This is a genomic window from Acetoanaerobium pronyense (genome assembly GCF_017874355.1).
GTDB classification, from domain to species: Bacteria; Bacillota; Clostridia; order Peptostreptococcales; family Filifactoraceae; genus Acetoanaerobium; species Acetoanaerobium pronyense.
The window spans coordinates 1-57,671 of the sequence record NZ_JAGGLI010000005.1 but is presented as its reverse complement, the minus strand read 5'-3'; the positions used below and the strand labels follow the sequence as shown (position 1 = coordinate 57,671).

The 57,671-nt window shown below is 32.9% G+C and carries 54 protein-coding genes (1 of these 54 running past the window's edge); 6 read left to right on the top strand and 48 right to left on the bottom strand.

The features are described 5' to 3' along the window. The 5 genes from J2Z35_RS03485 to J2Z35_RS03465 all read right to left on the bottom strand — a co-directional run. Positions 1-390, bottom strand: the beginning of a protein-coding gene (locus tag J2Z35_RS03485) for a galactokinase (RefSeq protein WP_209659392.1). 774 nt of this gene lie to the left of the window's left edge; the window shows 390 of its 1,164 coding nt (coding positions 1-390); it begins with the start codon at positions 388-390; the stop codon falls past the left edge of the window. A gap of 289 nt (positions 391-679) precedes the next feature. Next, positions 680-1,363: a helix-turn-helix domain-containing protein gene (locus J2Z35_RS03480; RefSeq protein ID WP_209659390.1), complete on the bottom strand. Its 684-nt coding sequence runs from the start codon at positions 1,361-1,363 to the stop codon at positions 680-682. 88 nt (positions 1,364-1,451) lie between these two features. Beyond that, positions 1,452-3,233, bottom strand: coding sequence for a diguanylate cyclase (locus J2Z35_RS03475; protein WP_209659388.1), 1,782 nt, complete (start codon positions 3,231-3,233; stop codon positions 1,452-1,454). Between the two features lie 106 nt (positions 3,234-3,339). After that, positions 3,340-3,651: a metal-sensing transcriptional repressor gene (locus tag J2Z35_RS03470; protein WP_209659386.1), complete on the bottom strand. Its 312-nt coding sequence runs from the start codon at positions 3,649-3,651 to the stop codon at positions 3,340-3,342. Positions 3,652-3,660: 9 nt separating this feature from the next. After that, positions 3,661-6,054: a heavy metal translocating P-type ATPase gene (locus J2Z35_RS03465; RefSeq protein ID WP_209659384.1), complete on the bottom strand. Its 2,394-nt coding sequence runs from the start codon at positions 6,052-6,054 to the stop codon at positions 3,661-3,663. Positions 6,055-6,242: 188 nt separating this feature from the next. Between J2Z35_RS03465 and J2Z35_RS03460 the strand changes: the two genes are divergently transcribed. Next, entirely contained in the window at positions 6,243-6,779 is a 537-nt protein-coding gene (locus J2Z35_RS03460) for a hypothetical protein (RefSeq protein WP_209659382.1), read from the top strand. Between the two features lie 4 nt (positions 6,780-6,783). Here the strand turns inward: J2Z35_RS03460 and J2Z35_RS03455 are convergent, their stop codons facing one another. From J2Z35_RS03455 to J2Z35_RS03445, 3 genes are all read right to left on the bottom strand, one after another. Then, complete coding sequence (locus tag J2Z35_RS03455) at positions 6,784-7,803, bottom strand: hypothetical protein (protein ID WP_209659380.1); 1,020 nt, start codon at positions 7,801-7,803, stop codon at positions 6,784-6,786. Between the two features lie 105 nt (positions 7,804-7,908). Further along, a complete protein-coding gene (locus tag J2Z35_RS03450; protein WP_209659378.1) occupies positions 7,909-8,232 on the bottom strand; it encodes a DUF2325 domain-containing protein in 324 nt (107 codons plus the stop codon). A 91-nt stretch (positions 8,233-8,323) separates the two neighbouring features. Continuing rightward, positions 8,324-9,565, bottom strand: a complete 1,242-nt coding sequence (locus J2Z35_RS03445) for a hypothetical protein (protein ID WP_209659376.1) — start codon at positions 9,563-9,565, stop codon at positions 8,324-8,326. A 167-nt stretch (positions 9,566-9,732) separates the two neighbouring features. Here J2Z35_RS03445 and J2Z35_RS03440 point away from each other — a divergent pair, with 167 nt between their 5' ends. Further along, positions 9,733-10,482: a hypothetical protein gene (locus J2Z35_RS03440; protein WP_209659374.1), complete on the top strand. Its 750-nt coding sequence runs from the start codon at positions 9,733-9,735 to the stop codon at positions 10,480-10,482. A gap of 19 nt (positions 10,483-10,501) precedes the next feature. Here J2Z35_RS03440 and J2Z35_RS03435 read toward each other — a convergent pair whose 3' ends face one another. The 15 genes from J2Z35_RS03435 to J2Z35_RS03365 form a co-directional block, all read right to left on the bottom strand. Next, positions 10,502-12,574, bottom strand: a complete 2,073-nt coding sequence (locus J2Z35_RS03435; protein ID WP_209659372.1) for an EAL domain-containing protein — start codon at positions 12,572-12,574, stop codon at positions 10,502-10,504. Positions 12,575-12,642: 68 nt separating this feature from the next. Continuing rightward, the gene (locus tag J2Z35_RS03430) at positions 12,643-13,581 is read right to left on the bottom strand and encodes a nitronate monooxygenase (RefSeq protein ID WP_209659369.1); all 939 of its coding nucleotides are present in this window, start codon (positions 13,579-13,581) and stop codon (positions 12,643-12,645) included. Between the two features lie 10 nt (positions 13,582-13,591). Next, positions 13,592-14,950: a GTP pyrophosphokinase gene (locus J2Z35_RS03425; protein WP_209659367.1), complete on the bottom strand. Its 1,359-nt coding sequence runs from the start codon at positions 14,948-14,950 to the stop codon at positions 13,592-13,594. Positions 14,951-14,968: 18 nt separating this feature from the next. Continuing rightward, positions 14,969-16,042, bottom strand: a complete 1,074-nt coding sequence (locus tag J2Z35_RS03420; RefSeq protein WP_209659365.1) for an HD-GYP domain-containing protein — start codon at positions 16,040-16,042, stop codon at positions 14,969-14,971. Between the two features lie 98 nt (positions 16,043-16,140). Further along, the gene (locus J2Z35_RS03415) at positions 16,141-17,181 is read right to left on the bottom strand and encodes an HD-GYP domain-containing protein (RefSeq protein WP_209659363.1); all 1,041 of its coding nucleotides are present in this window, start codon (positions 17,179-17,181) and stop codon (positions 16,141-16,143) included. 102 nt (positions 17,182-17,283) lie between these two features. After that, the gene (locus tag J2Z35_RS03410) at positions 17,284-19,461 is read right to left on the bottom strand and encodes a glycoside hydrolase family 3 N-terminal domain-containing protein (RefSeq protein ID WP_209659361.1); all 2,178 of its coding nucleotides are present in this window, start codon (positions 19,459-19,461) and stop codon (positions 17,284-17,286) included. A gap of 111 nt (positions 19,462-19,572) precedes the next feature. After that, positions 19,573-20,601, bottom strand: coding sequence for a LacI family DNA-binding transcriptional regulator (locus J2Z35_RS03405; protein WP_209659513.1), 1,029 nt, complete (start codon positions 20,599-20,601; stop codon positions 19,573-19,575). 41 nt (positions 20,602-20,642) lie between these two features. Beyond that, on the bottom strand, positions 20,643-21,692 hold the full coding sequence (gene mglC / locus J2Z35_RS03400) for a galactose/methyl galactoside ABC transporter permease MglC (RefSeq protein WP_330623365.1): 1,050 nt from the start codon (positions 21,690-21,692) through the stop codon (positions 20,643-20,645). 16 nt (positions 21,693-21,708) lie between these two features. After that, positions 21,709-23,235 carry a galactose/methyl galactoside ABC transporter ATP-binding protein MglA gene (gene mglA, locus J2Z35_RS03395; protein WP_209659359.1) on the bottom strand — a complete coding sequence of 509 codons (1,527 nt, stop codon included), beginning with the start codon at positions 23,233-23,235 and terminating at the stop codon, positions 21,709-21,711. Positions 23,236-23,310: 75 nt separating this feature from the next. Continuing rightward, a complete protein-coding gene (mglB, locus tag J2Z35_RS03390; RefSeq protein WP_330623363.1) occupies positions 23,311-24,369 on the bottom strand; it encodes a galactose/glucose ABC transporter substrate-binding protein MglB in 1,059 nt (352 codons plus the stop codon). Between the two features lie 472 nt (positions 24,370-24,841). Further along, entirely contained in the window at positions 24,842-25,294 is a 453-nt protein-coding gene (locus tag J2Z35_RS03385) for a CBS domain-containing protein (RefSeq protein ID WP_209659357.1), read from the bottom strand. A 72-nt stretch (positions 25,295-25,366) separates the two neighbouring features. Continuing rightward, positions 25,367-26,200: a CvfB family protein gene (locus J2Z35_RS03380; RefSeq protein WP_209659355.1), complete on the bottom strand. Its 834-nt coding sequence runs from the start codon at positions 26,198-26,200 to the stop codon at positions 25,367-25,369. A 12-nt stretch (positions 26,201-26,212) separates the two neighbouring features. Beyond that, a complete protein-coding gene (locus J2Z35_RS03375) occupies positions 26,213-28,720 on the bottom strand; it encodes an ABC transporter substrate binding protein (RefSeq protein WP_209659354.1) in 2,508 nt (835 codons plus the stop codon). Positions 28,721-28,751: 31 nt separating this feature from the next. Further along, on the bottom strand, positions 28,752-29,171 hold the full coding sequence (locus J2Z35_RS03370; RefSeq protein ID WP_209659352.1) for a NusG domain II-containing protein: 420 nt from the start codon (positions 29,169-29,171) through the stop codon (positions 28,752-28,754). A 100-nt stretch (positions 29,172-29,271) separates the two neighbouring features. Next, positions 29,272-30,957: a sensor domain-containing protein gene (locus tag J2Z35_RS03365; RefSeq protein WP_209659350.1), complete on the bottom strand. Its 1,686-nt coding sequence runs from the start codon at positions 30,955-30,957 to the stop codon at positions 29,272-29,274. Between the two features lie 245 nt (positions 30,958-31,202). Between J2Z35_RS03365 and J2Z35_RS03360 the strand changes: the two genes are divergently transcribed. Beyond that, complete coding sequence (locus tag J2Z35_RS03360; protein WP_330623362.1) at positions 31,203-32,036, top strand: YitT family protein; 834 nt, start codon at positions 31,203-31,205, stop codon at positions 32,034-32,036. Between the two features lie 86 nt (positions 32,037-32,122). Here the strand turns inward: J2Z35_RS03360 and J2Z35_RS03355 are convergent, their stop codons facing one another. The 10 genes from J2Z35_RS03355 to J2Z35_RS03310 all read right to left on the bottom strand — a co-directional run bounded on the left by J2Z35_RS03355 (position 32,123) and on the right by J2Z35_RS03310 (position 44,105). Next, positions 32,123-32,674 carry a polymer-forming cytoskeletal protein gene (locus tag J2Z35_RS03355; RefSeq protein ID WP_209659346.1) on the bottom strand — a complete coding sequence of 184 codons (552 nt, stop codon included), beginning with the start codon at positions 32,672-32,674 and terminating at the stop codon, positions 32,123-32,125. Positions 32,675-32,878: 204 nt separating this feature from the next. Further along, a complete protein-coding gene (locus J2Z35_RS03350) occupies positions 32,879-34,156 on the bottom strand; it encodes a M18 family aminopeptidase (RefSeq protein ID WP_209659344.1) in 1,278 nt (425 codons plus the stop codon). 67 nt (positions 34,157-34,223) lie between these two features. Next, entirely contained in the window at positions 34,224-36,386 is a 2,163-nt protein-coding gene (gene pcrA / locus J2Z35_RS03345) for a DNA helicase PcrA (protein WP_209659342.1), read from the bottom strand. Between the two features lie 46 nt (positions 36,387-36,432). Continuing rightward, positions 36,433-37,239, bottom strand: coding sequence for a nitroreductase family protein (locus J2Z35_RS03340; protein WP_209659340.1), 807 nt, complete (start codon positions 37,237-37,239; stop codon positions 36,433-36,435). 108 nt (positions 37,240-37,347) lie between these two features. After that, positions 37,348-38,670 (bottom strand): CCA tRNA nucleotidyltransferase, encoded by a 1,323-nt coding sequence (locus J2Z35_RS03335; RefSeq protein WP_209659337.1) that lies wholly within the window; start codon positions 38,668-38,670, stop codon positions 37,348-37,350. Between the two features lie 12 nt (positions 38,671-38,682). Beyond that, complete coding sequence (locus J2Z35_RS03330; protein ID WP_209659335.1) at positions 38,683-39,636, bottom strand: calcium/sodium antiporter; 954 nt, start codon at positions 39,634-39,636, stop codon at positions 38,683-38,685. 39 nt (positions 39,637-39,675) lie between these two features. After that, positions 39,676-40,620, bottom strand: coding sequence for an ROK family protein (locus tag J2Z35_RS03325; protein ID WP_209659333.1), 945 nt, complete (start codon positions 40,618-40,620; stop codon positions 39,676-39,678). 5 nt (positions 40,621-40,625) lie between these two features. Continuing rightward, positions 40,626-41,564 carry an HPr(Ser) kinase/phosphatase gene (gene hprK, locus J2Z35_RS03320; protein WP_209659331.1) on the bottom strand — a complete coding sequence of 313 codons (939 nt, stop codon included), beginning with the start codon at positions 41,562-41,564 and terminating at the stop codon, positions 40,626-40,628. Further along, positions 41,545-43,371 carry an excinuclease ABC subunit UvrC gene (gene uvrC, locus J2Z35_RS03315; protein ID WP_334300517.1) on the bottom strand — a complete coding sequence of 609 codons (1,827 nt, stop codon included), beginning with the start codon at positions 43,369-43,371 and terminating at the stop codon, positions 41,545-41,547. The genes hprK and uvrC overlap by 20 nt, the downstream gene beginning before the upstream one ends. A 44-nt stretch (positions 43,372-43,415) precedes the next feature. Then, the gene (locus J2Z35_RS03310; protein ID WP_209659329.1) at positions 43,416-44,105 is read right to left on the bottom strand and encodes a DUF554 domain-containing protein; all 690 of its coding nucleotides are present in this window, start codon (positions 44,103-44,105) and stop codon (positions 43,416-43,418) included. Between the two features lie 139 nt (positions 44,106-44,244). On the opposite strand from J2Z35_RS03310, the gene J2Z35_RS03305 reads away from it, so the two are divergent. Next, positions 44,245-45,105, top strand: coding sequence for a GNAT family N-acetyltransferase (locus J2Z35_RS03305; RefSeq protein ID WP_209659327.1), 861 nt, complete (start codon positions 44,245-44,247; stop codon positions 45,103-45,105). A 25-nt stretch (positions 45,106-45,130) separates the two neighbouring features. Beyond that, complete coding sequence (locus J2Z35_RS03300) at positions 45,131-45,412, top strand: DUF1294 domain-containing protein (protein ID WP_245330739.1); 282 nt, start codon at positions 45,131-45,133, stop codon at positions 45,410-45,412. A 66-nt stretch (positions 45,413-45,478) separates the two neighbouring features. On the opposite strand, the gene J2Z35_RS03295 is transcribed toward J2Z35_RS03300, so the two are convergent. From J2Z35_RS03295 to J2Z35_RS03235, 13 genes are all read right to left on the bottom strand, one after another. Next, the gene (locus J2Z35_RS03295) at positions 45,479-45,856 is read right to left on the bottom strand and encodes a RidA family protein (RefSeq protein ID WP_209659326.1); all 378 of its coding nucleotides are present in this window, start codon (positions 45,854-45,856) and stop codon (positions 45,479-45,481) included. A 78-nt stretch (positions 45,857-45,934) separates the two neighbouring features. Beyond that, complete coding sequence (locus tag J2Z35_RS03290; RefSeq protein ID WP_209659324.1) at positions 45,935-46,486, bottom strand: hypothetical protein; 552 nt, start codon at positions 46,484-46,486, stop codon at positions 45,935-45,937. A gap of 111 nt (positions 46,487-46,597) precedes the next feature. After that, entirely contained in the window at positions 46,598-46,879 is a 282-nt protein-coding gene (gene hisE / locus J2Z35_RS03285) for a phosphoribosyl-ATP diphosphatase (protein WP_209659322.1), read from the bottom strand. A gap of 13 nt (positions 46,880-46,892) precedes the next feature. Then, positions 46,893-47,207, bottom strand: coding sequence for a phosphoribosyl-AMP cyclohydrolase (hisI, locus tag J2Z35_RS03280; RefSeq protein ID WP_245330738.1), 315 nt, complete (start codon positions 47,205-47,207; stop codon positions 46,893-46,895). Then, positions 47,207-47,962 carry an imidazole glycerol phosphate synthase subunit HisF gene (gene hisF / locus J2Z35_RS03275; protein ID WP_209659320.1) on the bottom strand — a complete coding sequence of 252 codons (756 nt, stop codon included), beginning with the start codon at positions 47,960-47,962 and terminating at the stop codon, positions 47,207-47,209. Before hisF ends, hisI begins: the two co-directional genes overlap by 1 nt. Then, entirely contained in the window at positions 47,952-48,677 is a 726-nt protein-coding gene (gene hisA, locus J2Z35_RS03270; protein WP_209659318.1) for a 1-(5-phosphoribosyl)-5-[(5-phosphoribosylamino)methylideneamino]imidazole-4-carboxamide isomerase, read from the bottom strand. The genes hisF and hisA overlap by 11 nt, the downstream gene beginning before the upstream one ends. Continuing rightward, positions 48,655-49,275, bottom strand: a complete 621-nt coding sequence (hisH, locus tag J2Z35_RS03265) for an imidazole glycerol phosphate synthase subunit HisH (protein WP_209659317.1) — start codon at positions 49,273-49,275, stop codon at positions 48,655-48,657. The genes hisA and hisH overlap by 23 nt, the downstream gene beginning before the upstream one ends. Next, positions 49,276-49,848 carry an imidazoleglycerol-phosphate dehydratase HisB gene (gene hisB, locus J2Z35_RS03260; protein ID WP_209659315.1) on the bottom strand — a complete coding sequence of 191 codons (573 nt, stop codon included), beginning with the start codon at positions 49,846-49,848 and terminating at the stop codon, positions 49,276-49,278. Continuing rightward, the gene (locus J2Z35_RS03255; protein ID WP_209659313.1) at positions 49,838-50,845 is read right to left on the bottom strand and encodes a pyridoxal phosphate-dependent aminotransferase; all 1,008 of its coding nucleotides are present in this window, start codon (positions 50,843-50,845) and stop codon (positions 49,838-49,840) included. Before J2Z35_RS03255 ends, hisB begins: the two co-directional genes overlap by 11 nt. Before the next feature lie 2 nt (positions 50,846-50,847). Then, entirely contained in the window at positions 50,848-52,122 is a 1,275-nt protein-coding gene (gene hisD / locus J2Z35_RS03250; protein WP_330623359.1) for a histidinol dehydrogenase, read from the bottom strand. A gap of 13 nt (positions 52,123-52,135) precedes the next feature. Then, the gene (gene hisG / locus J2Z35_RS03245) at positions 52,136-52,750 is read right to left on the bottom strand and encodes an ATP phosphoribosyltransferase (protein WP_209659311.1); all 615 of its coding nucleotides are present in this window, start codon (positions 52,748-52,750) and stop codon (positions 52,136-52,138) included. A 297-nt stretch (positions 52,751-53,047) separates the two neighbouring features. Beyond that, entirely contained in the window at positions 53,048-53,668 is a 621-nt protein-coding gene (locus J2Z35_RS03240) for a TrkA C-terminal domain-containing protein (RefSeq protein WP_209659309.1), read from the bottom strand. A gap of 32 nt (positions 53,669-53,700) precedes the next feature. Beyond that, the gene (locus J2Z35_RS03235) at positions 53,701-54,825 is read right to left on the bottom strand and encodes a Rossmann-fold NAD(P)-binding domain-containing protein (RefSeq protein ID WP_209659307.1); all 1,125 of its coding nucleotides are present in this window, start codon (positions 54,823-54,825) and stop codon (positions 53,701-53,703) included. Positions 54,826-54,943: 118 nt separating this feature from the next. Here J2Z35_RS03235 and J2Z35_RS03230 point away from each other — a divergent pair, with 118 nt between their 5' ends. Next, positions 54,944-55,756, top strand: coding sequence for a polysaccharide deacetylase family protein (locus tag J2Z35_RS03230; RefSeq protein WP_209659305.1), 813 nt, complete (start codon positions 54,944-54,946; stop codon positions 55,754-55,756). Positions 55,757-55,886: 130 nt separating this feature from the next. Here the strand turns inward: J2Z35_RS03230 and J2Z35_RS03225 are convergent, their stop codons facing one another. Together J2Z35_RS03225 and J2Z35_RS03220 are read right to left on the bottom strand one after the other, a co-directional pair. Next, positions 55,887-56,549, bottom strand: coding sequence for a response regulator (locus tag J2Z35_RS03225; RefSeq protein ID WP_209659303.1), 663 nt, complete (start codon positions 56,547-56,549; stop codon positions 55,887-55,889). A 180-nt stretch (positions 56,550-56,729) separates the two neighbouring features. After that, positions 56,730-57,365, bottom strand: a complete 636-nt coding sequence (locus J2Z35_RS03220; protein ID WP_209659301.1) for a TetR/AcrR family transcriptional regulator — start codon at positions 57,363-57,365, stop codon at positions 56,730-56,732. Positions 57,366-57,671 lie beyond the last annotated feature (306 nt).

The following is a 57,671-nucleotide window of genomic DNA, read 5'->3' as shown; positions in this document are numbered from 1 at the left end:
TGCAGATGAAGATAGGCCTGCTCCATTTGGGATATTCCCATAGTAATAAAAATCCATTCCATTTTTAATTTCATATCCAGACTCTATTAAGGTATATATGACAGATTTCGGATAATTTGCCCAATCATGAGTCTTATCATATAAAATATCAGCTAGGCTAATTTCAATAATTCCCATCTCTGGAAAATTTTGAGAGTAAAATCTAAGATTTTTGTCCTCTCGCTCAAGTGCTATACAATAAGTCCCAATATCAAGGGCGCAAGGAAATACATGACCATTATTAAAATCTGTATATTCTCCTATAAGATTGACCCTACCTGGTGCAAAAAATACTCTTGGATGTTCTCTTTCAAATATTTCTTTAAATTTTTCTATAAGTCTTTTTTCCATTTACTCCACCTCTTTTTTATAAATAAAGCTTTAGTTTATAATTTCAATTTTATATGTCTTAAAACAATGTCTATAGGTTTCAACCAAGACTTTCTTTATTCATTAAATTAAGTAAATAGTATCATGACTATATTTTTTTAGCAATAGAAACTAAAGTCATTTTCCCATAAAAAAGACCAGCTATTACATAAATGCTGGCCCTAAATTTAAGTTCTAATATACTAAATAACTTGTACCATAGATTAGGTTTATCTGTATGTATTTAGGATTTATTTAGAAAGCTCAATTCTTATTTGTCTTTGCTAATAAATTTTCTTGCCTTTAATTCATTTTTTTCTATATTTTTATAAATTGTAGAATTTTGAATACTTGAATCAAAAAACAAATATCTATTGTACTTTATTACATCATCATAGTTTTTAGTTTTTAGAGATAAGTCTCCTATCATATATATCACATTCAAAATTGATTCTAATTGAAACTCTCCGTAATAATAGTTAAAAGCCTTTATATATAAGTCTCTTGCTAATTCACAATATCCCAATTTATAGATTTTTTCTCCAAGTCCTCTAAAAAATTCATATCCAAGATTATATAGCTCGTATCTTTTAAAATAATATTCAAACTCTATTATAATCTCCTCGAGGTCATTTTCTATTAAGTTTGGACTTTCCTCTATTCTTTGAAAAATATAGTATATTTCTTCTTCCAAGTGATCTTTTGGAGTTTTTAAGATATAACTCATCTCTACACTATCTTTTATTTTGTTTTCCTTGAAATATTTATTGAGATTTTCAGTTACTATTTTAGCTGTATTTTTTGATATATTCACCTTATCATTTTCTATCATGCTTATAAGATTTCTCGTAACGAGATTCCCTGTTACATATTCTTGTCTTATTTTATGTCTTTTTCTTATTTCTCTTATCTTTTGTCCTTGAGTCTTTATATTGAGTAAATGAATAATAACCACCCCTATTCTACCATTTGTATAGGTCTACAATACCATATAACTTTAGTTTATTTCAATAATATATAGCCTTTAATTAAAAAAACCTCCTCTATTGAGGAGGAGAAAGCAAATCTTTTAGTATAAGCACTATTTTAGAATCAAATTGATAGCCAGAATTTTCAATCAACTCTTTCATTGCCTCTTCCTTTGATAGAGCTTTTTTATAAGGTCTTTCTGAGACCATACCATCATAAGCACATGCTACAGATACTATTTTAGTTAAGAAGGGAATTTCATCTTTCGAAAGACCCTTGGGGTAACCTTTACCATCTATTCGTTCATGATGACTTAAAACTTCTTCTGCTATAGAAGCATAATCAGGCACAGATCGAAGAAGCCTGTATCCTATTTCTGTATGGGTTTTTATAATTTCAATCTCTTCTTTTTTCAGAGGAAGAGATTTCTTTAGAAGCACTTTTGGAATTCCAACCTTTCCAATATTATGAAACATTGCAATTTTTTCTAATCTCTTCATTTCCGATTTATCTAAATTTAAAATATTTCCGATTTTGATTGAAAGATTCACAACATTATTTCTATGCTCTTTTTCCCAAGGAACATCTTTATCAAGTCTTTCCAAGACTTTATCGATTATTTTTTTTCGTATTTCAGATCCATTTTCTTGTTTTTTCTTGTACATTTGTTGGTCTGCAAAAATTATTATTTGATTTATATCTTGAATTTTATATTTTTTTGATGCAACTCCACCAGAAAGGCTTACTTCTATACCATCTACTAATTCATGGTCATTTTCTTCAATTTTTTTCATAAGTTTTGCTGCATCTTCATATGATGTCCTAGGCATTATTATTACAAATTCGTCCCCACCAATTCTAGCTGCTAAAAAATCATCTTTAATTAAATTTTTTATTTTTTCAGCTGCCGACTTTAATATGGCATCTCCAAAGCTATGCCCAAATGTATCATTTGCCATTTTAAGACCATTTACATCAATCATTAGGATACTTAGAGGAAGGTTTTCAAAAGAATCTAAGTTCTTTATTGCTTCTTCATAATAGGCTCTGTTATATAAACCAGTAAGAGTGTCATGGTATGTCAAAAAATATATTTTTTCCTCCTGCTCTTTTTTTTGTGTTATATCTTCAAAAATTGTTGCAAACATATTTTCTTCAGTATTAAAAGCTGATACTCTAAAGTATTTTTTATATTTTTTTTCATAAATTTCAAATTTATAAGGACCTTTTGTTTTTATAACCTTGTCATATATATCAATGTATGGATTTTGTTCCAAATCTATATAAAAGTATGATGTGGATTTTGTTTTATATTTTTTTTTCACCTTCAATACTCGTTCAAATGCAGGGTTTGTATCCAAAAGAACATACCTTAAGGGTTTATCTCCCTCATAAATCATTTCACACAGCGCCATTCCTTCTTCCATACTTTCAAATACCTTTTTGAATTTCTTTTCATTTTCAATTATTTGTCTTTCCTTTATTTTTTCTCCTGTAATATCATCTAAAATACCAAAGACTATATCATTTTTTTGGTGTTTTATTTTTGTCATGGATACTCTTACGACAATTTCTTTACCATCTAATCTAAGATGTGTCCATTCAAACATCCCTATATTACTTTTCAATACCTTATCTAGCTTAGCTTTTCCAAGCTCTTCACTTGTTTCTCCGCTAGATTGAAACTTTGGAGATATATCTATAGGGGTTTTCCCTATCAATTCATTCTCATTCTTATAGCCAAATAAATTTAAAAGAGGAGGATTACACCTGATGTATTTTCCGTTTTGAAGTAAAAAAATGGGTTTTTCAGTGTTTGTTAAAATATATTCAAAATCCATTTCTCTATAAGGCATATTTTAACCTCCATTTCATAGGAAAATTCCCTTTCATTTAAATATTTATACCCAAAAAACCAGTTTGAAATACTCAAACTGGTTTTAAAATTAACTATATAAATTATTATATTTTAGAAAAAAGCTCAATCACTCCCATTAATTCATCTATACTCTCATTTGAATCTCCATTTATTATAGAATCTGATACGCAGTGCTGGGTATGTCTTTTTAGTATATTCATTCCAACTTTTTTAAGGGCTGCATTTATGGCAGAAATTTGAACCAATATGTCTACGCAGTAGCGTTCATCCTCCACCATTTTTTGGATGCCTCTTACTTGACCTTCTATTCTTTTAAGTCTGGAAAGTAATTTTTCCATGTCTTCTTTCGACCTTGGCTCCACAGGCTTTTTTTCGGAAAGCTTCATATCTTCCATATTAACCTCCTAAAGTTTTACCTTTTTTAATCTGAGGGCATTGCTGACAACAGATACACTACTAAATGCCATTGCAAGTCCTGCAACCCATGGCTGAAGGAATCCCATAGCTGCTATAGGTATTCCTGCTGAATTATAAAATAATGCCCAAAATAGGTTTTGCTTGATATTTCTCATAGTCTTTCTGCTTAATTCTATTGCTTTTGGTATATGGTTTAAGTCTCCACCAACAAGGGTCACATCTGCAGCTTCAATTGCTACATCTGAGCCAGTACCTATGGCCATACCTATATCTGCAAAGGCAAGGGCAGGGGCATCATTTATTCCATCACCTACCATTGCAACCTTTTTACCCTTTTCTTTAATATCTTTTACTACTCCAGCCTTTTCTTCAGGAAGTACTTCGGAGTATACGTTGTCAATGCCTACCTGCTGAGCTATCGCTCTCGCTGTTCTGTCATTATCTCCAGTCACCATATATACATCAAGTCCAAGAGATTTAAGCTTTTTTATGGCTTCTTTTGATGTTTCTTTTATCGTATCTGCAACAGCTATTATCCCGCTATGAACTCCATCTACAGCTATAAGCATAGCAGTTTTTCCGCTTTTTTCCATCTCTTGCATAGCATCCTCGTGACTGGATACATCAATATTATTTTCTTTCATAAGCTTTCTAGTTCCTACAAGGACATCCTTTCCTTCAATCTTAGCCTTAAGTCCATGTCCTGGTATCGCTTCAAAATTTTCTACTTCCATTTCTCTTACTTTTTTGTCTTTTCCATAAACCACTATAGCTTCAGCCAGAGGATGCTCTGATTTTTTTTCTGCTGCAACTGCATAGGAAAGTGCATCTTCTGTGTACTCTATATAGTCTGTTACCTCTGGTTTTCCTTTTGTAACAGTTCCTGTTTTATCAAGAAGTACTGCGTTGATTTTATGGGTAGTCTCTAGATATTCTCCCCCTTTAAAAAGAATGCCGTTTTCTGCTCCTTTGCCTGTACCTACCATTATAGAAGTAGGTGTTGCCAGCCCAAGTGCACATGGGCATGATATTACAAGTACAGCAATTGCAACTTCAAGAGCATGGGCTACATTTCCAGGGTCTGCTATAAAATACCATACCACAAAGGCAAGGGTTGCTATTGCAACTACTATCGGTACAAATACCCCTGATATCTGATCCGCCATTCTCTGGATAGGAGCTTTAGAGCCCTGAGCTTCCTCTACAATTTTGATAATACCTGCTAGAGCTGTTTCTTTTCCTACTTTTTTGGCTTCAAAGGTAATTGTTCCATTTTTATTTATAGTTGCTCCTATTACTTCATCTCCTGCTGATTTTTCTACAGGCAGGGATTCTCCTGTAAGCATAGACTCATCAATTGCAGTATTTCCTTTTATTACTATTCCATCTACTGGTATTTTCTCCCCAGGCTTTACAAGTACTGTATCTCCTACCACTACATCATCTAAAGGAATTCTAAGCTCTACCCCTTCTCTAATTACAGTTGCATCTTTAGCCTGTAGCTCAAGAAGCTTCGATATAGCTTCTTTTGTCTTTCCTTTGGCTCTGGCCTCAAGGTATTTTCCTAAAAGCACAAGAGTTATAAGAACTGCACTCGTCTCAAAATAAAGCTCTGGGTGAGCATGAGTAGCACCTATAGTCTTAATTCCTTCGTAAACACTAAAAAAGTAAGCAGCTGATGTTCCAAGGGCAATTAAAACATCCATATTTGCACTTTTATTTGATAGAGCTCTATACGAACCTACATAAAATGTCCATCCTATTATAAATTGAACAGGTGTGGCAAGTGCCATTTGAAACCATGGATTCATAAGTATATCTGGCATAGGTACATTGGTTTCCCACGGCATATGTGCTCCCATAGTATAAAGAAGTGGTAATGAAAGTATAATAGATATTATTAGCTTATTTCTCTGTTTTTTTAGTCTTTCTTCGTCTCTTTGAGCATCAGAAACCTCTTCTTTTTTTGGACTTGCCTTGTATCCTAGTTTTTCTATTTTATCTTCAATCTCTTTAAGGGAAATCTGTCCTTTATCATATTCTATTGTAGCAGTGTTTCCTGGGAGATTTACAGATATAGAGTATACCCCCTGCATCTTTCCTACCATTTTTTCGATAATAGAGGAGCAGGCGGCGCAAGTCATTCCTTCTACATCCATTACTATTTTCTCTTTGACTACTGCGTAACCCAGCTTTTCAATCTTTTCTTCTATTTCTTTTATAGTTGTCTTTTCTGAATCATACTCTATGGTTGCCTTTTCCATTGCAAGATTTACAGATGCGTCCACCCCATCCATTTTTTTAAGGGTTTTTTCAACTGCAGCTGAGCAGGAAGCGCACGTCATTCCAGAAACACCCAAAGTAACTTGTTTTTTTCCCATTATTTCACCTCGTTTATTATTTTTATAATCACCTTATATATACTTATACCCCATATAGGTATGCAAGTCAACAAATATTTTTTTGATTTTATATAAAACCCATTTGAGAAATGCTAAGAAGGGTAAGTATCTATATAGATTGCTATATGATATAATTTAAAAACTATAAAATCTTAGGAGGAGTCTTTATGAAAAGAAACACAGGGGAACTGACATTTATGGCTCTTATGGCTTCCGCACTATTGGTAGGGGGATATATGTTATATATCTTAAGTAAAACTATACCCCTGCCCGGTTCAAAATTTCTTGTTATGGCTCCTTATCTTTCTCTTGTCATGTATTTATCCTTAAAGCATACAAGAAGGCCTTGGACTATGACTATAATAAGTACAGTCTTTGGTATAGTTATTTCAATTTTTTCCCTTTTTATGGGAATTGCAATAATTGGAGCAGGAATTTTTAGTGATCTTACAGGTCTTATTATTCCTAATCACTACTCTACTGAACGCTCTATAAAAATAGCTTCTAGTTCCTATGCTTTTTGGAGCTTTGCAGTTTCTCTCTTTATAACCGATTTTGTAACTGGAAATATACTTTATGGAGTATTTGGTCCCATTACCTTTATATTTATGGGAGTACTTATATTTTCACTTGGGTATTTAGGAACTTTATTTGGAGGAATTACATCATTAAGAATAAAAAAAGGCGGAGAAGTAAGGGACTGATATTTTAAAGTCCCTGTACTACTATTTCCGCCTCTGGAAACATATGCACTATGTCGTTAACAAATATTTGATTTTCTGAGGAAATCACGATTTTTCTTAGATTATCAAGTTCCGAAAGACTTTTAATGCTTTTGAGCCTTGGTCCAAGGATATGAATCTCTTCAAGGTTTTCAAGTTTTTCAATACCATCAATCTCTCTTACCATGTATTTAGGTTCAACTATAAGTATTCTCACCTCAGAAAATGGAGCTCTTTCAATTTCCTCTACAAAAATACCCTTTTCTAAAAAAACATCCCTCACTGCTCTTTCGAGTCCTGCATCTTTTATTATCCTGTGGTCTCTTAGGTACGCTCCCATAAAAAGAGCTACTGGAAGTATTAAGGCTATAGATAGAGTCTGTTTTAGCTTATCTTCTCCCTCTGATTTATATATGTCATAAAGAAGAAAAATAAAGAAATATATAAGCAAAGATAGCTCAAGCTCAAAATTACTGAGATATAAATCCGATCTTATATAAAGTGCTCCCCCAAAGAATATTACAGAGGTTTGAAACCCATCTTTTCTTCTTACATATATCTGTCTCATATTAATAAAAAACACATAACATAAAAGCAGAAACACAGAATCAAATCTGTATCCATATACATATACTATAGACATTATAAGAAAACCAAGGGTATTTAATAGCTTATCTTTTTTATAATAATTTTCATGAATTTCTTTTATAGTTTCATCCTCTATTGCCTTACGTTCTATATAGTTTTCAATATCCGATATGCAGTGAATATAGTGAATACTAAAGATAAGAATAAGAGTAAGATTTATTCTATAAATTATAGCTATATCTCCCTTTAAATAAAAAATAATTCCAAGGATTGCACTTAAAAAAATAAGGGAAAATTTGTATTTTTTAAAATGAATACATCCGCACTGGACTTGTTCTATAAGGTTTTTCTCAGAAATCCAGAAAACTAAGAGCATCCCAATGTAAGTTGCTATACTAAAAAACACTCCTGCATTCATATCATTCCCTCCTATATTAATCATACCCTTAGGATGGATTTTAATCAACGTATCTTTAAAAAAGATTCTGACAATAAGAGCTCTACTCTTACGCCAGAATCTTTATTAGTGCTTTACTTCAGATTTAGCATATTTACAAAATTCTTTGCATTCCTTACAATTGTCTAGCCTACAGGCAAGGTCACTGCATGCTCTTCTTGAAAATATACATGGAATGCTTAACTTTTTCGCTTTTTCTTTTACATTTTCTGTAAGTCCATGTTCTATAAAATCATAAAAAACTATTACCATCTTTACATCTTCAGGAATTTCATAATTTCTCATTCCCTTTTTTCTTCCGCTCCAGTGTATGTATTCGTTTATACCAAATTGATTTAATGTGGAAGGTATATTTCCCAATCTATCTGCTCCTACTAATAAAGCTTTCATATTTCACCTCTTCAAAGTTATTGATAATGAATATCATTATTATAACCTTTAATCAATTTTTTGTCAAAAAAAAAGATATGATAAATCATATCTAATTTTCTAGGTTTCTTCTTATATTATTTCTAATAGTGCTAAATTCCGAAAACTCATAAAAAAATCTAATTTTCTGCTCCCAAATTTCGTTTCCTGACGGCTTTTCTTGTAATACAAATGTAGAAAAAGATTCTGCGAAATCCTCCATTGGACCATAGGCGGCATCATAAGAAACAAACTTATTTTCATGTCTTAAGTAAAATAAATAGGTACCTTCAGAAAATCTAAGCCCTCTACTTATAGAAGCATCCTTTTGCAAATCCTGCCAATGCCTTATATAAAATTGGTTCAAATAAGAATCAAGATTGGCTAACATGCCGTTTTGAAAAAATCTTGTTATTGATGGCCTTTCTCTATATTCAGCTTGTCCCTCTCTTGTTGTGATTAAAAAAGCAATTTCGGTAAGCACTTCTTTATAGAAATCAGGAGCCAATCCTTCTGATGTAAAAATTTTATCTTTATTTAAATAAAGATTAAAGTCACCCATCTCCCCTTGTCTGATATATGGCTGATTTCGTCCCTTCATTCCCGAGTAAATTACAATGCCATCTATAGAATCAGTAAGGCTACTTGGAATTATTCTATTTATTTCACTCCATAGCTCTTCATATAAAGGCAGTTCTTCAGTGTTTAAAAAAGTAGTAACTGAAGGTTCTCTATCTCTATACTGTAACTGCTCTCCTATATAAAAAAAGCCTTGAATATCTATTGGATCTTGAAGCTGTCTTATAAATAGATTTGTATCTATATTTTCATAAGGTCTTAATATCTCTGCCATTGCCTCAATATAAAAAGTTCTTCTAGATTCCATATATAAGTCAGCCGCTCTTTGAAGCTCCTCTTTATCTGATTCATTCACAACTTCTATGGCGTTTGATATAATTCTCATACGTAAATCGTCTTGCAATAATTCCTCTGTACCCTCATCTAATATTATTTCATCTCCAAGAAGATATTTATTTGTAAGCTGATTGAGTTGAGAATTAAAATGAATTCTTAGGTTTTGTTCATCTGTCTTTATTACAGGATCCTCTCTTGATATTCTATTATCTTCCATATTTTTTAGCCTTAAATATACAAGATGAAGTATGTCTCGCTCATAAGGCTTTATATGACTATCCAATATTCCAATATTTTTTTCCATAGAGTATATATATTCTAGGTTCATGGTGTTTCGCCAAAGACCCTGAATTAGTATAATCAAAACCAATATCAACGTAATAAATTTAAGTCTTTTCATTTTTCCTCCTCTTTTTCATAATATTAGTGAAACTTAGTATAAGAATATAGTATCATATAAAATTCTGTTGTGGAATTTCCTTTATGATATAAATTTAATACCATAATCATCCGATATTAATATATAATGATTTGTATAATATTTTAACTTAAAATAGGAGCTTAATTATGAAAAGAAAAAATAAAATAATTGAAAAAATGAAATTCTTTTTTCTTATTGTTCTTTTTCTATCTCTTGTTGGAGGAGTTTTGGGTCTTTCTGTGACAGTTTTTCTAAATCAACAAAAAACATTTGAAGAAATCAAATTACAGCAAGAGGCTAAAGCTGAAGAAGCGAAAAAAATCGAGGAAGAAAAAAAATCAAGTGAATCTTTGTCTGTTAATGAGGTTAAAAACACTGAAAGTATGAATTCTAGTTTTTCTAGTCTTTCTGATATTTCATATGTCAATGATTCGAATAGTTCAAATTTTAAAATAGGTGAGGATATTTCTCCTGGGGTATATATGCTATCTCCTATAGGTAATTCAGTTGGTTATTATAGAGTATCTGCTACTTCTTCACCTGTGATGCTAGAAATACTTGACAATGATGTTTTTTCAGAAATAACCTACGTGAAGCTTAATGACGGTGAATATCTCAATTTGATATCATCAGAGCTTATTTCTTTTGAAGATATAAATCCAATAAAATTAAATCTTGAAAGTGTATTAAATGGTCGCTTTTTAGTAGGAAAAGATATTGAACCAGGAGAATATTCTTTATCCCCCTCTATAAATTATGGATATGTAGAGATTACTAATAGCTTAAGACCCCTTCCAGAGGATGTAGTTAAAAAATCCTACTTTAATGAACCTTTGAGAGTTGTCCTTGCCGATGGCCAGTTTATAAAAGTATCAGCTGCATATTTACAGAAATAGAGAAAACATCATTACAATTCTATGGGCATAAAAAAAGTCTTCCCCTTAAAAAAAGAGGAGGACTTTTTATTTCCTCTGGCCCTACTGGCTTACCGAGATAATACCCTTGAGCCATGTCACAACCAAAATCCTTTAGAATATTAAGTTGCTCTACTGTTTCTATTCCTTCAGCTATAACCTTGAAATCTAGGAGATGGGCCATGTCTATTATCATTTTTACTATATTTTTATCATTTTCATTTTCAGTAATGGAGTTTATAAACCCCCTATCTATTTTTAAGGCATCTATCGGAAGCTTTCTTATGTAGGTCAAAGAGGAATAACCTGACCCAAAATCATCTAGTGCAATAGTGAATCCAAGCTTCTTTAATTCTTTTAGTTTTTCTATGGCGTGGTCAATATCTGATATTACAGAGGTTTCTGTTATTTCTAGTTGAACACAGGAGCTTTGAATTCTGTATTTTAATGAAAACTCCTTCAAGTCCTCCAAAAATCTATCTTCCAAAAAATCTCTTCCAGATATATTTATAGATATTTTCATGTCTTTTCCAAACTCTTTGTTCCAGATGGAGTTTTGCATGCAAGCATTCCCCACTACCCATCTTGTTATATCTTTGATAAATCCAGTCTCTTCAGCAAGAGGTATGAAGCTCTGTGGGGACACATATCCTCTTGTGGGATGAATCCATCTAATTAAAGCTTCTGTTCCTATCATATGCATTTTTTTCAGGTCAAATATAGGTTGATAATTAAGTATAAGTTCATTATTTTTTATAGATTTTCTCATTTCATTGGTTATAGTCACCCTTTGGATAGTTCTTGTTTCTATATCCTCTGAATAGAAGCAGTAATTGTCTTTACCGTCTTCTTTTACTACAAACATTGCTGTATCTGCTTTTTTCAAAAGAGTTTCCATGTCTTTTCCATGTTCTGGAAACATACTTATTCCAACGCTTATGGATATAAAAAATTCGTGATTTTTGAAGGTCCATGTACGTCTAAGTTCTGAAACAATAGCATTAGTCTGATATATTACATCATCCTTTGAGTTAATGTCTTTAAGAATTATTACAAACTCATCACCACTTACCCTTGCTACAAAATTAGGTTTTTTTACAAGGGAGTTTAATATATTTGCAACTTCTTTTAGAAGATTATCTCCAGCCCAGTGTCCTAAAGTATCATTTACATGTTTGAAGTTATCTATATCAAGATAGACTAAAGCAAACTCTTTATCTTCTTTTTTAAAATCCTCTATAACTTTCAAACAACACTCTTCAAAATGAAGTCTATTGGGAAGCTTTGTAAGAGTATCATAATATGCCATATCTGTAAGTTTGTCTTCCCATTCTTTAAGAGGAGTGACATCTGTCCCTAATGAAAGCACCCCTATAGTCTCTCCATAGGAGTTTACAAGTACTGTATTATTCCATATCACACTTACCTTTTTGCCACTTTTTGAAACAATCCAGCTGTCTCTATATTCACTTTTGGATTTTTCAAGTATTTTCTTTATAACTTGCTGACTTTTTGTTGGGTTAATCTCAGGGGTTAATACCTCATACCATTTTTTATCTAAAATCTCTTTTTTCTTATATCCAGTAAGCTCTTCCGCAAATTTATTTACATCCTGAATATTCCCTTGAGTATCCCAAAATATAATAATAACAGATGCACTATTTTTTATACTATCGAATATCATTTGGACATTATAAAGATTATCCTCACTTTGAGTAAGTTCATTTATTTGAGCTCTTAGTTCTTCCTCTACAGCTTGGAGTTCTTCATGGGTATAATTAAGCTCTTCATAACTGTCTTTGAGCTTTAACATTCCATCATTTATATTTTTAATCCTTCCTTTTATTAAAATAAAAATCAAAACTGAACTCATGAATACAAATATCCAGCCCTTAAAGGTCTGGGCTTTAGCAAAAGACTGGGTATCGGGAAACATTCCAAGAATAACCCTATCAGAAAAAATTATCCATAGACATCCTAATATTCCGTATATCAGTGAAATCATAAATGCTTCTTTAGAATCTTGGAATTTTATGTGCTCATAATTGTCCATTTTTTGCTGACGATTATCCATGAATCTCTCCTTTTCCTAGCCCTTATTTTGTCATGCTGATACGTTTATAATCTCTTAGATCATAGAATTTAAAAAATATTTTTTAAATTATTTAAAGACTCATTAGCCTCCTCTATTATACTTTCTATTATGTCTTTACAGCTATCAATGGATTTTATTACTGAAAGGCTCTGTCCTGCCTGTACAAATCCCCAGTTTATATCTCCATCTATAGGAGCTTTTCTACTACTTCCAACCACTAGCTCATGAAGCTTTCCATAGTCTGCACACTCTCTTTCAAGCTCCAGATATTTGTCAGTCATCTCATTTCTGATTCCTCTAACTGCATGATTGTGAAGATATCCAGTAACTACACTATCTGTATCTCCAGCTTTTATTATCATCTCTTTAGCATTTATATGAGATGTACACTCCCTTGAAGCGTAAAATCTAGTTCCCATTTGAATGCCAGCTCCACCCATTGAGAGTGCAGCTAAAAGCCCTCTCCCATCAGCAAATCCTCCAGCTACAACTACAGGTATATTAATTTCAGGTATAACCTGTGTCATTAAAGCTAGTGTTGATATCTTACCTATATGTCCCCCTGCTTCCATACCCTCTATTACTATGGCATCTGCCCCTTTTTCTTCCACTCTTTTTGCAAGCTTCAGATTTGGAACAACTGGAATCACTTTTATTTTAGCGCTTTTAAATTTTTCAAAATATGGAACTGGATTCCCCGCTCCAAGTGTTACGTACGCAACATGCTCTTCACATATTACATCAACTATTTCATCTTTGTTTTCTGCCATTAAAACAACATTTACTCCAAAGGGCTTATCTGTAAGTGACTTAGCTTTTCTTATTTCACTTCTTACCCACTCTACATCTCTTCCCCCAGCAGCTATCGTACCTGCACCTCCGGCATTTGAAACTGCTGCTGCCAAAGCAGCATCAGAAACCCATGCCATGGCACCTTGTATTATAGGGTATTTAATATCCAGTAGTTCAGTTAACTTGGTTTTCATAATAGTCCTCCTAAGGGTTCATTGTATAAGACATAAAAAGTCTTTCTTTTATTATTTCCTTTTCATCTTCCCACTGCTTGTAGCTCTTTAAATTTCTAACTAAATTAAGAATAATATCATTTAATCTTTCAATATTATCATTATTCATAAAATCTATATCTATATTCATAGTAAATATATCGGCAATATAGCTCATTAAGCCTTCTTCTATAAGGTTTCTTTCTTCATTTTCAAGTATAGACAAAGCGGCCAGTTCAGGCTTTAGTTTTACTAGAAATCTTTCCCTTAAAAAAATAACAAAGCCCTCAAAATCTTCAGCATTATTACCTTTTTCTATATCGAATATTATTCTAAAAAGCATATTCCATCTAAAATCCCTGTTTATTACATCCAAAATTGAAGTTCCTATACGGCTACAAAAATCATTGTCAAATTTAATTTCCCTTTCAAAGGAAAGATATTCGTCAAAGTTCAAGGAATCGTCAGCAATTTCATTAAATCGTATAAGAATATTTGTGATTAAGAGGAGGTACTCACTTCTTTCGCTAGGTCTTTCTTTTTTTGTTATATAATTCATAATTAGATTACAGGTATTTCTAAAGTCTACTACAAAACCAAGTTTTTCCTTAATCTTCACTGAATAAATTTCATATATAATTTTAGCAAGCATTGATTCAAACTGTTTTATCCTACCTGATTCTTTATTTGAATTCACTTCGTTAAGGTGGTCATGAAGAATCATAAGCTGTCTATCTATCATTGTCATATTCCCTTTTATGGATGACATTATATCTCTGTAAAAATTTTCCATAAGCATATAATTATAATTTTTATAGAGTATCTTATGTTCTACTTCACCCCAAAAAATATTCACAAGGGATTTTATTTGAAGTTCAAACTTAAACAAGTCCCCCTCGCAAAACACCTTTCCATCCACCTTATATATTTCAAAGCCATTTTTTTGGACCTGTGGCTGTATATCATCTAATTTGAGAAGTATGCTTGGGTCATCAGAGTTATAATAATACCCACCTTCAGACTTATTATCAAATATTCTTACAATATCCTTATATATTTTAGTTTCATCTTCTATAAATCTACATTCTAGCCTTACCCCTATTAAGTCTGGAAGATTCATTAGAAAAGTATGGGGATTATTGTATTTCAAGTAATAGTTATTTCTTAATATCTTCTCTTTAAGGCTCATAGGAGATTTAATTCTATGATTTACATTTAAAAAATAATCCTTGTCAGAAAACTCTCTTTCAAAAAAATTATTAAGATCAAAAACTTTTTCCTGAAGTTTTTCTTCTTTCTTTTCTAATAGCTCAATAGTATCTTTGATAAATCCAAAAATTTCAAGTTTCATAACTACCTCATTTCTGGTTTAATCCAAAGTTCTCTCTATCAAAAGATTAAGATGGTTCATTAAATCTATTTTAGATTTATATTCAAATTTGTCGGATTCAAAAACTCTTAGGAGAGGTCTTGTGGGATTGCTTTTGTCATATTTTATTACTATTCCTTTTGTTCCCTCATTAAGTTCTACTAATGTTCCTGGAGGATATAAAACAACATTTTTGACAAATTTTTTATATACATTTGAATCTAACTTTGATACACAATCCGTCATGAGTAATTCAAGGGCAGTATGAACAGGAAGTCTTTTTCTATACACCCTGTCTGTTGTCATTGCATCAAACATATCAGCCATAGTTACTATTCTTACAAAATCAGGTATATACCTAGCCTGAATTCTATTAGGGTATCCTGTTCCATCAAGTTTTTCATGATGATTAAGTATTATTGCCTTAGAGATTGCGCTAATAGAGGGGTCTCTTCTCACCATCTCATAACCATACTCGGAATGTCTTTGCATTTCCACGAGCTCCTTCATTGTGAAAGGTTCTTGTTTCTGAAGAACCGATGTATCTATTTTTGTCTTTCCTATATCATGAAGAATTGCTCCTATACCTATTTTTTCGCACATATCCATAGAATATCCATAGTCCACAGCATTTAATATAGAAAGTATAGCCACATTTACAGAATGGGAATAAGTATTCATATCTGTACCCATCAGCTCCACTGCCATATATGATATGTCTGATTTAGATTTTATTTCCTCTATAAGAGTATCCACTATCTCTTTGATTTTATTAAATTCTTCTCTAGGTATCATTCCAGAGTTGCCCTTTGAATCAATTTTATTTTCCATTATATTTTTCATCGTAGTTATTATAGTGGCCTTTGTTTGATCATCTATAATTGATTCTATGGATATCCCCTCTGATATCTCATCCTCTATATATACAAAATATATTTTATTTGCTACAAGTCTTTTTATCATTACTTCTGTTAACTGCATATCCTTAGCAAGTAAAAAAACTCCTTTTATGTCATATACAGGCTTTCCTAGCTTTACTCCTGGTTTTAATTTATCTACGCTACAAATTCTCATTTTTACCTCTTTACTTTATAATTTACTATATAACTTTCTATAATTAATCATATATAGGTAGGTTTATAACAACTCTAATCTATATAAATATTATTTACTTATATAAGTTCTACAACTTTATATGTACTTGTTTTTGAAATATCTATTATCTTTTCATCTGTTTTTATTATAGGTTTATATTCATCCTTTAACGATATGTAGGCAATCTCTCCAAGCTCTCCTGTGTTTAATTTTACCTTAAATCCTATATAGTAGTAAGACATGTGTTTAAGAAATATCAGAAGTACCTCAGGATCAAAATGGCTATAGCCTATTTCTTCCATCTTTTTAAAGGTATCAAATGGCGTAAGTTTATCTTTGTACGCTCTTTTCGAAGTAAGTGCATCGTAAACATCCGCTATTGCAAGTATCTTTGCATAAAGATGAATTTCTTGATTTTTTAATTTAGAAGGATATCCAGAACCGTCAGATTTTTCATGATGCTGAAGTATTCCAAGGAGCACATTATTGTCAAGGGCTTCAATTTTTTTACATATATCATACCCTAGTCTTGGATGATTTTTTATTTCCTTAAACTCCTGTTCATTAAGTGGCCCTTCTTTGTTTAGTATTTGTTTTGCAATTCTCGATTTTCCACTATCATGTAGTATTCCTGCCATAATAATATTTTCTATATGCTCTTCAGGGAGATTCATCCATGAGGCTATAAGCATTGAATATACAGCCACATTGATGCTATGATTGAAGGTGTATTCATCTACTTGCTTTAGCTCATTAATACAGTCTATAAAATATCCTTGGTGCTTTGAATTTAACTTTATAGCATCCTTCATCTCTATTATTTTTTCGCAGTCCAATTTTCCATTGATAGAAATTTGAGATATGATTTCTTTAATATCTTTAATTGCTTTCCTATAGGAAACCTTTATTTCTTTATAAATCTTTTCATTTTCTTTTTCTCTATGTTTAGGTATCTCAATATATATGTTTCCAATCCTATACTCTCTAAGTTTTCTATAGATGTGTTCCGTAAGTATAGTATCTTTTGTGACTATTAGCACCCCTTTAGAATTATAAATATTTTTTGTTATTTTTTCTCCAATCAATTTTCTATCTATTGATACTAAATTTTCCCTCATCCCACCACTCCGTTAAATCTTTTTTTAAATTATTATACTATATAAAAACCTTTGCACGCAAAATATATCTATTCCAAAGTACAGAATAGATATATTCAAAGCCTAACTGACTCTTATTGTTTTTTTCAATAAATCTTCATCCTTTGATGAAGACCCTACCATTACTTCAAATTCCCCTTTTTCAATACAATATTCTTCCATTTCATTGTAAAAGCCAAGTGATGATATAGGAATTTCGAAGGTGACTGTTTTCATTTCATTAGGAGGCATCTCTATTTTTTTAAACCCTTTTAATTCTTTACATGGAGTCACCACAGTACTGTATATATCGTTTACATAAAGCTGTACTATCTCCATGCCTTTTTGGGATGATGAATTAAAAACACTTACAGATACTGTTAAAATATCATTTTTATTTAGAACTTCTTTTGAAACTTTCAAATTCGAGTACCCAAAACGGGAATAGGAAAGACCATATCCAAAGGGATAAAGGGGTCTTGAGTCTAATTCAATATATCTATCTGAATGCCATCCTGGAAGAGCATTATAATATACTGGTTGTTGTCCAACACTTTTAGGAAAAGATATAGGGAGCTTTCCACTTGGATTTTGATAACCAAAGATAATATCTGCTATGGCATTTCCCCCTTCCTGTCCTGGATTAAAAGCCAGTAAAACTCCATCTGAGTTTTCCTCTATCCAGTTTATATCAAGAGGCTTACCACAAATAAGCACTGTTATTAGAGGTTTTTTTGTGTTTTTTAGCTCTTTTAATAAAGAGTTTTGACTACCTCTGAGGTTTATGTCCGATCTGTCTCTCATCTCTCCGTTTTGTATATTTGTATCTCCAACGACTGCAATTATGATATCGGACTCCTCAGCTATTTCTATAGCCCTTTTAATTTCACTCTCATCTTCTTTTTCTGAGCTACAGCCTTTGTGATACGAAATCTCCACTCCTTTTTTATTCCCCCTATCCCTTAAACCGCCAAGAACAGTTACGACATTTGAAGCATCATAATCCCTATGATAGTCCCATGTTGGTATATGAGGATGCTCTCTTGTTCCAAATGACCAGTCTCCTAGCTGAGCCTGTATATCATCAGCATTTGGTCCAATTACTGCGATTTTTTTGATATTATCTCTTAAAGGTAATATGGAGCTGTTTTTTAGCATTACAATTGATTCTGCTACTAGATTGTAAGCCTCTTTTACATGAGATGGACACCCTATAAGACTTTTTTCAGTTATTGATTCTAAGGTTTTCCTACCATCAAATAAACCTAGTTCGAATTTTAGCTTTAAAATTCTGTAACAAGCATCATCAATCATATCTAATGAGACCTCACCTTTTTTTGCTAAATTTAGTGCCTCTTCATAAAATTCAGGAGTTGACATCATCATGTGATTTCCTGACTCTATTCCAAGCCTTGATGCTTCCTTCATATTTTCAGCTACTTTTTGTATATGGTGTAGGTTCCCTATATTATTCCAATCCGTCACCACAAAGCCTTCAAAATTCCACTCATTAAGGACGTCCTTAAGTAGCCATGAATTGCTGGAGCAGGGAGTACCATCGATTGAGTTGTATCCTGCCATTATAGAAGAAACTCCAGTTTCTACAGCTTTTTTGAAAGGCTTGAAAAATATTTCTCTTAACTTTCTTCTTGATACCTCTGCATCAGAAGAATCTCTTCCTCCTACGGTTTCACCATATCCTGCGAAATGTTTTGCACATGCTAGTATGCTATAGTCATGAAAAAGAGACTCCCCCTGATATCCCTTTATCATTGCTTCTCCAAGCTCTGATATTAGATAGGGATCTTCTCCAAAGGTTTCTCCAACTCTCCCCCACCTCATATCCCTTGCGATGCAAAGGACTGGAGAAAATGTCCAGTGTATTCCAGTAAGAGCTACCTCTATGGCTGTAATTTTCGCCATTCTTTCAATCATTTTTTTGTTCCAGCTACATGCCATTGAAAGTTGACTATTGAAAACCGTCGCTCCGCTATGAAAAGCATGCCCATGTATAGCATCTATTCCTATAAGTACAGGAATTTTAAGTCGGGTTTTATCAGCCATTTTCTGAATATCCCCTATCATTTCTCCTGTAACATGAAGTACAGAACCTATGCCTCTTTCAATTACCCATTTTTCTGTATCTATCCTTCCATCCATTTGACACATCTGACCAATCTTTTCCTCTATGGTCATGATTTTTAAAAGATCTTTTGCTCTCTCACTGCTGCTATAATAAGGGTTTTGGTATATTTTACTCATAAAATTCTCCTTTTTAAAAGATAAAACTCATTCTACCAAATAGAAAAGTCCTAATAAAATTCCCTAAGGCAAGATATTAGAACTTTTTTAACTGATGCTATTAAATTTTTCCTACGAATTTATGTCTTTACAGCTATCTCTGATTACCAGTTTAGTTGGAATCGTAACTTTTTTAGGAATCTCTCTTTTTTCCACTATTCTTTCGAGTAGAAGGTCAACTGAGGTTTTTCCCATAAACTCAGTATATACCTTTACGGTTGTAAGGGGAGGAATCAGATATCTTGATGCTTCTATATCATTAAACCCTACTATAGATATATCCGAAGGTATAGATATCTTATTTTCATAAAGAGCCTGCATAGCTCCCATAGCCATGGAATCGCTCCCCACAAAAAATGCAGTAGGCATATTTTTTAGCTTCTTCTCTGAATCCTCTATCGCCTTTTTCATAAGCTTGTATCCCTCTTCAGTCGTGTACTTTCCAGTATACACATCATTTTCATTGTATATACCGTAACCTTCCATATACCTCTTGTAGCCTGATTCTCTTTTGTCCTTGATAAGAGATTTATCTTTTCCTACATACTCTTTTCCCCCTATATACCCTATCCGTCTGTGTCCTAGGGAAAATAGGTAATTCATTATAGTTTCCATGGATTTTTTGAAATCAACAATGACACAATCGCACCTATCGTCATCTGGATAATAATCCGCAAATACAATATTTTTTGAATAGCTTCTAAATTCATCTATTTCTTCCTGTGCAAATTTCCCAATACATATTATGCCATCTAAGGACTTGAGTTGGCTTAGAGGATACATCCCTTGATTTTTATATATAGATTTTGTCTCAATTTTTCTTATACTGCACTCCTTTTCAATTCCCTTGGAAAGAGAAACATAATAAGGATCTCCAAGTTCTTCCTTTTGAGAATACCAGTGTATTACTCCTATTTTTGTTCTATCCTTGCTTCTTTTATTTCTCTGCCTTACTGTCTTATAATTCAAGCGGTCTGCCGCTTCAAAAATCTTTTTTCTGGTATCCTCTGCAACCGAAAGCCTGATGTCTTCATTGAGGACCCTAGATACTGTAGCTGGCGAAACCCCTGCTTCTTTCGCTATATCTTTTATGGTAGCCATTTCCACAGTCCTTTCTGCATTAGGATAAAAACACCTATTAATTATTTTTTCTTTATATATTTTCTAGTATCTATTGCAACTGCAGTAACTATTATAAGTCCTTTTATTATATATTGAAGATAAGGACTTACTCCAATAAACGAAAGTCCATAGTTTATTACCTGAAAAATAAGTACCCCTGTAACTACACCTGCTACAGTTCCTACTCCACCTGTAAATGATACTCCACCTACAACGCAGGCTGCAATTGCATCAAGTTCATACATATTACCTGTATTGTTTGTAGCACTTCCTACACGTGCCGCTTCCAATGAACCGGCAAATCCATAGAGTATTCCAGCTATCATATATATTATCATTATGTTTCTTGCAATATTAACCCCAGAAACTGCAGCAGCTTCAGGATTCCCTCCTATAGCATATATATTTTTCCCTAGTTTGGTTTTATTCCAAAGAATCCAGACTAGGACTATTACTATAGAAGCATATATTACCAGATATGGAATTATAAAAGTACCTATATTTATACTTCTTTGTGCGAACATCATAAATTTTGGGTCAAGCCCTCCAATAGGTTGAGCGCCGTATGGTGGTCTGTCAAAATATATTGAGTTAACTCCATATATTATAATCATCATACCAAGAGTCGCTATAAATGGAGTAACTTTAAGCTTGGATACCACAAAACCATTTATAAGACCAAATATTCCTGTGATAGATGCAGCAAGAAGTATAGGAAGAAATATTGGTAGTTGAGGCAAGTCCGGATACATTCTATAGGCATAGGCTGGTGCCTGAAGCAAAGAAGCCGATATTACCGCAGCAAGTCCGACTTGTCTTCCTGCCGAAAGATCTGTTCCTTGTGTTATTATTATTCCACCGACTCCAAGAGCTATTATTACACGAGTAGAAGCTTGGGCTAAAATGTTTCTAAAGTTTTGTACCGACAAAAACGATGGGGATAGGGCTATTATAATGAGTAAAAGGACTACTAGCACTATAAAAATAGCATTATTTAGCATAAATGTCGATATTTTTTTCGGGGTGAATCTATCTTTAAGTGTACTTTTTGGAGGATTAATTTTGTCCACTTTGTCACGCTCCTTTCTATAAGAACTTTGCTGATAGTTTTAGAATTTCTTCTTGTGTTGTAGTTTTTGTATCTACTATTCCTGCAACTTTTCCATTGCTCATAACAAGTATTCTATCTGTAATACCAAGAAGCTCTGGCATCTCAGAAGAAATCATTATTATGGCTTTTCCCCTTTTAGCAAGGTCTATTATAAGTTGATAGATTTCAAATTTTGCACCTACATCTATTCCTCTTGTAGGTTCATCTAGCATCAGTATTTCAGGCTCTGTAAGTAACCATCTTCCAAGTATAACTTTCTGCTGATTCCCACCTGAAAGAGACTCGATTTTGGTTTTCTGATTTGGGGTTCTAACTCTCATTCTATCTATCACCCACTTGGTATCTGTTGCTCTTTTAGCATCATTAATTATTCCAAATTTATTTGAATAACCATCAATATTTGCAATTGTAGAGTTGAAATTTATATCAAGGACACCAAATATCCCATTGGACCTTCTTTCTTCTGTAACAAGAGCAAATCCGTTTCTGATTGCACTATGGGAATCTTTATTTAATACTTTGGTCCCATGAAGTAATACATCTCCGCTATTTGTATGTCTTATCCCAAATATTGATTCAACTACATCGGTTCTTTTGGAGCCTACGAGTCCTGCTATTCCAAGTATTTCTCCTTCTCTAAGCTCAAAAGACACATCTTTTATGGATGGCTGATAGGTTGCTGTAAGGTTTTTCACATGAAGAATTGTTTCTCCAGGAAGATTATCTTTATCTGGGAATCTATTTGTAAGGTCTCTACCTACCATAAGGCTTATTATTTTGTCTATTGTAAGATCACTTGCATAGTTTGTAGATATCCACTTTCCATCTCTCATTACCGTTACATCATCAGAAATCTGAAGGATTTCTTCCATTTTATGGGATATATATATAACTCCTACTCCTGTTTCTTTAAGAGTCCTTATTATCCTAAAAAGATGATCTACTTCCTTTTCTGTAAGAGAGGATGTAGGCTCATCCATTACTATGATTTTTGAATTGTAGGAAACTGCTTTAGCAATCTCTACCATCTGCATCTGTGAAACCGAGAGTGTCTCCACCTTCATTCTTGGATCAAGGTCTATGGCAAAGTCCTCAAAGATTTTTTTAGTATCCTTATACATTTTCTCTTCATCTATAAAAAGATTTTTTTTAGGATATCTTCCAAGCCATATATTATCCATTATGTTTCTTTGTTTTACCTGATTGAGCTCTTGATGAACCATTGAAACTCCATTGTCAAGTGCCTGTTTTGCTGAGTCAAATTTTACCTTTTGTCCTTCTATATAAATCTCACCGGAATCTTCATTGTAGATACCAAAGAGGCATTTCATAAGAGTGGATTTACCAGCTCCATTTTCTCCCATAAGAGCATGAACTGTTCCTTTTCTAAGCCTTAGCTGTACGTTATCAAGTGCTTTTACTCCAGGAAATTCCTTAGAAATTCCAATCATTTCAAGTAGGTATCCGTCATTTCGCTTATTATTCTCGGTTTTTTCCAACATAGGTCTCACCCCATTTCAAATTCCAGTTGTTATACAAACAAGGATGCATATATGCACCCTTGTTTGATATTTGATTTAGTTATATGCTTCTTCAGCTACTTCAATATTGTCAAGAGTTATTGGCACGTAAGGTACACGAACCGCTTTATTTTCATCTAAAGTCCAGTCTGTATCTGTAAGTGGATCAAGTCCTTTTGCAGCATTCAATGCTAAATCAAAAGTAGCCGCACCTTGATTTTTCGCATCATTTAGAACTGTACCAAGCATTATACCTTCTTTTATTTGCTCAAGTGCATCTGGTATTGCATCAACACCAACAACCGGCATATACTTGTCTCCAGTAAAGTAACCTTCTGCTCTAAGAGACTGTATCGCTCCAAGAGCCATTGCATCGTTGTTTGCTATTACGAATTCAATGTTGTCGCCATGTTTAGCAAGCCATGCATCCATAAGCTCTTTACCTTTTATAGAGTCCCACATACCAGTTTGAAGCTCTAGTTCCTCAACTTCTATCCCTTGAGAAATTAACTCTTCAATAACATATTGTGTTCTAGCTTCTGCATCAGGATGTCCTGGTTCGCCCTTTAAAAGTACATATTGGATTTTTCCATCTCCATTTTTATCCCATTCAGGGTTTGCTTTCCATGCATCTGCAGCAAGCTGTCCTTGCATTATTCCAGATTCGGAAGATGTAGTACCAACATACCACGCCTGATCATAACTATTTAGGTCCGCAAAATTTGGTTCTTTATTAAAGAAAATAACTGGAAGATTAGCAGCCTGTGCCTTAGATATTATACTAGCAGCTGCTTGAGGATCAACAAGATTAATTGCAAGAGCGTTAACTCCCCTTGAAATCATAAGGTCAACCTGCTCATTTTGAGTAGCTTGATTGTTTTGTGAATCATTAAGTATAAGCTCCGCATTTCCACTAGCTTTTGTTTCAATTGCTCTACGAACAAACGACATAAAGTTATCATCGAATCTGTAGATTGTAACACCAATCATAGGCATTTCATCAGATGTTTCTGCCCCTTCTTCTCCTTCTGGAGCTGGAGCTGGCTCAGGTGAATTACAAGCTGTTAGCGAAAACACTAACATAAGTCCCATCAACATTGCTAGAAACTTTTTCACAAAAATTTCCCCCTTTATTTTTAAAATATTTTAAATGAGCTAAATTCGAAAACGTTTTCAGCTCTACCTAAAATTTACTAAATATTTACCCCCTTGTCAATAACCGAAACCTATATTAAAAGAATTTTCTAAAAATATTTTCTTCTACGATAAATACTTTCTGAAATTTAATAAAAAATAACTTACCTAATTTTTTTTCTTTCTTAATTTTATTTGTTCTTTTTTATATTGATAAATCTATATTTAAAGCTCTTTTATTCAAAATAAAATACCCATACAACAATAAAAATTTATTATTATATGGGTATTAATTTAAATAAAAAAATTTTTAGGTTCCATTTTCTCTTTACCATATTTCTATCTTTAATTTCTAAATAAAACTATATAGATCAATACTATAAATCTAAATTTAGTTACTAAATTTTTAGTAAATATTTTATTGTTTCACTAAGTTTTAAGGCCTTTCCATGTTTTATTCTCTTATGCTGTAGCTTTTTATTATATCTCTTCTGCTCACTATTCCAACTAAAACTCCGTTTTCTAAAATCGGAAGTCTATTAACCTTATTATTGGTCATTAATTTAGAAAGTTCTTCAATAGTGTCATCAATATCAGCAGCTATAACTTTTTCAGTCATTACATCTTTTACCACATACCCAATCATTTTTTTGATTTGCTTTTCTAGATTGTTTGGATTTTCGAAGAATATATAACTATCCAAGATTGCAAGATATCTAGGCATTTTAAGCTCATTACTTCTATAAATAAGGTCTCCCTCTGTAATTATTCCAAGGACATGATTATTTTCATCTACAACCGGAAGTCCAGTTATATTATATTCCATTAAAAGCTTTACTACCTTTTCAACTGTATCATCAGGTTTTACAGTAATAACATTTTTAGTCATTATATCTTTTGCTTTCATAAAAAAACCCCCTTATTCAAGTATATTAATCTAATATACCCATTAGTAGGGGGTTCAATTATTTTATATTCTCTATTTAGTTAGTTTTATATAATCTTCTGTTATTTCAATTTTTCCATCCTTCAAAAGACGTCCTACGCCTCTTTTAAAAGCTTTTTTACTCATACTTAGTTGCTTTTTTATTTCTTCTGGATCTGATTTGTCAGTTATAAATAAAGTCCCGCCTTGTTTTTCAATTTCTTTTAGAATTGTATAGGAATCTTTATCCATCTGATCTACAACATTAAGTCTAAAACTAAGCCTTAGCTTTCCTTCTTCGTCTATATGAATTACTCTCGCCTTAATCCATTCTCCTCTGCTATAGAGTCTCATGGATTCGCTAATTGGTATCATCCCATGATATTTTCCATCAACTGCCACAAATATTCCTACATCTTTTTTTATGCTATATATCATTCCTTCTATCATATCTCCTACTTTGTAGGGCGAGTCGGAGGATAGTACAGAATAAGTATCCATAGTAGCACATAGCCTGTCACTTTTATCAACATATAAGCCTACTATATATTCATTTCCTTCTTCTACCTTTACAGTTTGCTCTTTAAAAGGCAGTAATAAATCCTTTTCTAGTCCCCAATCAAGGAAAGCTCCTATATCAGTGATTTCAATGACCTTAAGGGGTGCAACCTCACCCACAGATAGTTTTGGTGTTCTCGTAGTTGCAACAAGTCTATCTTGAGAATCCCTGTATATAAATACCTCTATATCCTCTCCTAGTGAAATATCTTCTGGAACCTGCTTTTTAGGAAGAAGAACCTCTTCCCCTTTTTCTCCAGTACCTAGATATGCTCCTATAGAAACGAACCTAAGCACCTTGAGCTTTTGAAACTTACCTAATTCTATCATTTAAACCTCCCTTTAAATTCTTCCAGATATCTTATCAATAAAAGGTATGATATCTTCTTCAGGCATAGGCTTAGCAAAATAATAGCCCTGAATCCTGTTTCCTTTATATTTTTTAATTCTTTCAAACTGCCCTAAGTTCTCTACCCCTTCTGCCACAACTTCAAGGTTGAGCTGATGGGCTAAGCTTATTATAGAAGATGTTAGATTTTCTGTCATTAAATCATTTTCCATATCCCTAATAAAACTTTTGTCTATTTTTAGGGTAGTAATTGGTAAAGCCTTCAAATAACTAAGTGATGAATACCCAGTCCCAAAATCGTCTAGAGCAATTCTAATTCCAATATCTTTAAGTATGCTTAGTTTTTCATAAACATCATCAATAGATTTCATAAGAACTGATTCCGTTATTTCTATTTCTATAGTCTTACAAGATAAGTCATATTTTTTGATTGTATCTAGTATAAAGTCATTAAAATCTTCCTGCATTAGCTGAATCACAGATATATTTACAGCAACGGTATGCTTATAATACCCCATCATATAAAGTTTTTTTGCAAATCTACATGATTCTTCAAATACCCATTTTCCTATTGCTACTATCTTTTGGCTATCTTCCGCTATCTTTATAAATTTATCTGGAGATACTGTTCCAAGAGTTGGACTTTTCCATCTTATCAAAGCCTCTACTCCCCATATTTCATTTTTTAATATATCAAATTGTGGCTGAAAGTATAACTCGAATTCGTTATTCTCAAGTGCAGTTCTAAGTTTTTGTTCTATTTCAGCTCTTTCAACAATTGTACTTTTCATATCATCATTATAGAAAATGTATCTTCCTTTACCTAGTCTTTTAGCTTCGTACATTGCTATATCTGCATTTTTCATCAGAGAATCTGAGTCACTACCATCCTGAGGATATATTGATATACCCATACTTACATCTACCTGAAGTATGCTATCGCCTACATGGGTTGCCTCACTGAAATATCTTGATATCTCCTGGGCAAGTCCCTCTGCAGATTCTAAGTCACTAGAACACCATACTATATATTCATCTCCTCCAACTCTATATAGCTTCAACTCATCTTTGAGATTTTGCCTTAGTTTTTTTGCTATATCAATAAGCATTTTATCACCAAAGGTATGTCCCATTGTATCGTTTATATATTTGAAATCATCAATATCTATAACCATAAATATACCTTGGTTGTCTGGAGTATATCTATGATGATTTTCTATATCTTCCTTTAGAGACTCTCTATTTGGAAGTCCTGTGAGATTATCATGATATGCCATTTGTTTTAATTCTTCTTCAGATGCAGATATTTGGTTGTAAAGAGCATTTAGTTCTATATTGTTTTCTTGAAGTTTTTTCTTTGCTGTCATTAGTCTGTTTAAAGCAACCGAAAGCACTATCAGAAATATACTCAGAAATGTTATTGCAGATATTCCTATGTAAACAATATCCTTGTATTCGTCCATAATAGAAAGTGGTTTATTAAAGATAGTAGCATCTTTGGGAATTTTATTTAACGGAAAACCAAATTTAGATAATTCGTCGTAATCTACAACAAGCTTTGTCGTACCGTTTTTAAAAACATCAATTTCCCTAATATCCTCTCCATCTAAAACCCTCATGGCTAATTCTGCGGCAGTTTCTCCTTGAAAGGTTCCAGAGATAACCTTTCCTCCTATAGCTCCATGTCCAAGGCTCATCTCATAAAGAGAAAATACAGGTACAGGAGCTATCTCACTTATCATACTTGTTATAAGGGGATTATCTATGATTGTTCCTCTGGAGTCTCTATGAAATGTAGTTATTAGAATCATACTGTTTTGAGGAAGGCTTTTTACCTCTTCAAGTATCCTCTCTACTGACATTGGAGCAAAAGATATTGAATGAGCAGAAAGTCTGCTGTTTTTTATAGATTGAGCTACTGATTTTCCCATGGCTATTCCACTTTCAGTATAGTCATGTAGCACATATACCAGCTTTATATCCTCATTTATTGCCATAGCAAGTTTTAGAGTTTCCTCTATTTCTGCTTCCTCAACTACCCCAGTCACATTTTCAAAATCCTGAGTTAGACTGTGATAATTCCCTGTACTTACTCCAGTAAATATAATCGGTGCATCGTTAAATATATCCTTTGTATTTGTCACTGCAAATTCAAGAGCTGCATCATCTGTAGCAATTATTATATCAATTTCTTGTCTCTCATATCTGTATTTTAAGGTTTGTTTTAAAAGGTCTAAATTTGCCTGTGTCGGATAGTTTTTCCAGTCCATATATTCTATGAACAAAGATGTACTATAAGCCTCATTTTGGTTGAATTTTTCAGTGATGGCATCAACCGTTTGGTCAGTCCACAAAAAACCTCTATGATAAGAATTTAAAATCAAAACATTTTTCTCATCTGTTTGGGCAGAGGATGATATCATAGGATTAATAAGAGTAAATGTTGCTATTATAATACCTACTATTATTATTGTATATGTTCTATGTCTACTGTTTGCCATCTATAGTATTTCCTTTCGGATTTAAAGATTCTTAATATGATATTATGTCTATATCTTCATCTGAGTCTTTTTCGTCCATTCCTTCTACAGTAATAACCAGCTTTACAGGTAGGGCAACTATCATTTGGTTTGGCCTGCTTATCCACCCCATATCCGAGTGTATTGCCTGAGGGGTAATTTCTTTCGGAAGCCTGTGAAGCCTTACTTTAGAATCAAGAACTTCTAGCTTCCCTTCATAAGTTTGAGATTCATGAGAAAATTCAAAGTCTATAAAATACGAAGTCTCACTCGTCTCCATAGGAAATCTGCTAACTTCTTTGCCATCTACATTTACAACTATTTCCTTCTGTCCATTGTCACTTTGAGCAATTACTGGAATCAACAAGGGAAGAGTATTAATTATAAGGATTAAAAATATAAGAATTTTATCTCCTTTTGTTATTATTTTCAAAATAAATTCCTCCATCAAAACTATATCAAAATTCAATTACTATCTATTATATTATAACATTATAAAAGACTTTGCCGTTATAATTATTGATTAAAAGTGTTTACAAAAAAGAGTTTTGTATTTCATGGGGTTCAAGGGGCTTACTATAATAATATCCTTGACCTAAAATGCAGCCCATTCTTTTAATAGCTTCAAGCTGCTCTTTGGTTTCTATTCCTTCTGCTACGATATCAAGCTTTAAAATTCTCCCCATAGAAAGTATCGATCTGCATATCTCCACCCCTTTGCTATCATAGGGGATGTCATCTATGAATATCTTATCTATTTTTATTTTTTTTATTGGAAGATTTTTGAGTTGTCCTAGCGATGAGTATCCTGTTCCAAAGTCATCAATAGACATCGAAATCCCTGCTCCATTTAAGTAGTTGATATTTTCAAGAATTATTTTTATGTTTCCCATCATTATGCTCTCTGTTATTTCAAATTCTATTTTAAAAAGATTAACACCATAGTATTCAAATATACTAAGGGCATTAAAGCAAAAGTCTTGATGTTCAAGTTGCTTTGTGGAAATATTTATAGCTACCTTTGGTATATCAATCCCCGCATCTTTCCATTTCACTATGTCCTTAGACACTTCTTTCAATATAAAGTCTCCTAAAAGGTTTATATTTCCTGTTTTTTCTGCAATAGAAATAAAATCCATAGGATTAATAAGCCCAATATCTTTATTTTGCCATCTAGCTAATGCTTCTAGACCTGCAAGCTTTTTGCCATTTATATCAAAAATAGGTTGGTACATGAGATAAAACTCACCTTCATCTATTCCTCTTTTTATATTATTCGCTATAAAAAAACTCTTTATCATTTCATCTTCCATCTTTTTATCATAAAAAACAAGAGCATTTTGCATTTCCTTGCTGTAAAAAGATGCAATATTGGTATTCCTTATGAGGATATCAACATCTATACCATCTAAAGGATAAAAAGCTACACCTTGTCTTACCAAAATATTAACTTCTATATCATCTATTTTTATTGGAGCCTCTAATTTTTTTCTTATTTCTTTAGTTAATTCAAATATTTTATTTTCATATTTAAGCCTTGGAGTTGCAATTATAAATTCATCAGAGCCATAACGGCCAATTAAAAATCCTGATTTAAAATTTTCTTTTAATATAACTGCACATTTTTTTAATATCTCATCTCCGATATTTTGTCCAAGGGAATCATTCATTTCCTTAAAATTCACTATATCAACTAAAATAAGAGCAAAGATAAAGTCGCCTCTATAGTCACTAAGTTTTTTCTGAAGGTTTATTTCAAATCCATTCCTATTACAAAGTCCTGTAAGGGAATCTCTTTGAGAAAAAACTTTCAGTCTTTGCCTGATTTTTTTCCTTAGTGTCAAGTCTTCAAATATCAATACATATCTTTCTATTTCCTTATCACTTTTGTCCTTCACTGTAAATATTGTAAGTTTTTCCGGATATTTCTTACCGTTTCTGTGTTTACTCCAAATCTCCCCTTCCCATCTTTCGTATACCATAAGAGAAGTCCAGATATCTTTGAAAAGCTCTTCATCAAGTAATCCAGTCTTTATATCTCTGGGACTTTTTCCTTTCATATCATCTATTTTTATTCCAGTAATTCTTTGAGCTGAAAGATTTCCCCAAATTATCTTAAATTTATTGTCAGTAATTATTATTCCATCTTTCATTGCTTGAAATACTGCTTCAAATAAAAAAGTGTCACCACTTAAAATATCAGCTTTTTTTATATACATGGGATCGCCCCTTTTCCCATTAAATTAATAAGAGAAATACTACTGCTTCATAGTCTAATTATTCCCTTTTTTTCCCATAATAAGCATCTATAGACCTCTAGCTATTATAAATATAGACTTATTTAATATTTAGTCAATTTCGACTTTTTCATATGGGGCATTTCTTACTTGATAATAATTATTTATAGTAGTAATATGATATCTATGATTTCATATAAAGAAAGGATTTGATATTATTGAACAATGTGATTAAAGAGTATCTTATAATAACTATAGGGTTTATAATTGTAGCTCTTGGCCTAACTCTTTTTATAATCCCCTCTAACCTTGCAGCTGGTGGGGTTACTGGGCTGGCTCTTGTAATAAGCACAAATTTCCCAATATTTTCAATAGGCTTCTTACTCTTATCAATAAATGCTATTCTCTTTATAATTGCATTTCTAACTTTAGGACCTGCGTTTGGTGCAAGGAGTATTTATGCCAGTTTAGGACTTTCTGGAACTATTTGGCTTTTTCAAGCTATATTTCCAATGTCTGAGCCTTTTACAGATGATATTTTCATTAATCTTGTATTTGGTATGCTTGTATCCAGCACTGGAATGGCCATGGTACTTTATCAAAATGCATCTACCGGCGGAACTGACATAGTAGCAAAGATACTTAATAAATATTTTCAGCTTGAAATTGGAAAATCACTTCTTATAGTAGATTTTATAGTAACTATTTTGGCTACCATCACATTCGGACCTAGACTTGGTATGTATGCAATATTAGGCGTCATCTTAAATGGATTTATGATAGACAACATAATTGCAGGACTCGAGACAAAGATAAATGTAAATATAGTCACTACGAACACAGAAAAGGTAAGAGAATACATAATAGGAAACCTAGTAAGAGGAGCTACCATATATAATGCCGAAGGAGCTTATACCAATAGTCCTAAGAAAGTAATTGTAGCTGTAATGAGTAAAAGAGAATTTATTCAGCTTAAAAAATATGTTGCAGAGATAGACCCAGCTGCCTTTGTAACTGCAAACGTAGTGCATTCAGTTCTTGGCGAAGGTTTCATACGCTAAAAAATTCCCCGAGATTAAAAATCTTCGGGGATTTTCACTTTATTAACAAATAAAAAACGCTCTATCTCTAGAGCGCTTTAGTCTTATTAATGTACTTCCATTTCTCCAGTAACCTGTCCACCATTTGCTATTTCAAATGATTCTTGGTACTCTTCACTCATGAAGTGGATATTTCCTTCAACTACTGAATCGTCTACAACGAATCCGTTAGCTTCTACGTAGATATCTCCAACAAAAGTTCCGCCTACAAGTTTAGCATTTTCACTCTTAATAGTAAGCTTTGGAGCTGTAAGAGTGTATAGGTCAGTTTTGTTTCTGTCAGCATCTTGGTCATAAAGAGCGATTTTTCTTGTTACAGCATCTCTATGAGTATATTCACCTTCAAGTACAAGCTCTTGGTCTGTAGTAAAGTCTTCAGTGAATATGATTATCCATGATCCGTTTTCTCCCATTGCAGTCATAAGTGATTCTTCATCTGTAAAAGTAGATGCTCCAGTTACTGCTTCTGGCTCTTCTTCAGCTGCTGGTTCTTCTACTGCTGGCTCTTCTGGTGCTGGAGCTGGCTCAGATGGTGTACAACCAGTAGCAACAAGTCCTACTGATACAAGTAAAGTAAGTAATAACATTTTGAATTTCATTAAATTACCCTCCTAAATTAAATAGTTCTTTAAAGAGAAATTCCCTTAACATTATTTTAACATAATTTCAGTATAGTTAAATATGTAATTCCAATTTTGTCTCTTTTTAGATTTTTTGTTCATTATGTAACGTAATTTCTTTTTATTTAATGAACAAAAGCCCTTGAATTCTATGATTCAAAGGCTTTTCGGATTGAATTTTCACTATATTGTGAAGAATCTACCAAAAACTTTAGTTATGTGATAGTGGTCTAAAGTTCCAGAAAGTTCTCTAATTGAATGCATGGAAAGCATTGGATTACCAATATCTACTGATTTGATAGATACATGGGTAGATGATATAGGTCCTATTGTAGAACCTCCTGCCTCATCGGATTTGTTTACAAACTTCTGGTAAGGAACTGAAGCTTCATTGCACAGCCCCATAAAAACAGCAGAGGACTGACTATCAGATGTATATCTTTTATTTGCACTTAATTTTATAACTGGTCCTTCATTTATCTTAGGTCTATTTGTAGGGTCATGCTTTTCAGGAGTATTTGGATGAACAGCGTGGGCCATATCTGAAGATATCATAAAGGATTTTTCCATGTTCATAAGATGTTCTTCTCTTTCCAGCCCCAACGAAATAGATATCCTCTCAAGAATATCAGCTAATAAGGTTGAATCCGCTCCTGTTTTTGACATGCTGCCCACTTCTTCATTGTCAAATCCAGCTACAAGCTTTATTCCGCTTCCATCTTTGCTATCTGCTAAGGCTACTAAAGATGCATGCAGCATTGCTAAGTTGTCTATCCTTGGAGACGATATAAATTCATCATTAAACCCTATAAAGCTGCTCTTGGATGCTTCATACATATAAAGCTCATAATCCATAATAGTATCTGCATCTATATCTAACTGATTTGAAAGCATCTTAATTAGATAGTCATCCCCAATATAGTCACCACTCAATGATACAAGAGGGAGCATGTCTTTTTGTTTGTTAAGCTCTACCCCTTTATTTACCTCCCTGTTAAGATGTATTGCTAAATTAGGGATTATAGCAACAGGCTTTTCGAAGTCTACGAGTACTTCATCTGGTTTCATGACGTTATCTGATTTTAATACTACCTTTCCTGCGATAGAAAGAGGTCTATCAAGCCATGTGTTTAATATAGGCCCCCCATATATCTCTGAATTTAGCTTTACATATCCATTTTCTTTTATTACAGCATTTGGCTTAATCATTATAGATGGAGAGTCTGTATGAGAACCTATAATATGGTATCCTCCATCATTACTATATATTTTAAACGCCATTATAGCGCTTTTGTAGTCTATATAATAGCCCTTAGATTTTTCTAGATTCCATTTTTCATCTGGAAATATCTCTTCAAATCCCGCCTCTTTAAGCATAGTTATTGACTCTTTCACAGCGTGAAAAGGGGTCTTACTTTTATCTAAAAATGACATCATTTCTATTGCAGATTTTTTTTCCATGTTCCCACTCCTTTATTTTGATTAGATTGACTTTCATTGTCCAATAAACTGATTAAAAGTTTTTTAACTATATGGTTTCAAGCTTTACAAATGTAGTATCTATCTGTTTTATTCCTTTTCCTTCAAAAGCAATAGTATAGATAGTACCGCTTTTTCCTACAACCATACCTACTCCAAACTTTCCATGCTTTACCTTTGCCCCTACATTTATATCACTTTGCCCCTTTTCCTTTGTCCTGTCTTCTACCCCTATTTTATATTTATTTTTATATTTCTCATAAAGACTCTCTGGCTTCATTATCTCTTCTTTTATATTTGCTTCAAATAGCTCACTGTCTACTTCATCAATAAACCTTGAAGCTCTTGAAAAGTTCCTTTTTCCATAGAGGGTTCTTTCTGATGCATAGGTGATATAAAGTACTTCCTTTGCTCTTGTCATGCCAACATAACAGAGTCTTCGTTCTTCTTCCATTTGATTTTCATCCATAAAGGCTCTTGATGATGGAAATATCCCTTCTTCTACTCCAGCCATAAATACTACAGGAAATTCTAGCCCCTTAGCACTGTGTAGTGTCATCAAAGTGACAAACTGCTCCGATTCATTGAAGTTGTCAAGATCACTCATAAGAGATACTGAACCTAAAAACTCTTCCAAGGTATTTTCTTGGGCTTTTTCTTCAAATTCCATTACAACAGTTCTAAGCTCTTTAAGGTTTTCGATTCTGCTTCTTGCCTCATCTGTATCTTCTGCTTCAAGCTCTTTTATATAGAGGGTATTGTCCATTACCTTATCTAAAAGTTGGCTAACTGGCAAAATCTCTTTCATATCTATAAAAGAATTTATCATATTTGCAAACTTCCCAAGAGATGATTTTACTTTAGTGGATACATCAACATCACTTAAATCAAGAATCACACTATATAGACTTTCACCTGTCATCATAGCTCTTTCTTCTATTTTTTCAAGTGATTTAAGGCCTACTCCTCTTTTTGGAACATTCACTATTCTTTTTAGAGCTACATCATCTAGAGGATTGTGAGCAAGTCTTAGATAAGCCATAATATCCTTGACTTCTTTTCTATCATAAAACTTTAGGGAACCAAATATTTTATAAGGGACAGAGTTTTTTACAAGGGCTTCTTCAAGAGCTCTAGACTGAGCATTGGTCCTATACAAGATTGCGAAATCCTTAAGTCCTCTTTTTTCTTCCCTTTGTCTTCTAATAATTTCTGAGGCAATATACTGACCTTCTGTTTTTTCATCAATAGATTTATGAAGCTTTATTTTTTCCCCTTCTTTTATATCAGTCCAAAGCTGCTTTTTCTTTCTTCCTGTGTTTCTATCAATAACGCTATTTGCTCCATTTAGTATTATCTCTGTAGACCTGTAGTTTCGCTCAAGCTTTATAACCTCAGCTGAAGGATAATCTTTTTCAAAGTCAAGTATATTTGAAATATCCGCACCTCTCCAGCCATAGATAGACTGGTCATCATCTCCAACTACACATAGGTTCTCATGGTATTTACTAAGAGTGTTAATTAAGACATACTGGGAATAGTTAGTGTCCTGATACTCATCTACCATAATATATTTGAATTTTCTCTGGTAAAAATCCCGGATTCCTTCTTCAGCCCTTAAAAGCTCTACTGTCTTAAATATAAGGTCATCAAAATCAAGGGCATTATTGTTTTTTAATCTTTTTTGATAAAGCTTATATACTTTTGCAATTTTGGACATCCTAAAATCAGATACATATCTCTCTTCAAACTCCTTAGGTCCCATCAGCTTATCCTTAGCGTTTGATATTGCTGATAAAATGGAATTTGGTTTGAAGGTATCTTCCCTTAAATTCGCTTCTTTTACACAGTCTTTTATAACTGAGAGCTGGTCTTGAGTATCATAAATTACAAAAGAATTTCCATATCCTATCTTATCTATATCACGTCTTAGTATTCTCACACAAAGGGAATGAAATGTCCCCATCCATATATCCCTTGCCTGATCACCAACAAGATCTGTAACCCTTTCCTTCATTTCATTTGCTGCCTTATTGGTGAATGTTATTGCCAGTATGGAAAACGGAGATATACCTAGATTTTTTATCATATGAGCTATCCTATAGGTTATAACTCTTGTCTTTCCAGAGCCAGCTCCAGCAAGTATTAGAAGTGGTCCCTCCACTTTTTCCACAGCACTTAGCTGATTTTCATTTAAGGTCGATAAGTTCATTTTTTTCCTCCGTGTAAATAAAAACTTGTATTATCTAGGTTGAAAACTATAAAGTATATATTCCTCTAACCTCATAGCCTTCCCCTATCATAGCTGCTATATCTTCGTTTATAGTTTCATTTGAGTCAACAGCATTTATTCCATGGTCAATACATGATTTTTCAAAATAAAATTTTACAATACCTGTATCTAGCTCTAAATCCTCTTTATAATCTTTTTTCACTCCAAGGATTACCTTTTCATTTGCTACAAGAAATTTCCAAGGCTGTCTGTTTCCCCAAGATGGAGCAAATCTAGTAAAGTAAAAAATATCTGCAAGTCCTCTTTGCTCCAGCTTCTCCCAAGATGGATTATGTCCCCATGTGTCTAGATAAGCTATTTCTGTTGCTCCCTGTCTAAAAGCCTTTTCCTGAATATCCTTTTTAAATATTCCAGAATATCTAATTCCAACAGCCATAAATGCTAAAAGATTTTTTGAGATATCTATAGAAAGGTCATTTTTAATTTCATCAGTATCAGGAACAGTAATCCAGCAAGTTCCTAGATTTTCAGCATGAGCTGCAAATCTCATAGTTTCTATAGCATAGGCAGCTTTTTCCTTGGCTTTTTGACCCCCATTTCCTATTACAGCTATATAATGAGGTGATTCGATGAATTTTCCAAAATAACCTGCTTTTCCTTGAAGGTTTTCTTTAGCTTTCTTCCCATCTTCAAAAAGTACTATCTCAAGCTCTATATCAGTTAATGAAGCTTTTCCCTCATTTACGATTTTATCTAGTATTTCTCTTTTAACAGTTGTGCTTTTAAAATCCCTTGTAGTCTTTATTTCCTTCATGATGTTTATATAATTCATATTTTTTCCTCCCTTAAATTTGATTTTTCAATTAGTTCAATACATATTATTATATATCAAAAATAGTTGTTATACATAAAAAAAACAAATCTCTAGCTTATGGAGTTATTAATCCTTTTTTCTAATAGTTTGTTTTGCTAGTTTTAAAAGCTTTTCATGTGTATTAAAACTAGGATCTTCCATTACAACATCCAAAAGAGCTTCAAGTATACTGCCTATTTCCTTTCCAGTAAATCCAATATTTTTTAAATCATTTCCGTTTATATCCAAATCTTTTCTGGAAAAAGGCTCCTTATAGTAAAGAATTTCTCTTACTTTTTCTTCAAACAAATCTTGATGTCCTAAAGTGGTACATGATGAATCCCCTTTATGAAGATCAACTAAGTCAAATATATCCTCTTCACCAAACAAATTCAAAAGTCTTTTAATTCCTTTTTTACCAATTGCATTTGGAGCTATCATATGCTCTTTGATTAAGAGGTTAACTTTTTCTATGGTTTTATTAGGATAATTTAGCCTTTTAAGAATACCATAGGCCATATCTGCACTTACTTTTTCATGACCATAAAAATGTCCAATATTATCTTCTCCAATTTCAAGTGTCTCTAGCTTTCCAATATCATGAAAAAGAGCTGCTAATCTCAGCTCTTCTGTAGGCTTAACATTTTCTAATACACAAAGAGTATGTTCAAGCAAATCCATATCATGATAGGGATTCATTTGCTTAAACCCATCCATAGGAATAATTTCAGGTATTATCTCATCTAAAAGACCTGCATCATTCAAAAGCCTTATTCCTTTTGATGGATTTGAGGATTTTATTATTTTGGTGAACTCAACATTTATTCTTTCTTTACTGATGGCTTTAACTAAAGGTGCAAGCTCTTTTATAGCATCAAAAGTAGATTGCTCTATATGAAAATCAAGCAAAGTTGCAAATCTTACGCACCTTAGCATTCTCAGAGCATCTTCTGTGAACCTTTCATAAGGATTCCCCACTGCCCTGATAAGCTTGTTTTTCAAATCCTCTTGACCCTTTGAAATATCTATAAGTCCTGAATTTCTATTGTAAGCCATAGCATTTATAGTAAAATCCCTTCTTAGGAGATCTTTTTTTATATCATTTTCAAATGAAACATTGCTTGGCCTTCTGCTATCATAATAGCCTGATTCACTTCTAAATGTAGTTATTTCTATATTTTGATTGTCTATAACTACAGTAATTGTTCCAAATTGTTTTCCTGTTTCTATGGTGATGAACCCACTAAAACACTCCAGTATCTGCTGGGGAAGGGCAGAAGTTGCTATATCAATATCCTTTGCCTCTTTAGAAAGAAGAATATCCCTTAGAGTTCCTCCTACAAGATATGCTTCATATCCATTTTTTTCAAGGATATCTATAGGAAAATCCCACTTTCCTGAAAACTTCATTTAAATCAGCTCCTAGTTTCTTATTATTATAAAGATCATATAGAAAACATAAGAAATAGTAAGAAATATACCTTCTTTCTTATCAATAGTTCTCCCAGTTGTACTAAAGAAATATACAACTGAGGTGATTATAAATAGAAGAATTATATCCGTATAAAGTTTTGGTGATATTGCAACTGGATGAATAGCCGCAGATGCTCCAAGAACAAAAAGGATATTAAAAAGCCCTGAGCCTATTATATTTCCCATGGCTATATCCCCTTCACCTTTTTTTGCTGCTGATATTGAGGTTACAAGCTCAGGAAGAGATGTCCCAATTGCTACTATTGTAAGACCTACAAGTGTCTGACTCATGCCAAGTGCAATTGCAATTGTAGATGCTGATTTTACAACAATATCCCCTCCAAAAACTATCCCTATGATTCCACCAATAGAGAATATTATACTTTTAGATATGGAGTATTTTTGGTGCTCTCCAAAATCATCCTTTTCTTCTTTTGATAGAAAAGCCATCTCCACAAGATAAAATAGAAATACGCAAAACCCTAGTAAAAGCAAGAGTCCATCGGATCTAGATATTATATTTTCACCTTGTCCACCTAAATAAACGTCAACAGAAAGCAAAAAAAGCATTAATGTTGCGTAAAGAGATAGGGGGAATTCTTTAACTATAGTAGTCTTTTGGACTTTAATCTCCTTTATCATAGCAGTAATACCAATTGCCAAAAGAAGATTAAATATGTTGGAACCAAGTATATTACCAAGTGCTATTTCATTAGAGCCTTTCATTGCAGCGTTAATACTTACAGCTGCTTCAGGTGCACTTGTTCCAAAGGCTACTATAGTAAGACCTATAAGCAGCGGTGGAACTTTTAATATCTTTGCAATTGAAGATGCCCCGTCCACAAAAAAATCAGCTCCTTTAATAAGAAGAGCAAACCCAATTACAAGTAATATATATTCCATAAACTTATCCCCTTCCATTAATATAATTAAAAGTTTTTATTATAGTCCTAGCATTGCTGCCCCTACTATTCCAGCATCGTTCCCCAAGGTAGCAGGAACTATATTGCCAAAGGGCACGTCTTTAAATATTACATGCTTTGATACTTCTATTCTCAAATCATCTATATAGAAATCAAAAGCTCTTGAAACCCCTCCTCCTATGGAAAATATCTCTGGGTCAAATACATTCACAAGATTTGCAATTCCAATTCCAAGGTAGTGAACAAATCTTTCTACAATTATTTGAGCCACCTCATCCTTTTCCTTATATGCTTCAAAAATCGTCCTTGCTGTAATTTTTGATATATCATTTTCTGCTTTTTCTAATATAATTGATTCTCTTCCTTCGCTAATCAGCTTCTGAGCATATTTTATAATTGCCGTTGCAGAGGCAAAGGTCTCAAGGCATCCATTGTTTCCACAATTGCAGTCATAAAAATTTTCACCAACTATCATATGTCCTATCTCAGAGCCTATGCCGTGAGCCCCAGAAAACACTCTTTCATTTATTATTATTCCTCCTCCAACTCCTGTTCCTAATGTTAGAAGTATTCCGGTTCCTTTCCCCTTCATCGACCCTATATGAAGCTCCGCAAGTGCTGCAACTGTTGCATCATTTTCTATCTTTACTTTTTTGTCTGGAAATTTTTTCCTTACAAGCTCTCCAAGGGGGACATTTGTCCATTTTAGATTTGTAGCATAATACACCTTCCCATTTACATCAGCAACACCAGGTATTCCAATTCCAATTGATTTAACATCCTTAATGTCAATCCCAGCATTATTTACAACTTCAATAATTTTATCTGACATATCCGATATTATTCTTTCATATCCAAGCTCTACATAAGTTGGGCAGTCTCCTGAGCTTATTATGTTTCCCATTTCATCTGTAAGTCCTACTTTAATCCCAGTACCTCCTATATCCACTCCAATAAAGTACATCTTATCTACCTCTCTTCCGATAGTCTTTTCATTAGGTTGTCATTGAATTCTTTAGCCGCGTTATATCCCATTCTTTTTTGTCTATGGTTCCTTGCAGCAATTTCAAGTATTACCGCAATGTTTCTTCCAGGCTTTACAGGGATTGTAATATGCTCCACCTTTACACCTAGTATTTCTATAGTCTCGTCATCCATGCCAAGCCTATCATAGTATTTTCCTTCAACCCAGTTTTCAAGTCTTACAACCATATCTATGGTTTTGGAAGGCTTTACTGCCCCTACCCCATAAAGACTTTTTATATCTAATATTCCAAGGCCCCTTATTTCCATAAAATGCCTTATTATCTCCGGAGCTTGTCCCACTAGCATGTCATCCTCTATTTTTTTTATCTCAACTGCATCATCAGCAACAAGTCTATGATTTCTTCTTATAAGTTCTAGGGCTGTTTCGCTCTTCCCTACTCCACTATCCCCTGTTATAAATATTCCTATTCCGTCCACATCAACAAGTACTCCATGCATTGTAGTTTCAGGGGCAAGCTCTTGATTTAAATAATCAAGAAGCTTATAGATAAACCTTGTAGTTCCTTTATGAGTTCTTAGTACTATCCTTTTATATTTCTTGGCAGCCTCCATCATCACTTCATCGGGTTCTTGGCTTCGTGTGATTATGATTACAGGGATATCATAAGACATGTATTTGTCCATTCTCTTTTTTCTTGTTTCATCATCAAGGGAAAGGTAATATGAATACTCTACTTTACCTATGACCTGTATTCTCTCAAATGGGAAATGGTCGTAATATCCAGAAAGCTGCATACCTGGTCTGTTGATATCTGTTGTTTCTATTTCATAATCAATCCCCTCAGGCATATAAACTATCTCTATATCCATTTTGTCTATCATGGTAGTCATAAATATCTTCTTAGTCTTCAAGGCTCTCATCCTCTCTGAAATGACTAAAAACTGCATTTGCAGACTTTTTATCCATTCCTTCAACTAAAGTAAGTTCCTCAATAGTTGCGTTTTTTATTTTATTTATGCTTTTAAAATGACTTATTAGTGCCATTTTTCTTTTTTTACCTATTCCTTTTATTTCATCAAGCTCTGATTTTTCCAAGGCTTTTTGTCTTAAGGATCTGTGATAGCTTATGGCAAATCTATGAACCTCTTCTTGAACAGAGGCTATAAACTTATATATCAAAGAATGTTTTGAAAGCTCGGTTTCCACTTTGTCTGTGGTGATACCAAGAGTTCTGTGTCTGCTATCCTTATACATTCCAAGTACTGGTATATCAAGGCCCTCTTCCTTTAGTACCTTTTTTGCTACAGATACCTGTCCCTTTCCACCATCCATTAGTATGAGGTCAGGGTGATTTTCATGCTTTAATCTTCTCCTTAGTATCTCTTCTAAAGATGCATAATCATTTGGCCCTTCTACAGACTTCACTTTATACCGCCTATATTCCTTTTTTGCTTTCTCTCCATCTATAAATACGACCTGGCCTCCTACAGAATCCACCCCTTGGATATTTGATATATCAAATGCCTCTATCCTTTTAGGAAGCTTTTCTAGATTCAAAAACTCCTGAAGCTCCTTCATCACCCCAACAGTTCTTTCAAGCTTTGCAATCTTTATATTGCTCTTTTGTCTAATTGTTTCAAGAGCATTTTTTTCCACAAGCTCTAAGAGCTTTTTCTTAGCTCCCTTAACAGGCACCCTTATATCAACTCTTTGGGATTTTTTTTCAGTAAGCCATGCTGACATGACCTCCATATCTTCGAATTCTGTATCTACAATTATTTCTTTTGGTACCAAATTTACATTCATATAAAACTGCTTGATAAACGAGCTAATGATTTCTTCTGAAGAAGAATCTTTTGTCTTTTCAAAAAAGAAGTGTTCTCTTCCAACTACTTTACCATTCCTAACAAAAAACACCTGTATACACGAAAGATCTTCTTCCCTTGCCATCCCAATAAAATCCTGATCAATATCTGACACATAGACTATTTTTTGCTTTTCGAACATGCTTTCGATATTTTTTATTCTGTCTCTTATCCTTGCAGCCTCTTCAAATTCGAACTTTCCCGAATAATCCATCATTCTCTGTTTCATTTTTTCAATTAACTCAGTATTTTTTCCACCTAAAAAATCTATAATTTCATCTATCATTTCCATATATGCTTTTTCATCAACTTTTCCAGTGCAAGGTCCTACGCATTTTTTTATATATAGGTTAAGGCAAGGTCTTTCTCTTCTTTCTATGGATTTTTTTATATCCCTTTTACAGGTACGAATTGGAAATATCTCTCTAATTGCATCTAAGGTTTCATTTACAGTAAAGGCATTTGTATATGGTCCAAAGTATTTAGCTCCATCTTTTTCCACTTTCCTTACTTTTATTACCCTTGGAAAGTATTCTTTAAGGGTTACTTTTATATAAGGATAGGTCTTATCATCCCTAAGAAGTATATTGTACTGAGGTTTATACTCTTTTATAAGATTGTTCTCAAGTATTAAGGCCTCCATTTCAGAATCTGTAACTATATATTCAAATTCATCTATATGGCTTACCATAGCCCTTACCTTTGCATCCATATTTCTAGAGCTTTGGAAGTATTGCTTCACTCTATTTTTTAATGATATGGCTTTGCCTACATAGATTACCTTTTCATCTTTATTTTTCATCAAATAGACTCCCGGCATGTCCGGAAGGTTTTTTATAAGGTCTTTAAGTTTTTCACTTATCAATCGATCACATCCATTTTATTTCTCTAATTTTATAAGCCTACCTAAAGTATAAAAAGCTGAATAATTCCGTATACAAATGGTACAAATACAGCTGGAAGAAGGTTTGCCACCTTTACCTTTGCAGCTCCTAAAAGGTTGAAGCCTATACCTACTATTAAAAGGCTCCCAACCGCACTCATTTCTCTTACAATAGGATCAGTAAGTAGATTTTTAAGGAAGGATGCTAATACAGTAATTGCTCCTTGATATATAAATACACTTATGGCAGAAAGTATTACTCCTATTCCCATTGTAGATGTGAATATTACTGAGGTGATTCCATCAAGAACAGATTTTGTATAAAGGGTCTCGTGATTTCCTTCAAGTCCGCTTTGAAGGGCTCCGACTACTGCCATAGACCCTACGCAAAATAAAAGGCTTGCATTGACAAAACCCTCAGCAACCTTCGATTCTCCGTTTTTACTAAGGAGTTTTTCAACTTTATTTCCAAAATTGCTAAACCTCTTATCTATATCAATAATTTCTCCTATGACAGCTCCTATTACTACAGAAAATATAAGAAGAAGCATGTCTTCCCCCTTCATCGTTCCTGATATCCCTATATACATTATACAAAGGCCAAGGCCCTTAGTAATTGTATCTCCCATGGAAACAGGAATCCCTCCTTTTAGAATAAGTCCTGCAAGACTTCCTATTATTATTGCAAGTGAATTGACTATAGTTCCAAGCATAAACCTACCTCCATAAATTCCCATTATTTTATAAAGCTTTGTACTTCTTATTATACTCAATTTTGGGACTTCATCCTATAAAATTTCTGCTATAATAAGAAGATGACTTTATTTTTTTATACATTCAGGGGGAATCGCTATGGAGAATTTTAGACTTAGACAAATTGCTCATGAGGACTTTAATGATATCCTTGATATATCTAAAGGAATATGGGATGGCGCTGATTATATGCCCCTTATCTTTCATAAGTGGGTTGATGATAAAGAAGGATATTTTATGGGAGTTGAAGATTTATCCTTAAATAAAATTGTTGCAATAGGAAAATATTCTATATATCCTCAAAAAATGGGATGGCTCGAAGGCCTTAGAGTTCATAGGGACTATAGAGGAAAAGGTCTTGCTGATATGCTCCACAAATATGGAATGAGGCATTCTATAGAGGATTTAAAAAAGGGAAATGTAGATAAACTTGGCTCCTGTACACACCTTACAAGCGAAGCCAGTAAATCCATGCTTCTAAATCAAGGCTTTAAGATTGTTCAGTCTCATATTATGGTTTCAAAACCCTATGACAAAGGGGCTAAGATTAATACTCAAAGATATGAAGTAAAAAGATTTAGACCTACTTTGAAGGAATTTATGGATATCCCTTATTTCAAAAATAGGAATAATATGTTTCATATTGATTTTATGTTTATGGAGGTCTGCCCAAAGCTTTATGAACAGCTTATTGAGATGGATGTTTTTTGGGAGATAAATGGCAAAAAAGGTTTTATTTACTTTAAAAAAGAACCTTGCTTTGTAGCACTTGATGAAGATATTGAAAGCATAGATATGTTTAGCGATTATCTGCATCAAAAAAATAAAAGCGATTTTGCTCCATATACAACTATACATCCTGATTCAAAGGATTTGATAGAATCTCTTAAAACTATGGGATATGAAAGTATATGTGACTGGCAACCAGACTATCTGTTCTTTGAATATAAGATAGATTAAAAAGATAATTTTGGAGGTTTTTTTATTGAATCCAGTTTTAGCAGTTATTTTAGCATTTATAGTAATTATGAGTATTGCAGGATATTTTATAATGTTTTCAGATAAGAAAAAATCTATAAAGGATGAGTGGCGTATCAAAGAATCTACTATTTTTATGGTGGCTCTTCTTGGAGGCAGCTTAGGAGTTTACTTGGGGATGAGAAGTTTTAGGCATAAGACCAATCATACGAGCTTTGCCCTTGGGATACCTCTTATTATTCTTATTCAGACGTATTTTCTTATTATGCTTGTTTCCAGAATAATTTAGTTTTTTCAAAAAAAGACATCCTATGGATGTCTTTTTTTGTCTAAATATTTTATTTTAAAAATTTGTTTATAAACTTGCTATAACTTCTATTTCAACTATTGAATCTTTTGGAAGCTTTGAAACCTGTACTGCTGATCTTGCAGGAGGGTTTTGAGGGAAATAAGATGCATATACTTCATTCATAGCTACAAAATCATTCATATCTTGAAGAAATACAGTTGTCTTTATAATATTGCTCATCTGAGCACCTTCCACTTCAAGAATAGCTTTTACGTTTTCAAGGCACTGCTTTGTAGCAGCCTTTATTTCTGTAACCATTTCTCCAGTTGAAGGATTCATAGGTATTTGACCTGAAGTATAAATCATATCACCAATTCTAACTGCTTGAGAGTATGGACCTATAGCTCCTGGTGCTTTTTCTGTAGAGATAATTTTTTTGTTCATCTGTATCATCCTTTCCTTATTTATTCACTCATAAATAATATTATCATATGGAAAGAAAAAATACAGTGAAAATATTGATTATTCATTTTCCCATTCGTCAAGTCTTCTCATTATTTCATCATAGGTCTTCTTAGATATCTCTGGAAGTTCTCCTCCAAGTGCTGCTTTTGCTCCTGCAAATCCCTCATCAATTGCTTTTTTCAAAATTTCCAGTTTGGATTTGTCTCCTCCAGATATAGCTTTTGCAAAATCTACTATCCTTGTAGCCACTGCATCTATACTGTGCTCGCCACCTTCTTCTAAAGATTTGGCCGCTTCAAGTCTTGTCTCTTCGTCAACCTTCACTTCTTTTCCATCAAAAGCATCTTTAAAGGATAGACCTTGTCTTTTTAAAAGTTCTTCAACCATTCTTCTTAGGTTTTCGTGTCTTTGCTGAGCCTCTGCCTTTAGCTTGTCTATTGCCGTTTTATCGTAGGTAGTATAAGACTCTACTTTATCTGATTTTTCATATTTTATTCCCTCTGTATTCTTATTTTGCTCTTTTTCTTTCGAAGCTTCCTTAATTTTCATATCTTTTTCTGTCTCTTTAGCAATTATAGGCTTTTGAGAGTTTACATTTTTAATTTCCATAAGTTTCAGCCTCCAAAATACAACTAAAAATATAATATACCATTCTATCTTTATTATCTAATACTATATATATCGGCAAATTTTAGAGGTTTTTAACATTTTCTGAAACTCTTATTTTTTTAATCTTATCTTCAGCTCTTTTTCTATTTCCTTTAAACTTATTTCCTTCTCTTTCATCAAAACCAAAATATGGTAACATAAATCAGCCAATTCAGATATAAGTTCATTTTTATCTGAATTTTTAGATGCTATAATGACTTCTGTTGATTCTTCTCCCACTTTTTTGAGTATCTTATCTAAACCTTCATTAAAAAGATAGGATGTATATGAACCTTCTTTAGGTTTTTCTTTTCTTAGTGATATAACTTCTTCCATAGTACTTAGTATATCCATAAACTCCTCCTATTTATATCTTAGTAAAAAAGCATGTCCTCTCTCCTGTGTGGCATACAGGCCCCATAGGATTCCCTTTTATTAAAATGCAGTCTTTGTCACAGTCCAAATATATATCCTTTAATTTTATAAAATTCCCTGAAGTCTCACCTTTAACCCAAAGCTTTTTCCTTTTTCTACTATAAAAAGTTACAAGCCCTGTCTCTAATGTTTTTTCTAAAGATTCTCTGTTCATATATCCCACCATTAAAATTTCACTTGTTGATTCATCTTGAATCACAGCTGGAACTAGTCCTTTATAAAAATCTATCTCCATAAAAATATTCATCATATATTCACCATAACTTCATTTTTCATAAGATATTTCTTTATTTCTGATATAGACTCCTCTTCATAGTGAAATATAGATGCTCCTAACGCACCTGTGACCTTTGTCTTTTTAAAAACTTCAAGTATATCTTCCTTTGAGCCACATCCACCTGATGCAATAACTGGTATATTAACAGATCTACAGATATTATCAAGAAGCTCTATGTCATACCCTGACTTTTTTCCATCTTTGTCTATACTCGTAAGAAGTATTTCTCCTGCTCCTAGTCTTTGAGCATATTTAGCCCAGTTTACTGGATTAACATCTGTCTCTTTCGTTCCCCCATAAATAAAAACCTTATCTCTACCTTTTATTCTTTTGACATCTATTGCTACAGTAATGCACTGACTCCCAAATGTTTGTGCTCCATTTGAGATAAGCTCTGGATTTAGGAATGCAGCAGTATTTACTGATATTTTGTCAGCTCCCCTTTTGATTACATCCTTCATATCATCTACCGAGGAAATACCTCCTCCCACCGTAAATGGAATAAATATCTTTTTTGATACATCCTCAACAACATCAAGGATTGTTTTACGTCCTTCAATACTTGCACTTATATCTAAAAAAACAAGCTCATCGCTCCCTTCCTTGTAGTATTTTTCACCCAGCTCTACAGGATTTTCTATATCTTTGAGCCCCACAAAGCCAACCCCCTTTACAACTCTCTTATCCTTGATGTCCATGCATGGGATTATTCTTTTATACGCCATAAACCTCACCTGCCTTAGCCATATCTTCAAAGGTTATTTTTCCTTTATAAAATGCTTTTCCAACAATCACTCCATCTATTCCTTCATTTTTTGCCTTATTAATATCAAGGATTGATGCTACCCCTCCAGAGCATATCATCTCTCCCCTATAAAACTTTTTAATTTCTTTGCAAATATCTATGTTTACTCCACTCATAGTTCCATCTCTTGAAATATCTGTAACAACCATTCTTTTGACTTTTAACTTTTCCAATTTCTTTGAAATTTCTATAGGTCTAATCTTAGAACCCTCAAGCCATCCATTAACCATCAGCTCTCCATTTGATATATCAACTCCAGCCACTAAATTTTCTTTGTAATGCCTAGCTATATATTGGAAAATTTCGATTTTTTTGATTATCATGCTTCCAACAACAATTTTAGAAACTCCTAAATCAAGTACTCTCTTAAAATCTTCAAGGGTTTTTATTCCTCCCCCCAGCTGAATCTTTGCCCCTTTTATGGAACATATATTTTTTATGACTTCCCTATTTTTTATATTATTTCCAAGGGCTCCATCTAAATCTACAATATGAATTTCATTTATTCCTTTCCCAATAAATTCTTCTACAATTAGCTCAGGTTTTTCCCCCACAACTTCTTTCATTTCAAAATTTCCCTTATAAAGTCTGACAGCCTTCCCGTCTTTTATATCAACTGCTGGAATTATTTTCATAACATATCTCTCCAAACTTTTTTAAAAGTCTTAGCCCATTTTCTCCGCTTTTTTCAGGATGAAACTGTACTCCAAATATATTTTTCTCCTCTATCAAAGCTGCAAATCCTTCTCCATATAAACAGCTTCCCTTTACTTGTTCACCATTTCTTGATGCTATATATGAGTGAGCAAAATAAGCATTAAATCCGTTTTTATTTTTTCCAATCAACCTAGATTCACTTAAAAAATCAACTTTGTTCCAACCCATATGAGGTACTATCAATCCAGATTCTAGCCTTTTTACAGAACCTTTAAAAAAACCATACCCTTCACAGCCTCCATCCTCTTCTCCATATTCATACATTATCTGCATCCCCAGACATATTCCAAGAATCTTTCCTTTCTTTAAATACTCATTAAGAAAATTCTTTGTAATACCTATTTTTTGCATATTTTTATAGGCAGTAGGAAAAGAGCCTACTCCAGGAATTACAATTCCCTTCATTTTCATGATTTCATCTAGAGTTTCGATTCTTTTAGCATCTATTTCTAAATACTTAAAAGCATTCAAAACGCTACTTATATTTCCTGCATTATAGTCAAGTATCCCAATCATCTATTCATTCACCCTCCCCTTTAATGAAAATACTTCTTTGGATTCTAAATCCTCTATTGCCTCCCTTACAGAAACTCCAAGAGATTTGTATATAGCTTCTGTAATATGATGCTCATTTTCTCCTCTAATCACATCTACATGAAGAGTACTTAAAGAATTCATTGTAAATGCCCTTAAAAACTCTTTAGTCATTTCTGTATCATATTCTCCTAGTTTTTCTTTTTTAAAGTCATATCGAAACTCTAAAAAAGGCCTGCCTCCCATATCAATTACGCTTCTTACAAGAGCATCATCCATAGGTATATATGAACTTCCATATCGTCTAACTGGTTTTTCTTTTATAATCATTGCGACTGCTTTTCCAAGTGAAATCCCTGTGTCTTCAATAGTGTGATGGCAATCCACATAAAGGTCTCCAGTTACTTTTATCCTTCCCTTTAGGTCACTGTATTTTAAAAAAGTAAGAAGCATATGGTCGAAAAATCCTATACCAGTATCTACAAAAGATTCACATATATTACTATCAATCTCTATTTCTACAGTGGTTTCCCTTGTTTCTCTTTTATACTGCAAGCTCACTACACTCCTTTTTAAAATAGTTTTCCAGGGATTCAATAACTAATTTATTTTCTTCATCCTTCCCCACTGTGATCCGAATCCCAGAATCAAATAATCTTACGTAAATATTATCTTTTAGTAGATATTCATATACTTCCTTTGCTAAATTCGTTTCAATATATATAAAATTCCCCTCACTTTTAAGTGGATTGAAGTCTTCAATCTCTATGGCTATCCTTTGAAGCTCTTTGTAAAGAATTTCTCTATTATTAATTACTTCATCAACTTTTTTGTCTATAATATCTTTGTCTTTTAGAAGTATTGCTCCTAATGTTTGATTTATAATTCCTATATTGTAGGGTAATCTTATGGATTCAAGATTTTTAATATTTGCTTCATTACTCACTCCAAAACCTATTCTAAGTCCTGCCATACCAACTGCTTTAGAGCATGACCTCGTTATTATTAAATTTGGATAGTATTTTATAAGAGAATATGCAGATTCCCTGTAAAACTCAACATAAGCTTCATCTATAACTACCATATTATTAAAACCCTTCACCAGTTTTTCTATCTCTTTTACATCAAATGCTCTTCCAGTAGGGTTATTAGGATTTGAAAATATTATCATATCCGCATTTTCTCTCTTTGCAAAATCAAGGAACTCATCTAAATTTTTGCAACTTATTTTTAAAAGCTTTGAACTATATTTTTCTCCATATATGTCATACATTGAAAAATCAGGATTTATTGTCCCTACTTTTTTGCCCTTCCCATATACTGAAAATATAAGATCAAGTATTTCATCGGAGCCATTTCCCTTTATTAAATTATCCTTATCTATATTGCTGTATTCACTATATGCTTCTATTAAATTTTGGGATTTTGAGTCTGGATAAGAGCTTATATCAAGATTCGTAAAAACCTCTCTTATAAGAATATCCCTTATATAATCCTTGTTATATCCCCTTGCAATTTCGTTTGAATCAAGCTTTATACACTTCTTTTTCACTATTAAAACCTCCCTGTTATTGACCTCTCGTGAGCAATAAGACCTTCTTTTTTAGCAAATATTTCGATATTTTCTTTTAGGTTTTCAAGCCCTTCTTTAGTTGAAGATATATAGTTCATTCTTTTCATAAAAGTATCTGTCCCCAGGGGAGAAAAAAATCTAGCTGTTCCATTTGTAGGCAATATATGATTTGGTCCTGCTATATAGTCCCCAAGTGCCTCTGGAGAGTACTCTCCTAGGAAAATACATCCAGCATTTCTTATTTTTTCAGATATCCCTTTGCCAAATCCTAGTATTTCAAGATGTTCAGGAGCAATTTTATTTGCAATTTCTACCATCTCCTCTTCACTTTCACACACTATTATTGCTCCATAGTTTTCTAGAGATTTTATACAAATATCTTCTTTTGGAAGCTCCCTAACCTTTATTTTTAGCTCTTCTGATACTTTCTTTCCTTCAGTCATAGATAATGTCAGTAAAATTGATGATGCAAGTTCATCATGCTCAGCCTGAGCTAAAAGGTCTGAGGCTATATATGATGGGTTTTGAAGGCCATCTGATAGTATGAGAATCTCACTGGGACCTGCTATCATATCTATATTTACGCTTCCATAAACCAGTTTCTTCGCCATAGAGACATATATATTTCCAGGCCCTGTGATTATGTCAACCTTTGGAACACTCTCAGTACCATAGGCAAGTGCTCCTATCCCTTGGGCTCCTCCTATTTTAAATACCCTATCAACATTACATAATCTTGCGCCATAGAGTACCTCATTAGAAATACTTCCGTCCTTTGATGGTGGTGCTATCATAATGATTTCTTTTACACCTGCAACCTTAGCTGGTATAGCGTTCATAAGAACAGATGATGGATAAGCTGCCTTTCCTCCTGGAACATATATACCGGCTTTTTCAATGGGAAGGTACTTGCTGCCAGATTTTACATCCTCTATATCTATTTCAAACCCTTTAGAAATCTGTCTTTCGTGAAATCTCCATATATTTTCATAGGCTTTTTTCATTGCCTTTTTTAAGTCATCTTCAACTTTTGACTCGGCAAAATCAAATTCTCTTTCCTTTACTTCAAAATCCTCTAAATATACATTGTCAAACTCTTTTGTGTATTTTTTTACTGCAGTGTCTTTATATTTTCTTACATCGTCAAGTATTTTTTTCACTTCAAAGAGAGTATCGCCTTCCATATCAATTTGTCTTGATATTATTTTTTTTAAAAACTTCTGTCCCTCTTTTGATTTAGACTTATATATATTCACAAAGCTCACCCCTTTAATTTTTGTTGATTTTAATATTTATTTCATCAATAAGCCTTTCAACCGCTTCTCTCTTTTCATCTGAAATATTGTTTCCTAAAGCGAGTTTTGCATTAACATCAAATAATTTTTCATATATTGTAAGCCCATTTTCTTTTAATGTCTTTCCTGTTTCAACTATGTCCACTATCACGTCAGCAACCTGAGTAGCTACTGCTAGTTCCACAGAGCCTTGAAGATAGATTATTCTTGCATGTATACCTTTTTCTTTAAAAATCCTCTGTGCAACCTTTGGATATTTTGTGGCTACTCTTATTCCATCAGTAATTTTTTTCTGTTCAAATTTTGGCCCTGCAATTACCATTTGACATGTTCCAAAACTAAACTGAGCTGGAGACTTAAAATAAGTTCCCTCTTCTTCGAGTACATCTTTCCCCACTATCCCTACATCAGCCATTCCCATTTGAAGATACTTAGCTACATCTGTTGCTTTTGGAAGTATTATCTCCCAGTTTCTAACCTCATCTTTAAGAAAAAGACTCCTATTTTCCCTTCTTTCTTTAGAGTCCCCATAAATTAATTTTAAAAACTCTTCCTGAAGTCTACCTTTCGCTAAAGCTATCCTAAGCATAATATCCCTTCCTTTTACCTTGTATTATTTACAATAAAAAAAGCCATTATGGACTTAAATCCATAATGGCTCCTATCTTTTAAAAAAAGATATATCAAAAACCCTCGCCATAGTTAGAAGTAAGCCCTAAGTGCAAAACAACTAGGGCTTACCACATTGGCGCAACCCTTCTAACTATGATGATGAAGTTGTGTAAACATAGGTTTTGATTTGAAAATCATGATATATCTCTCCTCTTTTTAATTTATTGTTATCCATTCTACTTTAATAAAAAAGTATTTGCAAGAGTTTTTTTAATTATTCTCCATAAAGAAAATCATATACCTTGTCATATACGTTATTAGCCCCTATTACAACAATTGTATCCCCTTCTGTAAAAACATATTCAGGTCCTGGCGATATAATGAGATTTCCATCTCTTCTATAGGCCACTATTGTAGCTCCCGTGGACTGCCAGAATCTCATATCAATAATTTTTTTTCCTAGGGTTTTTGCCCGAGAGTTAATTTTAATTTCTATAAACGTATATGGAGTATCTTTTTTAAACCTTTCCATATAGTCTGTTATTTTTTCAAAACTTTCCTGAATCTGTTCATCTATCTTTTTTTTCTGCTCCATAAGATTCATTATGTCATCTTTGATTGTAGATATATATTCGCTGCTTTTGTTTTTTTCGATAAATTTTTCAGCACTGCTTTTAGATAGTATATCTATGCCGCTTCCTCTATTACTGTTTACTACATCCATTTCTTCAAGGAGCGAAACTGCTCTCCTTATGGTTTCTGGAGAAACGTTATACATACTTGCAAGTGTAGACCTACCGCTTATTTTTTCATCTTCCTTAAATTCGCCCTGTAATATCTTATTTGCTATATCTAGAGCGATTGACAGATATGCCGCCTTCTTATGGCCTTTCATTAATCAAAACCTCTCATTCTCAGATTATTGAGCTACTTTTTCTTTTCGTGGTTTTCGAAATATTCTATAGTAGCCCTATATATTGCCCTTTCAAAGTAATAAGGACTTTCAATACCCATATCATCCACATCTTTTTCAAAAAGCTTGGTGATGATTGGAAGCATTTGAATACCGTAAAGCTCCATACACTCTTTTGGCTTTACACCAGGCCATGCATCACAGCTTATTACTGTTCTTCTGTTTTCCTTATCAACTTCTTCAGGTATATCATAATACTCTTTGTCTTCTTTGTATATAACATATTTATCAAGTGTTCCTGTAGGTATCCCTTCAATAGCTTTAACCTGCATTCCTTCTTCATCTACAATATAAGGATCAGCAGTAAGGTCAACTATTATAGCATCTTTTTTTAGTCTTCCTAGAAGTTTATTGTCTACAATATAATCATAAGGGTTATCCCTTGAGGATGCATCTACAAAAATATCTGTTTTTTCTAATATTCTAGACATTTCCTGTCTATCCCCTGTTATATTCCTTGGGAGCATATGGACAAGAACACCTTTGGTACCTACTTCTATCATTTTATCATTTAGTTCCTTGCAAGCATATCTTCCTGCAGCTCTTGCAGCATTAAGGCCAACAAGTCCCATTCCCATTATCGATACTTCAATTGGGCCTCTATTTTTCGAGTAAAAATCATCCCTTACCTTTTCTAGCTCTTTAAATGCAAGCTCCATACCATTTTCAGAAGTTCCCTTTGCATTAAAGACTATTCTTTGCATCAAATCATCTCTAATCGAATCAAGAGATACAGCTTTTATCCCTTTTTCTTTAAGTATTTTTACCCTTTTTGCTCTTGTAGGGTAGTGAAGCATACTAAGAAGTATACTCCCTTTTTTCATCAATTCAAACTCATCAAAATCAGGAGATCTAAGAACAACCACTATATCTTGGTTAAATGCATCTTCTTTAGATACAAATTTTATATTTGCATTTTCTTTAGTATAATCATCCTCTACAAAACCCATTTTAGAGCCATAACCCTTCTCTAAATGTATTTCAACCCCTAAATTAGCTAATCCTCCAAAAAATTCAGGCAAAAAAGCTCTTTTTTCGTTTTTTTCCTTATGCATTCTTGGAAATCCTAATTTTTTCATCATTTTACCCCCTTTTTATTTTGACAACTTAAAACCTATATTGTATAATTAAGTTGTCAATTTATAGATTAATTTTACATCTAAAAAAATAATTTTTCAATAGAGGGGAGAAATAATTATGGAACTAATTTCTAAAAAGCCTTTATACATAAACTCCATAGAAGATATTTTTACGGGGGATGGATTTGAAATGGCCATGTCAATAGACTGTGAAGGCACAAATTATGATAAAAATTTAGAAAATAATGTGAAGAACCTAGAGAGATTCTTACAAAAAGCTACAGATAATGATATTACGACCATACTATTTATTACCCCTTATTTTGCAGATATGCTCCATAAATTAGATTTAGTGGATAAAATAAAATATAAATATAAGGTTATATTTGGCCTTCATATACATCCTGACAATTTTCCATCTGATATCGCTTTACAGTGTCCTTTTATAAGACCTGATGAGGAATATTTTGCTTCATACTCATATGAAGAGCAAAAGAAGATGATATCCCTTTCAATGAACTACTTAGAGGAAAGAGGAGTAACACCTATTCAGATATTTAGAGGCGGATGCTTTTCTATGAATACAGATACTGCAAACATCCTTTTAGAAATAACTGATATCAGATATGAATCTCATAACCCTTTTAGAGAGCAGTATGATGTAGAAAAAGGACTTCTCAACTCTATTCCTGTATATGCACTTAATAGAGATGAAGAAATCAGGCTTGAATTTTTCACGACTGAAAAATTAGAAGCTATGCTTTCAGATGCTATAATGAATAATTCTAAGGTTATGGGAATTACTCATAGTTATATGCTAGACCCTAATGATTTTCATTATGAAAGAGATGGCATCAAAGACGATATCCATCAAAGACTTGATAGACTTATAAAGGTTATAGAAAGTCATAAGATTCATAAAGTTAAATAAGATTTTTCCATCCTTTATACCGGTGCACTCAATTAGAATTTTCCTCATGTGAAAATAAATCTTCCTTATCACATAAAAAAGGAGCATTAAACCATAATTAGGCTTAATGCTCCTTTTTTATGTGATATTTTTACTCTTTAGGGTATTTATCATAATTATTGTTTAATGCATAGATGGCTATTTGAGTTCTGTCTTGAAACTCTAGCTTTTTTAATATACTTGATACATGATTTTTAACTGTTTTATCACTTATGGAAAGTGTCTCTGAAATCTTTATATTGGACATACCCTTAGCTATAAGAGTCATTACTTGAAATTCTCTACTTGTAAGTCTATCTATTTTCGTTGCCTCTTCGATTTCTCTTTTTATGTGATCCATATCATCTTTAATAAGTTTTGAAATTGGAGGATATATATAACTATTCCCAGCCATAACCTCTTTAATTGCGAGTATAATATGAGACGTATCTACCTCTTTAGAAAGATAACCCTCTGCCCCCATATTAAGGGCCTGCAGTGCGACTGTCTTGTCTTTACATCCAGTTAGCATTATGACTTTTGGTGGGGATTTCATTTTTTTCACTTCTTCAAGAACCTTAAGTCCATTGATTCCAGGCATTAATATGTCTAAAAGTATTATGTCAACATGATTGTGGATTAGAAAATCTAAACTTTCTTTTCCATTTTCAGCTTTTTTGACAAGAGAAATGTCCTCACAGTCACCTAATATATTTTCAATTATTTCCCGTATAATAGCATGGTCATCAACTATCATGACTTTTGTAGTATCCATATTAAATCCCCGCTTCCATTTAATACATTATTTTTCAAATTATGAAATAGCTCATATTAAGTATACTGAAAACTATATAAATATACCTTCTAATCATTATTTTGTCTAAAATAAATGTAAACCATATAGACAATTATATCTTTTTTACTATTTATTGTAAATCAAAATAACTATGGTCCATTATTTAAACACATTAAACCCCAAACCTCTTTCAAGTATTTCCACCATGCTGTCTGAGGTGTCTATAATCTTGTCAAAATTTTCTTCCTTTACAGGCATATCCTGAAAATGATACTCAGAAACTGACATACTCAAATGGGTTATCATATAGGAAACTAGTCTTACATCAATATCACTTCTTATTTGCCTTTTTTCTATTGCTGCTTTAAGTAAGTTTTCAAACATTTCAAGGCTTTTTACTTCTCCTTCTTTGTATATCTCCGCTTTAATCTCTTTAGGCATTTCGTTCATTATTCTGTCTAATACCTTAGCAAGTTCAGGCTTGCTCTTCCCAAATTCTATTCCTTTCCGAAACAATTGTCTTAGAAATTCAAAAAAATCCATTTTATCTATATTTTCAATAAGTGATGTCATAGATTCCATTTTCGCTTTTCCTATTTCATCTATTATGTACATAAACAGGTCTTTTTTATTTTCAAAATACTGATAAAAACTTCCTTTTGCTATTCCTGCTTTTTCCACTATCCTAGTTATACTAACTTTTTCGTAGCTATAATCTGCAAATTCTTCTATAGCAATTTTATATATCTGAGCTTTTTTTTCTTTTGATAAATTGTAAAAAGTATCCTTTGGCATTTAATCTCCCCTTAATCGAAAGTCAGTATATTGATAAGTATTTGATCTAGGTTGAAGGTGATATAAGTTTTTGAATCCTTAGCTTTATATACCTATGCTATACCCATATTATGAGTTTTCAACCTATTAAAGCCCTTAAAAAGGGGCTGTCGGGAAATAGCCCCTTTCTAAAAAGCGACTTTGTCGCTTTTTTTAATTCTTAAAAAAATATAAAAAAAGGCAGCAAATTAATGCCACCTTTTCTCCGTTATATTGTAAAATATAACTACCAAAATGAGATTATATTATAACCAATTTTTTGAAAAA

What these genes read in the sequence shown, in the direction of transcription:
- hisG (WP_209659311.1), bottom strand. Translation starts at nt 52,750, where the DNA reads ATGCTTAGGATAGCTTTAGCGAAAGGTAGACTTCAGGAAGAGTTTTTA.
- J2Z35_RS03415 (WP_209659363.1), bottom strand. Translation starts at nt 17,181, where the DNA reads ATGAGGGAAAATTTAGTATCAATAGATAGAAAATTGATTGGAGAAAAA.
- J2Z35_RS03430 (WP_209659369.1), bottom strand. Translation starts at nt 13,581, where the DNA reads ATGAAAACCAAGTTAACTGAACTACTGGATATTAAATACCCTATAATA.
- J2Z35_RS03305 (WP_209659327.1), top strand. Translation starts at nt 44,245, where the DNA reads ATGGAGAATTTTAGACTTAGACAAATTGCTCATGAGGACTTTAATGAT.
- J2Z35_RS03355 (WP_209659346.1), bottom strand. Translation starts at nt 32,674, where the DNA reads ATGAAATTCAAAATGTTATTACTTACTTTACTTGTATCAGTAGGACTT.
- J2Z35_RS03465 (WP_209659384.1), bottom strand. Translation starts at nt 6,054, where the DNA reads ATGGGAAAAAAACAAGTTACTTTGGGTGTTTCTGGAATGACGTGCGCT.
- J2Z35_RS03410 (WP_209659361.1), bottom strand. Translation starts at nt 19,461, where the DNA reads ATGAGTAAAATATACCAAAACCCTTATTATAGCAGCAGTGAGAGAGCA.
- J2Z35_RS03335 (WP_209659337.1), bottom strand. Translation starts at nt 38,670, where the DNA reads ATGAAGTTTTCAGGAAAGTGGGATTTTCCTATAGATATCCTTGAAAAA.
- hisA (WP_209659318.1), bottom strand. Translation starts at nt 48,677, where the DNA reads ATGAAAATAATTCCAGCAGTTGATATAAAAGACGGGAAGGCTGTCAGA.
- hprK (WP_209659331.1), bottom strand. Translation starts at nt 41,564, where the DNA reads ATGAGAGCCTTGAAGACTAAGAAGATATTTATGACTACCATGATAGAC.
- J2Z35_RS03385 (WP_209659357.1), bottom strand. Translation starts at nt 25,294, where the DNA reads ATGAAAGCAAAAGATATAATGACTAAAAATGTTATTACTGTAAAACCT.
- J2Z35_RS03375 (WP_209659354.1), bottom strand. Translation starts at nt 28,720, where the DNA reads ATGGCAAACAGTAGACATAGAACATATACAATAATAATAGTAGGTATT.
- J2Z35_RS03435 (WP_209659372.1), bottom strand. Translation starts at nt 12,574, where the DNA reads ATGGATAATCGTCAGCAAAAAATGGACAATTATGAGCACATAAAATTC.
- J2Z35_RS03475 (WP_209659388.1), bottom strand. Translation starts at nt 3,233, where the DNA reads ATGCCTTATAGAGAAATGGATTTTGAATATATTTTAACAAACACTGAA.
- J2Z35_RS03290 (WP_209659324.1), bottom strand. Translation starts at nt 46,486, where the DNA reads ATGGAAATTAAAAATGTAAACTCTCAAAAGCCTATAATTGCTAAAGAG.
- J2Z35_RS03405 (WP_209659513.1), bottom strand. Translation starts at nt 20,601, where the DNA reads ATGGCTACCATAAAAGATATAGCGAAAGAAGCAGGGGTTTCGCCAGCT.
- pcrA (WP_209659342.1), bottom strand. Translation starts at nt 36,386, where the DNA reads ATGAACTTATCGACCTTAAATGAAAATCAGCTAAGTGCTGTGGAAAAA.
- J2Z35_RS03350 (WP_209659344.1), bottom strand. Translation starts at nt 34,156, where the DNA reads ATGGAAAAAAAATCTGCAATAGAAATGATGTCATTTTTAGATAAAAGT.
- J2Z35_RS03460 (WP_209659382.1), top strand. Translation starts at nt 6,243, where the DNA reads ATGAAAAGAAACACAGGGGAACTGACATTTATGGCTCTTATGGCTTCC.
- J2Z35_RS03365 (WP_209659350.1), bottom strand. Translation starts at nt 30,957, where the DNA reads ATGTATATAAAAAAAGCTGATATTTTAAGTGGTGACACTTTTTTATTT.
- J2Z35_RS03310 (WP_209659329.1), bottom strand. Translation starts at nt 44,105, where the DNA reads ATGCTTGGAACTATAGTCAATTCACTTGCAATAATAATAGGAAGTCTT.
- J2Z35_RS03440 (WP_209659374.1), top strand. Translation starts at nt 9,733, where the DNA reads ATGAAAAGAAAAAATAAAATAATTGAAAAAATGAAATTCTTTTTTCTT.
- J2Z35_RS03295 (WP_209659326.1), bottom strand. Translation starts at nt 45,856, where the DNA reads ATGAACAAAAAAATTATCTCTACAGAAAAAGCACCAGGAGCTATAGGT.
- J2Z35_RS03455 (WP_209659380.1), bottom strand. Translation starts at nt 7,803, where the DNA reads ATGAATGCAGGAGTGTTTTTTAGTATAGCAACTTACATTGGGATGCTC.
- J2Z35_RS03235 (WP_209659307.1), bottom strand. Translation starts at nt 54,825, where the DNA reads ATGAAAAAATTAGGATTTCCAAGAATGCATAAGGAAAAAAACGAAAAA.
- hisF (WP_209659320.1), bottom strand. Translation starts at nt 47,962, where the DNA reads ATGGCGTATAAAAGAATAATCCCATGCATGGACATCAAGGATAAGAGA.
- J2Z35_RS03225 (WP_209659303.1), bottom strand. Translation starts at nt 56,549, where the DNA reads ATGGATACTACAAAAGTCATGATAGTTGATGACCATGCTATTATACGG.
- J2Z35_RS03425 (WP_209659367.1), bottom strand. Translation starts at nt 14,950, where the DNA reads ATGAAACTTGAAATTTTTGGATTTATCAAAGATACTATTGAGCTATTA.
- J2Z35_RS03380 (WP_209659355.1), bottom strand. Translation starts at nt 26,200, where the DNA reads ATGATAGAATTAGGTAAGTTTCAAAAGCTCAAGGTGCTTAGGTTCGTT.
- J2Z35_RS03325 (WP_209659333.1), bottom strand. Translation starts at nt 40,620, where the DNA reads ATGTACTTTATTGGAGTGGATATAGGAGGTACTGGGATTAAAGTAGGA.
- hisI (WP_245330738.1), bottom strand. Translation starts at nt 47,207, where the DNA reads ATGAATATTTTTATGGAGATAGATTTTTATAAAGGACTAGTTCCAGCT.
- J2Z35_RS03445 (WP_209659376.1), bottom strand. Translation starts at nt 9,565, where the DNA reads ATGAAAAGACTTAAATTTATTACGTTGATATTGGTTTTGATTATACTA.
- hisE (WP_209659322.1), bottom strand. Translation starts at nt 46,879, where the DNA reads ATGGATATACTAAGTACTATGGAAGAAGTTATATCACTAAGAAAAGAA.
- mglA (WP_209659359.1), bottom strand. Translation starts at nt 23,235, where the DNA reads ATGTTGGAAAAAACCGAGAATAATAAGCGAAATGACGGATACCTACTT.
- J2Z35_RS03450 (WP_209659378.1), bottom strand. Translation starts at nt 8,232, where the DNA reads ATGAAAGCTTTATTAGTAGGAGCAGATAGATTGGGAAATATACCTTCC.
- J2Z35_RS03470 (WP_209659386.1), bottom strand. Translation starts at nt 3,651, where the DNA reads ATGGAAGATATGAAGCTTTCCGAAAAAAAGCCTGTGGAGCCAAGGTCG.
- J2Z35_RS03230 (WP_209659305.1), top strand. Translation starts at nt 54,944, where the DNA reads ATGGAACTAATTTCTAAAAAGCCTTTATACATAAACTCCATAGAAGAT.
- J2Z35_RS03420 (WP_209659365.1), bottom strand. Translation starts at nt 16,042, where the DNA reads ATGAGAATTTGTAGCGTAGATAAATTAAAACCAGGAGTAAAGCTAGGA.
- J2Z35_RS03340 (WP_209659340.1), bottom strand. Translation starts at nt 37,239, where the DNA reads ATGAATTATATAAACATCATGAAGGAAATAAAGACTACAAGGGATTTT.
- J2Z35_RS03220 (WP_209659301.1), bottom strand. Translation starts at nt 57,365, where the DNA reads ATGCCAAAGGATACTTTTTACAATTTATCAAAAGAAAAAAAAGCTCAG.
- J2Z35_RS03330 (WP_209659335.1), bottom strand. Translation starts at nt 39,636, where the DNA reads ATGGAATATATATTACTTGTAATTGGGTTTGCTCTTCTTATTAAAGGA.
- J2Z35_RS03240 (WP_209659309.1), bottom strand. Translation starts at nt 53,668, where the DNA reads ATGAAAGGCCATAAGAAGGCGGCATATCTGTCAATCGCTCTAGATATA.
- hisH (WP_209659317.1), bottom strand. Translation starts at nt 49,275, where the DNA reads ATGATTGGGATACTTGACTATAATGCAGGAAATATAAGTAGCGTTTTG.